General features: G+C 64.6%; 49 protein-coding genes, 1 tRNA gene and 1 pseudogene (2 of these 51 only partly in view). 34 read left to right on the top strand and 17 right to left on the bottom strand.

Annotated features, from left to right (window positions below):
• A protein-coding gene (locus tag ACM43_RS03865; RefSeq protein ID WP_271538116.1) for a DNA/RNA non-specific endonuclease crosses the window boundary here: on the top strand, positions 1 to 2,110 show its 3' portion. It extends 137 nt beyond the left edge of the window; only the last 2,110 of its 2,247 coding nucleotides appear in the window; its start codon lies off the left edge, out of view; the stop codon is at positions 2,108 to 2,110.
• A 119-nt stretch (positions 2,111 to 2,229) separates the two neighbouring features.
• Here ACM43_RS03865 and ACM43_RS03860 read toward each other — a convergent pair whose 3' ends face one another.
• Positions 2,230 to 3,165, bottom strand: a complete 936-nt coding sequence (locus tag ACM43_RS03860; RefSeq protein WP_036025535.1) for a cyclase family protein — start codon at positions 3,163 to 3,165, stop codon at positions 2,230 to 2,232.
• 199 nt (positions 3,166 to 3,364) lie between these two features.
• A complete protein-coding gene (locus tag ACM43_RS03855) occupies positions 3,365 to 4,255 on the bottom strand; it encodes a LysR family transcriptional regulator (protein WP_157287546.1) in 891 nt (296 codons plus the stop codon).
• Positions 4,256 to 4,352: 97 nt separating this feature from the next.
• On the opposite strand from ACM43_RS03855, the gene ACM43_RS03850 reads away from it, so the two are divergent.
• The 8 genes from ACM43_RS03850 (at position 4,353) to ACM43_RS03815 (ending at position 12,244) form a co-directional block, all read left to right on the top strand.
• The gene (locus tag ACM43_RS03850) at positions 4,353 to 5,333 is read left to right on the top strand and encodes an NAD(P)H-dependent flavin oxidoreductase (RefSeq protein WP_271538113.1); all 981 of its coding nucleotides are present in this window, start codon (positions 4,353 to 4,355) and stop codon (positions 5,331 to 5,333) included.
• 180 nt (positions 5,334 to 5,513) lie between these two features.
• Positions 5,514 to 6,590, top strand: a complete 1,077-nt coding sequence (locus ACM43_RS03845; RefSeq protein ID WP_271538111.1) for an NAD(P)H-dependent flavin oxidoreductase — start codon at positions 5,514 to 5,516, stop codon at positions 6,588 to 6,590.
• 76 nt (positions 6,591 to 6,666) lie between these two features.
• Entirely contained in the window at positions 6,667 to 6,954 is a 288-nt protein-coding gene (gene gatC, locus ACM43_RS03840; protein ID WP_157287346.1) for an Asp-tRNA(Asn)/Glu-tRNA(Gln) amidotransferase subunit GatC, read from the top strand.
• A 14-nt stretch (positions 6,955 to 6,968) separates the two neighbouring features.
• A complete protein-coding gene (locus ACM43_RS03835) occupies positions 6,969 to 7,181 on the top strand; it encodes a hypothetical protein (protein ID WP_109143519.1) in 213 nt (70 codons plus the stop codon).
• Complete coding sequence (gene gatA, locus ACM43_RS03830; protein ID WP_271538108.1) at positions 7,178 to 8,653, top strand: Asp-tRNA(Asn)/Glu-tRNA(Gln) amidotransferase subunit GatA; 1,476 nt, start codon at positions 7,178 to 7,180, stop codon at positions 8,651 to 8,653. The genes ACM43_RS03835 and gatA overlap by 4 nt, the downstream gene beginning before the upstream one ends.
• The gene (locus ACM43_RS03825; protein WP_156447234.1) at positions 8,644 to 8,946 is read left to right on the top strand and encodes a hypothetical protein; all 303 of its coding nucleotides are present in this window, start codon (positions 8,644 to 8,646) and stop codon (positions 8,944 to 8,946) included. Before gatA ends, ACM43_RS03825 begins: the two co-directional genes overlap by 10 nt.
• The gene (gene gatB / locus ACM43_RS03820) at positions 8,943 to 10,421 is read left to right on the top strand and encodes an Asp-tRNA(Asn)/Glu-tRNA(Gln) amidotransferase subunit GatB (protein WP_271538107.1); all 1,479 of its coding nucleotides are present in this window, start codon (positions 8,943 to 8,945) and stop codon (positions 10,419 to 10,421) included. The genes ACM43_RS03825 and gatB overlap by 4 nt, the downstream gene beginning before the upstream one ends.
• 1,556 nt (positions 10,422 to 11,977) lie before the next feature.
• Positions 11,978 to 12,244, top strand: coding sequence for a hypothetical protein (locus ACM43_RS03815; protein ID WP_157287348.1), 267 nt, complete (start codon positions 11,978 to 11,980; stop codon positions 12,242 to 12,244).
• A 59-nt stretch (positions 12,245 to 12,303) separates the two neighbouring features.
• Here ACM43_RS03815 and ACM43_RS03810 read toward each other — a convergent pair whose 3' ends face one another.
• Both ACM43_RS03810 and ACM43_RS03805 read right to left on the bottom strand, forming a co-directional pair.
• Positions 12,304 to 14,475 (bottom strand): O-linked N-acetylglucosamine transferase, SPINDLY family protein, encoded by a 2,172-nt coding sequence (locus ACM43_RS03810; protein ID WP_271538106.1) that lies wholly within the window; start codon positions 14,473 to 14,475, stop codon positions 12,304 to 12,306.
• Between the two features lie 376 nt (positions 14,476 to 14,851).
• Positions 14,852 to 14,944, bottom strand: a tRNA-Ser gene (locus ACM43_RS03805).
• 759 nt (positions 14,945 to 15,703) lie between these two features.
• Here ACM43_RS03805 and ACM43_RS03800 point away from each other — a divergent pair.
• Together ACM43_RS03800 and ACM43_RS03795 are read left to right on the top strand one after the other, a co-directional pair.
• Positions 15,704 to 17,233, top strand: a complete 1,530-nt coding sequence (locus ACM43_RS03800; RefSeq protein ID WP_271538105.1) for a porin — start codon at positions 15,704 to 15,706, stop codon at positions 17,231 to 17,233.
• Between the two features lie 121 nt (positions 17,234 to 17,354).
• Entirely contained in the window at positions 17,355 to 17,666 is a 312-nt protein-coding gene (locus tag ACM43_RS03795) for a DUF3551 domain-containing protein (RefSeq protein WP_333919198.1), read from the top strand.
• Between the two features lie 100 nt (positions 17,667 to 17,766).
• Here ACM43_RS03795 and ACM43_RS38735 read toward each other — a convergent pair.
• Both ACM43_RS38735 and ACM43_RS03790 read right to left on the bottom strand, forming a co-directional pair.
• Positions 17,767 to 17,892: pseudogene (locus ACM43_RS38735) on the bottom strand (DUF3551 domain-containing protein); the annotation flags it as partial.
• 89 nt (positions 17,893 to 17,981) lie between these two features.
• Positions 17,982 to 20,405 carry a lytic transglycosylase domain-containing protein gene (locus tag ACM43_RS03790; RefSeq protein WP_271538253.1) on the bottom strand — a complete coding sequence of 808 codons (2,424 nt, stop codon included), beginning with the start codon at positions 20,403 to 20,405 and terminating at the stop codon, positions 17,982 to 17,984.
• 281 nt (positions 20,406 to 20,686) lie between these two features.
• Here ACM43_RS03790 and dapA point away from each other — a divergent pair, with 281 nt between their 5' ends.
• The 4 genes from dapA to ACM43_RS03770 are packed head-to-tail and all read left to right on the top strand — an operon-like array spanning position 20,687 to position 23,175.
• Complete coding sequence (dapA, locus tag ACM43_RS03785) at positions 20,687 to 21,577, top strand: 4-hydroxy-tetrahydrodipicolinate synthase (protein ID WP_271538104.1); 891 nt, start codon at positions 20,687 to 20,689, stop codon at positions 21,575 to 21,577.
• A 53-nt stretch (positions 21,578 to 21,630) separates the two neighbouring features.
• Positions 21,631 to 22,044: a large conductance mechanosensitive channel protein MscL gene (mscL, locus tag ACM43_RS03780; protein WP_109145774.1), complete on the top strand. Its 414-nt coding sequence runs from the start codon at positions 21,631 to 21,633 to the stop codon at positions 22,042 to 22,044.
• A gap of 59 nt (positions 22,045 to 22,103) precedes the next feature.
• Positions 22,104 to 22,577 carry an SsrA-binding protein SmpB gene (gene smpB, locus ACM43_RS03775; protein ID WP_128265290.1) on the top strand — a complete coding sequence of 158 codons (474 nt, stop codon included), beginning with the start codon at positions 22,104 to 22,106 and terminating at the stop codon, positions 22,575 to 22,577.
• 4 nt (positions 22,578 to 22,581) lie between these two features.
• The gene (locus tag ACM43_RS03770; protein WP_271538103.1) at positions 22,582 to 23,175 is read left to right on the top strand and encodes a peroxiredoxin; all 594 of its coding nucleotides are present in this window, start codon (positions 22,582 to 22,584) and stop codon (positions 23,173 to 23,175) included.
• An 85-nt stretch (positions 23,176 to 23,260) separates the two neighbouring features.
• On the opposite strand, the gene ACM43_RS03765 is transcribed toward ACM43_RS03770, so the two are convergent.
• A complete protein-coding gene (locus ACM43_RS03765) occupies positions 23,261 to 23,935 on the bottom strand; it encodes a uracil-DNA glycosylase (RefSeq protein WP_036025518.1) in 675 nt (224 codons plus the stop codon).
• The gene (locus ACM43_RS03760) at positions 23,916 to 24,560 is read right to left on the bottom strand and encodes a LabA-like NYN domain-containing protein (protein WP_157287358.1); all 645 of its coding nucleotides are present in this window, start codon (positions 24,558 to 24,560) and stop codon (positions 23,916 to 23,918) included. Before ACM43_RS03760 ends, ACM43_RS03765 begins: the two co-directional genes overlap by 20 nt.
• Before the next feature lie 330 nt (positions 24,561 to 24,890).
• Here ACM43_RS03760 and rpoZ point away from each other — a divergent pair, with 330 nt between their 5' ends.
• The 13 genes from rpoZ (at position 24,891) to ACM43_RS03695 (ending at position 39,238) form a co-directional block, all read left to right on the top strand.
• A complete protein-coding gene (rpoZ, locus tag ACM43_RS03755) occupies positions 24,891 to 25,283 on the top strand; it encodes a DNA-directed RNA polymerase subunit omega (RefSeq protein WP_007603391.1) in 393 nt (130 codons plus the stop codon).
• Between the two features lie 205 nt (positions 25,284 to 25,488).
• Positions 25,489 to 27,777, top strand: a complete 2,289-nt coding sequence (locus tag ACM43_RS03750; protein WP_271538102.1) for a RelA/SpoT family protein — start codon at positions 25,489 to 25,491, stop codon at positions 27,775 to 27,777.
• 45 nt (positions 27,778 to 27,822) lie between these two features.
• On the top strand, positions 27,823 to 28,575 hold the full coding sequence (locus ACM43_RS03745) for a pyridoxine 5'-phosphate synthase (RefSeq protein ID WP_157287360.1): 753 nt from the start codon (positions 27,823 to 27,825) through the stop codon (positions 28,573 to 28,575).
• Complete coding sequence (acpS, locus tag ACM43_RS03740; RefSeq protein WP_025036721.1) at positions 28,572 to 28,991, top strand: holo-ACP synthase; 420 nt, start codon at positions 28,572 to 28,574, stop codon at positions 28,989 to 28,991. The genes ACM43_RS03745 and acpS overlap by 4 nt, the downstream gene beginning before the upstream one ends.
• 249 nt (positions 28,992 to 29,240) lie before the next feature.
• On the top strand, positions 29,241 to 30,005 hold the full coding sequence (gene lepB / locus ACM43_RS03735) for a signal peptidase I (RefSeq protein WP_036015031.1): 765 nt from the start codon (positions 29,241 to 29,243) through the stop codon (positions 30,003 to 30,005).
• Positions 30,002 to 30,823, top strand: a complete 822-nt coding sequence (gene rnc / locus ACM43_RS03730; RefSeq protein WP_271538101.1) for a ribonuclease III — start codon at positions 30,002 to 30,004, stop codon at positions 30,821 to 30,823. The genes lepB and rnc overlap by 4 nt, the downstream gene beginning before the upstream one ends.
• Positions 30,813 to 31,739, top strand: a complete 927-nt coding sequence (gene era, locus ACM43_RS03725) for a GTPase Era (RefSeq protein WP_271538100.1) — start codon at positions 30,813 to 30,815, stop codon at positions 31,737 to 31,739. The genes rnc and era overlap by 11 nt, the downstream gene beginning before the upstream one ends.
• Positions 31,740 to 31,760: 21 nt before the next feature.
• Positions 31,761 to 32,141: a hypothetical protein gene (locus ACM43_RS03720; protein ID WP_271538099.1), complete on the top strand. Its 381-nt coding sequence runs from the start codon at positions 31,761 to 31,763 to the stop codon at positions 32,139 to 32,141.
• Positions 32,142 to 32,287: 146 nt separating this feature from the next.
• A complete protein-coding gene (gene recO, locus ACM43_RS03715; protein ID WP_271538098.1) occupies positions 32,288 to 33,040 on the top strand; it encodes a DNA repair protein RecO in 753 nt (250 codons plus the stop codon).
• Between the two features lie 100 nt (positions 33,041 to 33,140).
• Positions 33,141 to 33,425, top strand: a complete 285-nt coding sequence (locus ACM43_RS03710; protein ID WP_271538097.1) for a hypothetical protein — start codon at positions 33,141 to 33,143, stop codon at positions 33,423 to 33,425.
• A 64-nt stretch (positions 33,426 to 33,489) separates the two neighbouring features.
• Positions 33,490 to 35,748, top strand: coding sequence for a DNA topoisomerase IV subunit A (parC, locus tag ACM43_RS03705; protein WP_271538096.1), 2,259 nt, complete (start codon positions 33,490 to 33,492; stop codon positions 35,746 to 35,748).
• 390 nt (positions 35,749 to 36,138) lie between these two features.
• Positions 36,139 to 37,689, top strand: coding sequence for an ABC transporter substrate-binding protein (locus ACM43_RS03700; protein ID WP_271538095.1), 1,551 nt, complete (start codon positions 36,139 to 36,141; stop codon positions 37,687 to 37,689).
• A 4-nt stretch (positions 37,690 to 37,693) separates the two neighbouring features.
• Complete coding sequence (locus tag ACM43_RS03695) at positions 37,694 to 39,238, top strand: GMC family oxidoreductase (protein WP_271538094.1); 1,545 nt, start codon at positions 37,694 to 37,696, stop codon at positions 39,236 to 39,238.
• 642 nt (positions 39,239 to 39,880) lie between these two features.
• Here the strand turns inward: ACM43_RS03695 and ACM43_RS03690 are convergent.
• From ACM43_RS03690 to ACM43_RS03680, 3 genes are all read right to left on the bottom strand, one after another.
• Positions 39,881 to 40,144: a hypothetical protein gene (locus tag ACM43_RS03690; RefSeq protein WP_157287369.1), complete on the bottom strand. Its 264-nt coding sequence runs from the start codon at positions 40,142 to 40,144 to the stop codon at positions 39,881 to 39,883.
• An 88-nt stretch (positions 40,145 to 40,232) separates the two neighbouring features.
• Positions 40,233 to 41,615, bottom strand: a complete 1,383-nt coding sequence (chrA, locus tag ACM43_RS03685) for a chromate efflux transporter (protein WP_271538093.1) — start codon at positions 41,613 to 41,615, stop codon at positions 40,233 to 40,235.
• Complete coding sequence (locus tag ACM43_RS03680) at positions 41,615 to 42,433, bottom strand: chromate resistance protein ChrB domain-containing protein (protein ID WP_157287371.1); 819 nt, start codon at positions 42,431 to 42,433, stop codon at positions 41,615 to 41,617. Before ACM43_RS03680 ends, chrA begins: the two co-directional genes overlap by 1 nt.
• 194 nt (positions 42,434 to 42,627) lie before the next feature.
• Between ACM43_RS03680 and dmeF the strand changes: the two genes are divergently transcribed.
• The 4 genes from dmeF to ACM43_RS03660 all read left to right on the top strand — a co-directional run bounded on the left by dmeF (position 42,628) and on the right by ACM43_RS03660 (position 48,945).
• Positions 42,628 to 43,590 (top strand): CDF family Co(II)/Ni(II) efflux transporter DmeF, encoded by a 963-nt coding sequence (gene dmeF / locus ACM43_RS03675; RefSeq protein ID WP_271538092.1) that lies wholly within the window; start codon positions 42,628 to 42,630, stop codon positions 43,588 to 43,590.
• A gap of 288 nt (positions 43,591 to 43,878) precedes the next feature.
• Entirely contained in the window at positions 43,879 to 45,711 is a 1,833-nt protein-coding gene (locus ACM43_RS03670) for an adenylate/guanylate cyclase domain-containing protein (RefSeq protein WP_271538091.1), read from the top strand.
• A 39-nt stretch (positions 45,712 to 45,750) separates the two neighbouring features.
• On the top strand, positions 45,751 to 46,908 hold the full coding sequence (locus tag ACM43_RS03665) for a phosphatase PAP2 family protein (RefSeq protein WP_271538090.1): 1,158 nt from the start codon (positions 45,751 to 45,753) through the stop codon (positions 46,906 to 46,908).
• A 36-nt stretch (positions 46,909 to 46,944) separates the two neighbouring features.
• Positions 46,945 to 48,945, top strand: a complete 2,001-nt coding sequence (locus tag ACM43_RS03660) for a hypothetical protein (RefSeq protein ID WP_271538089.1) — start codon at positions 46,945 to 46,947, stop codon at positions 48,943 to 48,945.
• Positions 48,946 to 49,140: 195 nt separating this feature from the next.
• Here ACM43_RS03660 and ACM43_RS03655 read toward each other — a convergent pair whose 3' ends face one another.
• Both ACM43_RS03655 and ACM43_RS03650 read right to left on the bottom strand, forming a co-directional pair.
• Positions 49,141 to 49,332 (bottom strand): hypothetical protein, encoded by a 192-nt coding sequence (locus ACM43_RS03655; protein ID WP_157283483.1) that lies wholly within the window; start codon positions 49,330 to 49,332, stop codon positions 49,141 to 49,143.
• A gap of 31 nt (positions 49,333 to 49,363) precedes the next feature.
• Positions 49,364 to 50,521: an MFS transporter gene (locus tag ACM43_RS03650; RefSeq protein ID WP_271538088.1), complete on the bottom strand. Its 1,158-nt coding sequence runs from the start codon at positions 50,519 to 50,521 to the stop codon at positions 49,364 to 49,366.
• Positions 50,522 to 50,685: 164 nt separating this feature from the next.
• Between ACM43_RS03650 and ACM43_RS03645 the strand changes: the two genes are divergently transcribed.
• Complete coding sequence (locus ACM43_RS03645; RefSeq protein ID WP_157283485.1) at positions 50,686 to 51,945, top strand: adenylate/guanylate cyclase domain-containing protein; 1,260 nt, start codon at positions 50,686 to 50,688, stop codon at positions 51,943 to 51,945.
• Between the two features lie 114 nt (positions 51,946 to 52,059).
• On the opposite strand, the gene ACM43_RS03640 is transcribed toward ACM43_RS03645, so the two are convergent.
• Complete coding sequence (locus ACM43_RS03640; protein ID WP_271538087.1) at positions 52,060 to 53,304, bottom strand: MFS transporter; 1,245 nt, start codon at positions 53,302 to 53,304, stop codon at positions 52,060 to 52,062.
• A gap of 168 nt (positions 53,305 to 53,472) precedes the next feature.
• On the opposite strand from ACM43_RS03640, the gene ACM43_RS03635 reads away from it, so the two are divergent.
• Entirely contained in the window at positions 53,473 to 54,825 is a 1,353-nt protein-coding gene (locus ACM43_RS03635) for an Nramp family divalent metal transporter (protein WP_157283487.1), read from the top strand.
• A gap of 66 nt (positions 54,826 to 54,891) precedes the next feature.
• Here ACM43_RS03635 and ACM43_RS03630 read toward each other — a convergent pair whose 3' ends face one another.
• The 3 genes from ACM43_RS03630 to hemB all read right to left on the bottom strand — a co-directional run.
• Positions 54,892 to 55,668 (bottom strand): arginyltransferase, encoded by a 777-nt coding sequence (locus ACM43_RS03630; protein ID WP_225151846.1) that lies wholly within the window; start codon positions 55,666 to 55,668, stop codon positions 54,892 to 54,894.
• Between the two features lie 68 nt (positions 55,669 to 55,736).
• On the bottom strand, positions 55,737 to 56,279 hold the full coding sequence (locus ACM43_RS03625) for an RDD family protein (protein ID WP_271538086.1): 543 nt from the start codon (positions 56,277 to 56,279) through the stop codon (positions 55,737 to 55,739).
• A gap of 242 nt (positions 56,280 to 56,521) precedes the next feature.
• Positions 56,522 to 57,208: the 3' portion of a porphobilinogen synthase gene (gene hemB, locus ACM43_RS03620; protein ID WP_271538085.1), read on the bottom strand. The gene runs 375 nt beyond the window's last position; the window shows 687 of its 1,062 coding nt (coding positions 376-1,062); the start codon falls outside the window, past its right edge — the gene reads right to left on this strand; it ends in the stop codon at positions 56,522 to 56,524.

The raw sequence follows: 57,208 nt of genomic DNA, 5'->3' as shown, positions 1-57,208 counted from the left end.
GCGCCAGCTGCTGGCCGAGACGCGGGACGTGGAGAAGGCCGAAATTGGCCTGGAGCGGATCATCCAGGGCAATGATCTCGACAGCATCAATTATCTTGCCAAGGGGACCGCAGCCTCGCGCTCGGTCTGCCGTATCCAACTCAGGGATGCCAAGTCGAATCTGCTCGGCTATGGCTCCGGCTTTCTGATCGGGCCCGGTCTGCTGCTGACCAATCATCATGTCTTCGGCCGGCCCTCCGACGCAGCCCATTCGATCGCCGATTTCAACTACGAACTGGACGCTTCGGGACAAGAGCGTGTGCCGGTGAGGTTCGGATTCGAGCCGGGCAGATTCTTCTACACCAATGACCGGCTGGATTTCTCGGTCGTCGCGGTGGCGCCGACCTCGCTGTCAGGCCACGAGGAACTCGAGGATTGGGGATGGCTGCCGCTCAGTGACGCGCCCGGCAAGGCAGATCCGGGCGAGTATCTCACCATCATCCAGCATCCCAGCGGGCAGATGAAGCAGGTCTGCGTCCGCGAGAACAAGCTGCTCAAATATGTCGGTGACTTCCTCTGGTACAATACCGACACGACGGCCGGATCGTCAGGGTCGCCGGCGTTCAACCGCTTCTGGCAGGTGGTTGCGCTGCACCACAGCGGTGTTCCCCGGAAGAATGCGCAGGGTCGCATCCTGACCAAGGACGGCAAGGTGTGGAAGCCGTCGATGGACGAATCCTCGATCGACTGGATCGCCAATGAAGGCATTCGGATCAGCGCGATCGTCGCCGATCTGAAGGTGGCCGTCGGCTCTCACCCTCTGATCAGGCCTGTGCTGGACGAGATGGACCCGCCAGGCCGGCCCGAGATCGAGCGAGCCTTGCGGCCCCCGATTGACGCAACTCCGTACGGCGCCAATGTCTGGGTCGAGCAATCCGTCGACGGCACGTCTCTGGTGGTCCCGATCCGCGTTCCGCTGCCGATGTTCAGGAAGGAGATTCCTCTCGCTCCAACGCCGCCGCTACCGAGCCCGGCGGGAGGTCATGGCAATGGCCGGACGCCGAACGGCGGCACGAACGGCGGCAAGCGGAACGGCGGCACGCCATTGATTGCTCCGCCGACCGGCCTGTTGCCTTACATCAGCGCGAGGAACGGCCTCCCGATGGAGGCCGTGCACATCGATCAGAGCACGCTGAAATCGCGTCCCGGATACAAGGCGAACTTCCTTGGCACCGGCAGATTCTCGGTGCCCTTGCCGAAGATTCCGGCCTCGCTCAAGCCCAGGATCGCGATGCTCAAGGGAAGCTCCAGGCAATCCGAGCTGAAATATTTCAACTACAGCGTTGTCATGAACAAGGAGCGCCGGCTCGCCTTCTTCAGCTGCGTCAACATCGACGGCGGCAAGCAGCAGGACGTCGGCAAGCGCGAGGGTGATTCCTGGCTGCGCGATCCGCGCATCGACGACGATGCCCAGATCGGTGACGAGTTCTACCGCAAGCAGGCCACTTTCGAGGCGGATCGTAGCAAGAATCCGTTCGACCGCGGTCATCTCGTGCGCCGCCTGGATGCGACGTGGGGCGAGACCGTCGCCGCCGCCAAGCAGCATGGCGACGATTCTTTCCATTTCACCAATTGCTCGCCGCAATTCTTCTCGTTCAACCAGGGCAAGCAGCTGTGGGCGGGATTGGAGGATTATACACGCGATGTCCTGCTCGAAGGCGAGGAGAAGGGCATCGTCATGAACGGTCCGGTGTTCGACGGGCCCGACGCCGATGGATCCGATCTGCCCAATCCGGCCGGGCGGCCGCACAAGGATCCAAGCTTCGGCGGCGTCCAAATCCCGAAATATTTTTGGAAGATCCTGATCCGACGCAACGAGGATGACGATGCTCTCAAGGCGGCGGCCTTCCTGATGAGCCAGCGAAAGCAGGTCATGGAGATCGATCGCATCCAGGAGGCGGATCTGCGCGAGCGGATGTCCGAGGAGGATGTCAGCGTCTTCCAGGTCTCGATCGCGGACCTGACGAGGTTGACCAAGCTGGATTTCGGCAATCTCACTGATGCGGATTCGCACGAGGCGACCTCGGTCGGTCCGCGGCGGATCGAGTCCTACGAGGACATTCGACTCTGAGGAGCGCTTGTTTCGCCAAGCAGTGAAACCGACGCGACGTTCGGGTGAGGGCAGCGGTGCGCTCTATCGAGACACTGCAAGACCTCACCCGGCTTCTTTCGACGGACGCGCGTGTGGCGTCAGCGGATCGCGATCGGGTTGATCATGGCCTGCACGGCGCCGGTCCAGCGCGGCTGGCCCAGCACGAACAGGAATTCGTAGCCCTTGTCCCGGGCGAGCGCGGCGGTGTCCATGTTCTCGAGGATATAGGTCCCGTTCATCGCGAGCAGAATCTGGTGGACCTCGAACACGGTCTTGCCTTCGAACGGAAGCACCTCGAGCCCCCAGGTGTCGGCGCCGACCGCGACGACGCCCTTGCCGGCGAGGTACTTCGCGCCTTCGACGCCAAGGCCGGGCTCGCCGGCCGAGTAGCGCTTGTCGTCCTTGCCGATCAGGCTGAGCCAGCCGGTGTGGAAGATGACGACATCGCCCTGGCGGATCTCGACGTTCTGCTGCTTGGCGGCTTCCTCGATCTCCTTGACGTTGAAGGCGGTGCCTTCCTTCACCACGTCGGTCTTGAAATAGGCGGCCATGTCGAGCAGCACGCCGCGGGCGACCATCGGCGGCACCTTCTCGATGCCGAGCTTCTTCAAGCCATTGGGATCGGCGAAATCGGCCAGCTTGTTGCCGTTGTAGTAGACGTGCTCGACGCCGAGATGGCCGAGCCCGTCGAGCTGACTGCCGATGCCGACCCAGCTGTCGAGGATGTCATCGTTGTAAGTGGCCTTGTTCGGACCGAGACCCGGGGTGCCGGCCTGTCCGGGCTGCACGATGGTGAGCTTGAAGGTGCGCGGCGGGTAGGCGGGCGTCTGCGGCGTGACGGGGATGCCGAGGGCGTAGGTCTTGCCGGTCTTCACCAGCGATGCCGCCTTCACCACGAGCTCGGGCGTCATGTAGTTGGCGGCGCCGATCTCGTCGTTCGGCCCCCATTTCGATTTGGTCCAGTCCTGTGCACTTGCGGTTCCTGAAATCGCCGACAACGCAGCGACGCAGCACAACACGAGCGTATTGCGCATCAATAGTCCTCCCGATGTTTCTGCCGGTGTTTGGCTTCGTTTATGGTTTCGCGCTGGCCAGTCACTCATCCTAACGTAGAAGAAGCGGGGGCTTCAAAGCTTTTCGAAGTGCTGCGCTGCGATGGCGGCACGCAGCGCGGATCGATTCAAACGCGATGGATTTGTGACGAATTTCGTGGCGTGGAACGTTGGCGCTCCGTCATGCCGCGATGACGTCCTCGTCCTTCTTCAGGCAATCGGCAAAACCGCTCAGCGCGCTGTATTGATGTCCGGCGCGGCGCTGGATGAAGAGTGTTTCGACACGGGCATGTGACGGGCTCAGCGTGTGGACGGCGACGGCGCCGTTCATCGCGCTGCGTTCCACGACGGCGCGCGGCAGCAGCGTCACGCCCATGTCGGCGGCGACGCAGCCGATCATGCCGTCGAGCGTGCCGAGCTCGAAGCGCGCCGCCGACGGCCAGCCGAATTCGACGAAAATCTGTTCGAGCCGCTGGCGATAGGTGCAGCCGGTGCGGAACACCAGCGCGGTCGGACCCGACTCCGACGTGCCGGCGCGCAGCTCGGCGAGCGAGGCCCAGCGGCGCGCGCTGACCAGCACCAGCTCTTCGCCGAACGCGCTCGTCGTGGAGAGGTCGTCATGCGCGATGGGTCCGGCGACGAAGGCGCCGTCGAGCGTACCGTCGAGCACGCTCGCGACGAGGTCGGCGGTCGGCGCGGTGCGCAAGGAAAGGCGCACGGCAGGGAAGCGGCGGTGGAAATCGGCGAGCAGCGGCGGTAATCGCACGGCTGCCGTGGTCTCCATCGAGCCGATCGCGAGCGGTCCTTTCGGCTCGCCATCGTCACGCGCGGCGAGCAAGGCTTCGCGCGACAGCGCCGCCATTTTTTGCGCATAGGGGAGGAGGCGCTTGCCGGCGCCGGTCAGCGTCATGCCGCGCGAGTGCCGCTCGAACAGCGGCGTGCCGATCTCCGCCTCCAGCGCCTTCACGCGCTGGGTGACGTTCGACTGCACGGTGTTGAGCTCCTCGGCGGCGCGGGTGATGCCGCCGGTGCGGGCGACCGCGGCGAAGGTCTTGATATCGCTGAGTTCCATGGTGTCGTTTCGCTTTTGAGATGGCAGCGTTCGCAACAATTCAATTTTCGAGAATGCTAGTCGCGCCTAGTCTCGCTGTCCAGATCGGGGAGGAGCCATGCCGATGACGACGTCGCTGACCACGCTGCTGGGAATCGAGCATCCGATCCTGTTGGCGCCGATGGATGTGATTGCCGGCAGCCGTCTGGTCGCGGCGGTGAGCCGCGCCGGCGGGTTCGGCATTCTTGGCGGCGGCTATGGCGAGCGGGTCTGGCTGGAGCAGGAGACGGCGAAGCTCGCCGACCTCAGTGCACCGTTCGGGATCGGCTTCATCACCTGGAGCCTCGCCAAGCGGCCCGAGCTTCTCGATGTCGCGCTCGCTGCGAAACCAGACGCGATCATGTTGTCGTTCGGCGATCCCGCGCCGTTCGCGCCCAAGATCAAGGCCGCCGGCACGCGTCTGATCTGCCAGATTCAGGACGAAGCGATGGCGCGGCAGGCGCTCGATGCCGGTGCTGACATCCTGATCGCGCAAGGCACGGAGGCGGGCGGTCATGGCGCTTCGCGCACCACTGTCGATCTCGTGCCCGCCATCGTCGATCTCGTCGCGGGGCGCGTTCCAGTGGTGGCGGCTGGCGGCATCGCGGATGGGCGCGGCCTCGCGGCCATGATGATGCTGGGCGCGAGCGGCGTGCTGCTCGGCACGCGCTTCTATGCTAGTCAGGAGGCCGACGGTGCGGAGGAGGCCAAGCGCCGCATCTGCGTGGCGAACGCGGGTTCGACTGTGCGCGGCATCCTCTTCGATCTCTCCCGCAACAATGTCTGGCCGGCGCCGTTTACCGGGCGCTGCCTGGTCAACGATCATGCCAAGCGCTGGATCGGCCGCGAGGTCGAGCTGATGCAGAATGTTGCCGCAGTCGCTTCCGAGTATGCGGCAGCAAGAGCGGCGGGCAATTTCGATGTCGCGGCCGTGATCGCCGGCGAGGCGGTTGGGTTGATTCATGATATCCCACCGGCGGCGGAGATCGTCGAGCGGATTGCGGCGGAGGCGGAGCAGTTGATCGCCGGGCGGAGAAACTCGGCGGTGGCAGCGGCGTAGACTTCCTACCCTCCCCCTGGAGGGGGAGGGTCGATCGCGCGAAGCGCGAGCGGGGTGGGGTGACAGTCTCTCCATTGAGGCGGTACCCGTGTTGAGAGATCACCCCACCCCGCTTCCGCTACATGCGAACCGACCCTCCCCAACCTCCAAGGGAGGGTAAGAAAGAACGAGAGAACAACCATGTGGCCTGACCGTCGACTGATCGATCTCTTCAAGACCGAATTCCCGATCGTGCTGGCGCCGATGGCTGGCGTGATGGATGCGGAGCTGGTGATTGCGGCGGCGCAGGGCGGGGCGCTGGGGTCGCTGCCTTGTGCGATGATCTCGCCGGAGAAGGCGCGCGAGCAAGTTGGTCTCATCCGCCAGCGCGTCAAGGCGCCGGTGAACATGAATTTCTTCTGCCATACGCCGGTCGATCTGACGCGCGAAGCCGAGGCGCGGTGGAAGCAGCGGCTCGCGGAATACTATTCCGAGCACGGTCTCGATCCCTCCGCGCCGATCGCGGCTGCGAACCGCGCGCCATTCGATGCGGCGTTCTGCGAGGTGGTCGAGGAGCTGAAGCCGGAGGTCGTCAGCTTCCATTTCGGCCTACCGGAGCAAGCGCTGCTGAGGCGCGTCAAGGCGGCGGGTTGCCTCGTCATCTCGTCTGCCACCACAGTGAAAGAGGCGGTCTGGCTGGAAGAGCGCGGCGTCGACGCCGTGATCGCGCAAGGAGCGGAAGCGGGTGGCCATCGCGGCATGTTCCTGACCGACAAGATCGCCGAGCAGCCTGGCACGTTTGCGTTAGTGCCGCAGGTCGTCGATGCCGTGAAGGTGCCGGTGATCGCGGCGGGCGGTATCGCCGACGGGCGCGGCATTGCCGCGGCGTTCGCGCTCGGTGCCGCCGGCGTGCAGATCGGCAGCGCCTATCTGCGCTGCCCGGAATCCAAGCTCAGCGCGGCCGGCCGCAAGGCGCTCGCTGAGGCGCGGGACGATTCCACCGTGATCACCAATGTCATGACCGGCCGGCCTGCGCGGGGGATGCAGAACCGGCTGATGCGCGAGGCCGGCCCGATCTCGCCGGATGCGCCGCCATTTCCCCACGCCGCGACGGCGTTGGGGCCGCTGAAGGCGGCTGCCGAAAAGCAGGGCAGGGTGGATTTCACCAATCTCTGGGCAGGGCAGGCCGTTGCGCTGGGCCGCGAGCTTCCCGCCGCCGAATTGACCCGGGACCTCGCCAAATCGGCGCTGGGGCGCATGAAGGCCCTCGCCGGATAGGGGGAAGCGCCGGTTGCGGCGCAAAACCGGCCTCTGCTATACGGCACATAGGTTTTGCCGTAAGAGGCCTTATATAATGTCCGTCGACGCCGCTACCGTCCGCCGCATCGCGCATCTGGCGCGCATTGCGGTTTCCGAGGACGAGGTTCCGCATCTGCAGGGCGAGCTCAACACCATGCTCGCTTTCGTCGAGCAGCTCTCGGAGGTCAATGTTGAGGGCGTGGAGCCGATGACCTCGGTCACCCCGATGCAGATGAAGAAGCGGCAGGACGTGGTCGATGACGGCGAGATCGCCGACGATATCGTTGCCAACGCGCCCGCGACCGAAGGTCACTTCTTCTTGGTGCCGAAGGTCGTTGAATAAACAGGTTAGGTCCGATGTGCCTGCTTTGCGACGATGAGAAGGCCTATCAGGCCTACATGAATTACCTCGACAAGATGGAACGGCAGGGCAAGGCTGCCGACCCCAATGTCGCCGTCAATGCCGTGCTCGACGAGCTCGAGGCGGCCGCGAAAGCCGCCGCCAAAAAGGACGACCCGGCCGACGACAAGACCCTGTCTCCGTTCTTCTGCAGCCCGATCAATAAATGACCGATTTGACATCGCTGACGCTCGCCGAGGCCCGCAAGGGTCTCGCGGCAAAAACTTTCACGTCGCTCGAGCTCACGGATGCGCATCTGTCCGCGATCGAAGCTGCGCGCGTGCTCAATGCCTTCGTGATGGAGACGCCGGACCAGGCGCGCGACATGGCCAAGGCGGCGGACGAGAAGATCGCCAGGGATGAGGGCGGCCCGCTCGCCGGCATCCCGCTCGGCATCAAGGATCTGTTCGCGACCAAGGGCGTGCGCACCACGGCGTGCTCGAAGATCCTCGGCAATTTCGTGCCGACCTATGAGTCCACCGTCACCTCGCAGCTCTGGCGCGACGGCGCGGTGATGCTCGGCAAGCTCAACAATGACGAGTTCGCGATGGGCTCGGCCAACGAGACCTCGTGCTTCGGCCCCGTCGGCAATCCCTGGCGGCGCGAGGGCAGCAACACGACGCTGGTGCCGGGCGGCTCGTCCGGCGGCTCGGCCTCGGCCGTGGCGGCGCTGCTCTGCATGGGCGCGACCGCGACCGATACCGGCGGCTCGATCCGCCAGCCGGCCGCGTTCACCGCGACCGTCGGCATCAAGCCGACCTATGGCCGCTGCTCGCGCTGGGGCATCGTCGCCTTTGCCTCCTCGCTGGACCAGGCGGGTCCGATCGCGCGCAGCGTACGCGATGCCGCGATGCTGCTCCGCTCGATGGCGGGCCACGATCCCAAGGACACGACGTCGGTCGATATCCCCGTACCGAATTACGAGGCGGCGATCGGCAAATCCGTGAAGGGCATGAAGATCGGCATCCCCCGGGAGTATCGCCTCGACGGCATGCCGGCCGAGATCGAGAAGCTTTGGGAAGCGGGCGCGGCGTGGCTGAAAGCGGCGGGCGCCGAGCTCGTCGAGGTGTCGCTGCCGCACACCAAATACGCGCTGCCGGCCTATTACATCGTGGCGCCGGCGGAGGCTTCGTCGAATCTCGCGCGCTATGACGGCGTACGCTACGGCCTGCGCGAGCAGGGTAAGAACATCACCGAGCTCTACGAAAACACCCGCGCCGAAGGCTTTGGCGCAGAGGTGCGCCGCCGCGTCATGATCGGCACCTACGTGCTCTCGGCCGGCTATTACGACGCCTATTACCTGCGCGCGCAGAAGGTGCGCACGCTGATCAAGAAGGATTTTGAGGACTGCTTCGCCAAGGGCGTCGACGCCATCCTCACCCCGGCGACGCCGTCGGCGGCCTTCGGCATCGGCGAGAAGGGCGGCGCCGACCCGGTCGAGATGTATCTCAACGACATCTTCACGGTGACCGTGAACATGGCGGGCCTGCCCGGCATCGCGGTGCCCGCCGGCAAGGACGCGCAGGGCCTGCCGCTCGGGCTGCAACTGATCGGCCGTCCGTTCGATGAGGAGACGCTGTTCTCGCTCGGCGAGGTGATCGAGCAGGCCGCCGGCCGCTTCACGCCCGCGAGGTGGTGGTGAATGTCGCTGATTTCATCGCGAGCCTCGGCGGCGCGGCGCCCGCGCCGGACCTGAACGCGCCGCTCGCCGGCCTCTGGTGGGCGGCGAAGGGCGACTGGGACCGCGCGCACACGATCGTTCAGGACGAGAGCAGCCGCGAGGCCGCCTGGGTGCACGCCTATTTGCACCGTGTCGAAGGCGATCTCGGCAATGCCGGCTATTGGTATCGCCAGGCCGGTCAGCCGGCGGCAAAGGATTCATTGGAAGCGGAGTGGGAGCGGATCGCTGCCACGCTGCTCGGGAGCAGGACATGAGCACGGCCACGCACAAGCTTCTCAAGGGCTCAACCGGTGACTGGGAGATGGTCATCGGCATGGAGATCCATGCCCAGGTGACCTCGAACGCCAAACTGTTCTCAGGCGCGTCCACCGCCTTCGGCGGCGAGCCGAACAGCCAAGTGTCGCTGGTCGACGTCGCGATGCCGGGCATGCTGCCGGTCATCAACGAGGAATGCGTCAGGCAGGCTGTCCGGACCGGGCTCGGCCTCAACGCGCAGATCAACCTGCGCTCGGTGTTCGACCGCAAGAACTATTTCTATCCGGACCTGCCGCAGGGCTACCAGATCAGCCAGTACAAATCGCCCATCGTGGGCGAGGGTGAGGTGATCATCGATCTCGATGGCGGCAAGACGGCCACCATCGGTATCGAGCGGCTGCATCTGGAACAGGATCCCGGCAAGATGCTGCACGACCGTTCGCCGTCGCTGTCCTACATCGATTTCAACCGCTGTGGCGTGGCGCTGATGGAAATTGTCTCGAAGCCTGACATCCGCGACGCCGAGCAGGCCAAGGCCTATGTGACCAAGCTGCGCTCGATCATGCGCTACCTCGGCACCTGCGACGGTGACATGGAGAAGGGATCCTTGCGCGCCGACGTCAACGTGTCCGTGCGCAGGCCCGGCGCGCCGCTCGGCACCCGCTGCGAGATCAAGAACATGAACTCGATCGCCTTCATCGGCCAGGCGATCGAGTATGAAGCGCGGCGCCAGATCGAGATCCTGGAGGACGGGGGCGAGATCGAGCAGGAAACGCGCCGGTTCGATCCCAACAAGGGCGAGACGCGCTCGATGCGGTCGAAGGAGGAGGCGCACGATTATCGTTACTTCCCCGACCCCGACCTGTTGCCGCTGGAGTTCGGCCAGGACTTCGTCGACGCGCTGAAGGCGAAGCTGCCGGAGCTGCCGGACCAGAAGAAGGCGCGCTTCGTCGCCGATTTCGGCCTCTCGGCCTATGATGCGAGCGTGCTGGTCGCCGAGCGCGAGAGCGCGCTGTTCTACGAGACGGTGCTCGACAAGCTCGCTAGTCGCGCCCGCGACGGCAAGATGGCGGCGAACTGGGTGATCAACGAGCTGTTCGGCCGCCTCAACAAGGAAGGCCGGGATATTACGGCCTCGCCCGTCAATGCCGCGCAGCTGGCTGCGATCGTCGACCTGATCGGCGAGGGCACGATCTCGGGCAAGATCGCCAAGGATCTGTTCGAGATCGTCTGGCAGGAGGGCGGCGATCCCCGCGCGCTGGTCGAAAGCCGCGGCATGAAGCAGGTCACGGATCTCTCGGCGATCGAAAAGGTGGTCGACGACATCATCGCGGCCAATCCCGACAAGGCGGCGCAGGTGAAGGACAAGCCGCAATCGCTCGGCTGGTTCGTCGGCCAGGTGATGAAGGCATCCGGCGGCAAGGCCAACCCGCAGAGCGTCAACGACCTGCTCAAGTCCAAGCTCGGCGTCTAAGCCTCACGTTCGAACGAGGTGACGGACACGTCTCGTCACCTCGCTTTCGGTTGTCGCTGCGACGCTCGCGCGCATCCGCGAACGGCAAACTCCATCCGATCGATGGCGATGCGGTGGGGCGAATCGCCGCCGCGCGATTCGCCGGAAACGGCGGCTTGGACGCGCTCCGGCGAGCGCCCGCGCCGTTAAGCATGAAAATATTTTCGTTGCCAAAAGTCGCGACTCAGAGTCCGCGAAGCGCTTGCGCGAGGCGACCGCGCGGTGGTCGACGCGCATCGTCGCATCGATCGCGCACGATGCGTGCATGCGAAAAAATACTTGCTGCATAGTGTTTTCGTGCAGTCGCATCGTTCGTGAGCGTCGACGATGCGAGCGCTCTGCATGATCGCAAGTGCGCGTCGTACGAAGCGCCTGCGTCGCGCTCGCCAAGCGCACGCGCCTTGCTGCGTCAACACTTCTTTAAGCGAGAAGCTGTTTTTTTCTTCGTGTTGGTGTATTCGGGATGAGTGCATTCGATCCCCGAGTGCACGCAGCGATTAAAGCCATCTCACACATCGGAGGGCAACATGGCCAAGAAAGCGAAGAAGGCGAAGAAGGCGAAGAGCGCAGTGAAGAAGACTGCGAAGAAGACCCGCAAGGTCGCGAAGAAGAAGAAGTAACTTCGCTTCTGAAGTTGCCGGCTCCAGATAGCCGGCACGTCATCAGCGCCTCCTAGAGGTTCTGGTCGACGATAGAGGGTGTCGGCGAGACATCAGGTCAACGGTCGGACCGTTCTATTTCGCGGTCCGGCAGAAGAAACGAGTTTTCTTCGTTCGGTGCGGTTCTCCTCAAACGGGCTCCGCAATTTCACGACAGGCCTTCGGGCCAAAGTGGAATCTGGTCCTGACGTGTTCGCCGACGCCCTCGTTCCCTTGAAGCCGGGGCATTGCCGGCATTCCTCTCCCTCACATCGTTGATTTGACCGCGTCGCGTCCGAGCGCGCTTCTGTCATGCCAGCTTGATCGCTTGGCTTGGAGAGGCAAGGCGGCCTGTGGCGTGATCGCGCGCCGTTTCGCCCTGCGGTGTCGCCGCCCGGCTCCGACGGGCCGATCCAGCACGCGCGGCTTGTCGTGGAACGATTGCGGCGGCTGGATACTGGATCACCCGCCTGCCGCCTTCGCCGAACTTGGACGGCCAGAGACCGAATGCCTAGGCGAAGCCGGGGCGCGGATGACGACAAGAAAAGCAGCCACATGACCTGCGCCACCGCGCGCGATGGTTATCGATGTCCTGAAATCCCAGGGTAAACCGAATCTGACGAATGACAGAAGCGCCTGCGAATCAAGGACTTCTTGAATTCTCGGCAGAGGAGGCGCCCGCCCGCGTTTACGTCTGCTTCATCGCGATGCTTAAACTGCCATTCAAATTTGCCCGCCATCATCGCTTCCAACAAGCCGGCAAACGGCGATGGGGAAGAGTTGAACAGTGCACGATCCCGGGACGGGTCATGCACATCAGAGGTTGGACGGGAGCCGCGCTCGGGGGACGAGGCGGCATAAGAACAAAGGGGATGCGTGATGTTTCAGGGTACTTTCGATCTGGAGACGGCGACGCCGGTCGATGCGAGCGCGCTGTCGGACGTGCTGTTCGAGCGCGGGATCTATTGGGCGAGCGGCCGCTCCGGCATCGTCGATCTCGTCGCCGCGCACAAATGGTTCAATCTCGCCGCGCTGAAGGGCCGCAAGGACGCCGTGGTGCTGCGCCAGGAAATCGCCGGCCAGATGTCGGACGCCGAGATCTCCGCCGCGCAGCGTGAGGCGAGAGCCTGGGTCTGCGCGCACTGAGCGTCACGTCGCTTCGGAACCGGACCTTGACCGTGCGGCGCCATCGCGCCGCGGCGGCTTCATAGTAAGGTTTGCACGGCAAACGAGGCCGGCGCTTCGCCGGCGCGATGCCTGCGCCAGATTTCGTCGAATGCCTTTTCGATATCCCGCGTCATGCGGACAGTATCGAAAAGCGGCCAAGTGGTCCGGCGCGCCGCCAGCTTGCTCCTGAGCGCGACGCGAAGCTCGGAATCGTGCGCGATCCGAAGCGCCAAAGCCTCATATTCCTCCAGCGATCGCGTCACCAGCTCGGGAAGGCCTACGGCGTTCAGGAGACTGGCTGCAACGCGTCCGGCGAAGGCGGTCCCAATGCACGTCAGGACCGGCAGGCCAGCCCAGAGGGCGTCGCTGGCCCCGGTGTGGGCGTTGTAGGGCAATGTGTCCAGGAACAGATCGGCGACCTGGTGGCGCGCCAAATGCTCCTCAGCAGGGACGCGCGGAGCGAACACGATTCTCTCGGCGGCGATCCCCCGCGCAACGGCTTCGCGCTTCAGATTCTCGGTGGCGACCGGGTCACCATCGAGCAGCCAAAGGACGCTTCCGGGGGTCTTGTCGAGCAGCCGCATCCAGACGCCGAACAACGGCGGCGTGATCTTGGGGCTTCTGTTGAACGCGCAGTAGACGAACGCATCGTCCGCCAGTCCGAGCTGGCTCCGACTCGGTGGATTTGACGGGAGCGGTCGCTTCGCGTCGGTCGCCTGGTAGCTATTGGGAAGATAGATCACCTTCTCGGCGTAATAAGGCTGCTCTGCTTCGGGGATGACGATCCGGTCGGCCATGAGATAGTCGACATAGGGGGCGCCCATCGTGCCGGGAAAGCCGAGATAGCTGACCTGGATAGGAGCCGGCCGGCGTGCAATGATTTTCGGCCGCGCACCGGCGGTGAAGCCGCCGAGATCGACGAGAACCTCGATCTCGAGCTGGCCGATCAGCTTGACGACGTCCTCGTCGGCGAGATCGCCGACATCTTCAAAACGTTCGAATGCGGCCCTCAGGCGGTCGCGCATCTGGCTGTCGTCGTCGGGCCCGCAGGAGATGGCGGTGACGTCGAAGCGCTCGCGGTCGTGCGCCTCGAAGATTCCGGCCATCAAATACGCGGTGGCATGACTGCGAAAATCGGCCGACATGTACGCGACCCGGAGCCGGGACGCCGGACTCGGCGTTGCGGGCCTGGCGGCACCGCCGTCGGGGGTCACCTTGGCGACATAGGCCTTCGCGCAGGTCAATTGGCGTGCAGGCGATGAGGAGACATGAAAGAAGGCGAAGGGGTCGATCGGAACGCCCGCCTCGACAGCCTCGTCCATGGCGGTCTGTTCACGTTCGAAACTGCTCCAGTCGGCGCGCTTCCGCTTGAAAGCAACGAGGTTGCTCAGCGCAAACGGGAACGTCTTATCAAGTGCGACCGTTCGTTCCAGAGCCACGATCGCTTGGTCGTCTCGCCCCAGCTGGCCAAGAACCTCAGATAACGCGAAATGGTTCTGTGGGTCGCCCGGTGCAAGCTCGATGGCGCGGCCGTAGCTGTCACGCGCTTCCTCGAGTCGAGCAAGCTGATGCAACGCGCTGCCTCGGTTGGCGAACGCGGCGCTCGACGGTGCGATCGCAATGGCGCGATCAAACTCGGCTATGGCGTCGCGAAGCTGCTGCCGTGCAATGAGGATCGCTCCGCGATTGAGATGCGCGTCCGCGAAGTTCGGAGCCAGGGCGATTACTTTCGCAAGCCAGACGAGCGCATCGTCCGGCTTGTTCAGCGCGCGCAGCACGTTGGCATAGTTGAAAAGAACGTCGGGATTGCCGGGGTCGACACGTGCAGCCTTCTTCAGCAAAGGCTCGGCGTCCGCAAAATGGCCGCGCTGGGCGTGCAACAGCCCCAGCATATGGAGCGCGACGGCATGCGTTCTGCTCCCCTTCAGGATGGTCGTGTAGGCCCGTTCCGCTTCCGACAGATTGCCCGAACGGTGCGCCGCAATTGCCTGGTCCAGAATAGCTGACGGATGGATTGAGGAGGGGGCCGAGGCTCCCTTGTTGCGGCCTTGTTGCGACATGCGATGGGTTTCTCGACCCGACGTAGGGGGGTCTGTGCTCGGGCGAAATGGTGCAAAAACTCTAGTCACCTTTGCCCGCGAGAACAACGGCCGCGCCGCCTGCGCTTGTTTCGCACGGGCAGGCCCGGTGCCGTGAAGTTTCTCCGTCACGCCGCCGCCTAGAAACCGACGGCATGAGCAACCAGGCTACGAATAGACGATGGCTGCCGATTCAGATCGCTCCCGACGAGTGCGACCTGGAGCTCGGGCGTCTGCACCAAACAGGAATTGTGCCATGGTCCTTTCCATGCCGGCGCAAGAGCGGCATCTGGTTCAATGTTTGGGCCGACGAGGCCGTGCTGATAGCGCCCTCGCATTGGCGGGTCTGGCGATCCGGCATTTTGGGTGGGGGCTCACATATATAAGGAGCGCGCGAATCGGGGGGCTCGCCGCCCTCATCCTTCTGCGGAACTTTCGTGCCGGCGTCGCCCTTCGCCTTCCGCTGGACGCGCGCAGAGACCTTGATTCTGCTTCCGGGATTCTGGGGTGGCGGAGAGGGAGGGATTCGAACCCTCGATACAGCTTGAGACCGTATGACGCTTTAGCAAAGCGTTGCCTTCAGCCACTCGGCCACCTCTCCGGTGCGAGCCTTATGCATCTATTTGCTCGGGCTGGTCAATTTGGAAGCGCGTGTTTTCGCTCGAATATTCCCAGTGATTTGCGAAACGAGACGGGTTTGCGCTCGAACGAGGGCATGGCGCTGAATTTGCGAGGAAATTCAAAGGTGCAAAGAAAGGACGAGCACCTCCAGATCCTGCTTCGCCGAGCTGTCCGGCCCGGTCGTCCCGCCCCGCAACCTCCATATCTCCATATAGAGAGGGATAGAGCGCGCGACCCGGGCGGCCGAGGCATTGCAGGGACCTGCTTCGTCAGATTGCGGCGGGGAGGCAGGTCGATGCCTGCCCATTGAGTCTCCTTCTGATTCCACGATTCGAGCGCCTCAAAGCTGGCTCAAGCCGAGCTCTCGCGCGCGGCGCCTCATGTGCGGAACTTTGATGGCATTTGGAACCGCTCCGAAAACCTCAATGTAAACAACGCGTTATGAGAGCGGTTTGATCACATCTGCGTGTTATTTGTGCAACACCCGTTGGAAAACACGCTGCAACGGCCCGTTTTGGAGCGTTCTCTTGTTGTGTGTGCAAGGACGTTCGGTAATTGTGACTGAGCGACGGAGGGGGGCATCCCGAGGTCGTCCCGTTTAGGTCATTCGCTTAAGTCCCTCGCGTTCATGCGGGTGTGTCCGAAGACGCGAAGGGGCCGAAAGCGGTGATTTAGAGGGGGTTGGGGAATTGGCCGTCCGGTCAGTGACCTTCCCTGAAGAGCAACTTGGAGGTTTAACATGAAGTTGGTTAAGAGCCTTTTGCTCGGCTCAGCGGCGGGTCTGATCGCCGTGGGCGGAGCTCAGGCAGCCGATCTCCCCGTGAAGGCCAAGGCGGTCGAGTACGTGAAGATCTGCTCCCTGTACGGTGCTGGATTCTACTACATTCCGGGCACCGACACCTGCATCAAGTTCGGCGGCTATCTGCGTGCCGACATGCTGTTTAACACGAACAGCGACTACGGCATTGGCCAGGGCGCTCCCGGCGGCGCCAACAACCGTCTGGACAACTACTACCAGACCCGCGCTCGTTTGGACTTCACCATCGATACCCGCACGGCAACCGAGTACGGCGTGGTCCGCACCTACGCCGATACGGTTTTCAGCTGGGATGCCACGTCGGTGACCGGCAGCGCCCCATCTGCCTTCTCGGTCGGTTCGGCTTCGCTCGGCCTCTACCATGCGTTCATCCAGTTCGCTGGTTTCACCTTCGGCCGCACCGTCTCGATCTTCGACGCACCGTGGCAGAGCTATCCGGCTGGCGGTCCCGACTTCCTTCCGGGCGGCAGCAACAACGTCACCGGTGTGAACCAAGTCGCCTACACGGCTGATTTCGGCCAGGGCATCACGGGTTCGGTCGCGTTGCAGGATATGACGACCGCCGCTGGCGGCCAGTCGAACCTTTGGAACGCAAGCGTGACGGGCGTTGCGGGTGCAGTTGGTGGCTTCGCCACGACCGCAGCTGCGGGCGCTGCCTTCATCCAGGGCATCTACGGTGTCAACGATTGGGGTGGCACGCGCATGCCCGACATCGTCGGTCAGGTTCGTGTCGATCAGGCCTGGGGTCTGTTCCAGATCTCGGCGGCGGCGCACGAACTCCATTCGGCTTATTACGGTACGACGGAGCCCACTGGTCATCCGTCGGACAAGTGGGGCTGGGCGGTTCAGGGTGCGTTGTCGATCAAGAACATCCCGACCGGTGCGGGCGACTCGATCAACTTGCAGGCGGTCTACACCGACGGTGCTTCGCGGTACAACTTCCAGAGCCTGTTCCCGCAGACCATCTTCATCTACGGCGGCAGCGGCATTGCCTATCAGAGCGTCGGCTTCGCCGGTATTGCTGATGGCGTGTTTGGTTCCGGTACCGGGATCGAGACCGTCAAGACCTGGGGCTTCCGCGGTGGTTATACCCACAACTGGTCCCCGAACTGGTCGTCGGGCATCTACGGTGCTTATGCATCGCTCCGCTATGGCGATGCGAGCAAGGCTCTGATCTGCGCCAACTTCGCTGCTGCTCTGGCCCCCGTCGCTGGCTCGACCTGTAACCCCGACTTCAACCTCGCGGTTGTCGGTGGCAACTTGGTCTGGACTCCGGTCAAGGGTCTCGCCTTCACGGCTGACGTGAGCTACGTCTGGCTCGACCAGAAGCACTCTGGCGTCGTCACGGGCGCCAACACGGCCAACCTGGCTGTTGCCAAGCCCGCAGCGACCTACGAGCTGAAGGATCAGGGTAACCTCCAGATGCTCCTGCGCGCTCAGCGCAACTTCTAAGATCGACCCTAGGTTGATCGAAGAACCCCGGCAGGAAACTGCCGGGGTTTTTCTTTGCGGGTCATGAAGCGGGCACCTAAAAGGCAGATCGTTCGAGACCGCGGTAAGGGAGCTTCTGACCATGACCATTTCGACGAGCTGGGGACGGATGCTGAGCGTGCTGGCCGTGACATCAATGGTCGCCGGGGTTACGGCCGTGTTCGCACCGGCAGCTGCCGAACCCTTGAACCCCAATTATCCGGTGTGCCTCCAGCAATGGGAGTGGGGCGGCAGCAACCGGATCTACTGCAGCTACCGGTCCTGGGAGGATTGCAAGGCTTCTGCGATGGGATTGCCCGCGATGTGCCTTGCGAACCCATATTGGTCCCAGCCGACTTCGGCCCGCCCGGTCCGCCCGCCTCACGGCCGGTCCGCCCCCGACAGGATGAGGTGAGAATCGGATCCCGTGCTTGAGGCGCTTCGCATTCGCGGGCGAGCGGCGCCCTCGACGAGAGCGGCAGGTCACCATGTTGGACCTTCCACTCCTTGAAGGCATAGGTCGGGTTGGGACCGCAGGCATCGATTGTGCCCGACGCCGCCGCCATGCACTGGCTGCAAGTGGAAAACTGGCAGTTGAGGTATAAGCCAACCGGAGCGTGGGAACGAAACGCTTGTTCCAACCCTATGTCAGATCGCTGGTGCCGTCGACGAATCCTGCCGAGCCCTGCCCAGCAACCAGGCTCTGATTCTATCGGGCCATCGACGGCCGTTACTGCACGCTGACGGCGCCGCGGCGCAGATCGGCTTCGATCTGCAAGCGGGTGCCGCCGCCGAAACGGGCGCGGTAGACTTGAAGGTTCTCCATGATCCGCTGCACATAGTTGCGCGTCTCGGAGAACGGAATCAGCTCGACCCAGTCGACCGCGTCGACCTTGGGGTCGCGCGGATCGCCGTAACGCTCGACCCACTTCTTCACGCTGCCGCGGCCGGCATTGTAGGCGGCGAACGTCATGATGTAGGAGCCGCGATAATCCTCGAGCAGTCCGCCGAGCTCGGCCGAGCCGAGCGTGGCGTTGTAGACGGAGTCGTTCTTCAGCCGCCCCAGGTCGTAGGTTGCGCCGTGGCGCTTGCAGACGTAGCGGGCGGCATCCGGCGTCACCTGCATCAGCCCGTAGGCCTGCGCCGGCGAGACCACCGACGGGTTGAACGCGCTCTCCTGCCGCGCAATCGCATAGATGATGCTGCGCTCGACCTCGGGGCCGATCGGCGTGAACTGAGGAATGCCGTTGACGGGGTAGGCGTAGAAGTCGAACGGCAGGCCGCGGTTGAGCGCGGCCTTGCCGAGCAGCAGCATGCCGCGCGCGTCGCTGTAGCGCTGGGTGAGCTCGCCGAGGCCGGCGAGCGCCTCGGGATCGCCGTTCTCGCCCATGTCGGCGAGCAGCGGTATCGCAAACTCGCGCTCGTCCAGCTCGTAGAGCAGTTGCGCGGCGCGCACGATCTCGAGCCGCTCGGCGCCGCGACCGCGCGGCTGGCTGTTGAGCTCGATCTGCGGCAGGCCGAGCTTTGCGCGCGCGAGCTGGCCGTAATAGCTGGTCGATTGCTCGGCCGCCCGCGCATAGGCATTGCGTGCCTCCTGCTGGCGGCCCATCGCCTCGGCAGCGCGGCCCTGCCAATAGCCGGCACGCGCCAGCGCGGTCGGATTGACGCTGCCGACCCCGATGCGGGCGAAATGCTGCGCGGCTGTCGCGGGATCGTTGAGGAAGCGCAGCGCGATCCAGCCGGCGGTAAACTCCTGCTCGGTCTTGTAGATGTCGCGCGAGGGCAGGGCGGCGTCGCGCGCGATCAGATAGGCGCTACGGAATTCCTCGGTGTCGATCATCTTGCGCGCCAGGAGGCGCCGCTCGATCCACCATTCATCGAGATTGTGGAGGCGACCCGGATCCTTCGGCGCGGACAGCATCAGCTGGGCGGCTTCAGTGAACTTCTCTTCGCGACGCAGCAGCTGGATCTTGCTGAAGACGAAGCCGGGATCGCCGTGCAGCTCGCGCGGAACGGCATCGAGCAGCGCCCGCGCGTTCGGCGCCTTCTTGACCGCGGCGATGCGGGCCTTGGCGAGCGCGACATAGCCGGCGCCGAGACGCTTGGCGGCGCGTAGCGCCGCCTCGTTCTCGCTGCCGTAGAGCAGGTTGTCCATCCGCGCTTTCTGATCGCCCGGCGTGAGCAGGGCGCCGAACTGGTCGAGCGCGTTGTTCTCAGTGTCCTCCGACATCGGATCGGCGCGCCAGGCGTCGCGCACCAGCCGCTCGGCATTGGCGCGGTCGCCGCGCGCCAGCATCGCCCTGGCGAGCGTGAAGCGACCCTTGGCGGAGATTGGCGATTCGTTCTCGAACCACGACCACGCGACGGCCTCGTCGCGCCTGTCGTCCCACATCGCGGCCTCGAGGCGCCGGCGCAGGAAGGTCTGCGACGGCCAGCTCGGATTGGCTGAGAGGAAGGCGCGATAGCGTTCCACGGTCGCGCCGTTGTCCTCGCTGCGCAGGATGATCCATTCGGCGAGCTTTCGCGCGACCGGATCGGAGATGCCGGCCGCGGCATTGGTGGCGTCGGCGGCCTTGCGCTTGCGCACGAGCTCGATGACGCTCTCCAGGGTGTCCTTGTCAGCCTGCGACGTCGATGACGTCGCAGCGACGGCGGCCGGGATGACCGGCTTGCGCGGCGCTGCATGCTGGCGGGTTGCAGGCGCCAGTATGGGAGCTGCGGCCGGTCTGGCCGGGGCCGGCGCAGTCGGTTTGACGGTGGCAGTCACGGCCGGGGCGGGGGCTGCCTTGGGCGGCGCGCCGCTCGCAGTCGGCGCTGCCTTTGGCGCGGAAGCAGGTGCCGTGGCAACGGGAGCGGTGGCCGCAGGCTTGGGTTTGTCTTTGGGCTTGTCCTTCGCCGGTTCCTTGCTGGCGTTCTTGCCGGCGTCCGGCTTCTTCGCGGCGTCCTTGGCGGGGGTGCCAGGCGTACCCTTGCTTGCGGCCTTCGCGGCGTCCTTGCCGGTTCCCTTGGCCGTATCCTTCGCCGTTTCCTTGGTTGATCCTTTGGTCGGGCCATTCGCGGCGTCCTTGGCTGCCGGCTTGGCGGGATCCTTGGTCTCCGCGGCCGTCTCGTTGGACTTGGCGAATGCGGCGCAGTCCATCGACAGCCCGGCCATCAGGCACAATGCCATACCCAGGGATCGCCACGCGGCAGATGCAAAGGAGGTCACGGCGTTTCGTCGCCCCGAATCAGTGAAGTGGCTCAAGACCTAGCTGAATTTGCTTGAATATGCGGAGAAAATACCAACAGCCGCTTACCTCGGGCCGATTTGCACCAGCACCGCGGCAAAATCGCGGCCTAAACCCAGCCTCGCACCGACCCCGGGCCTTTTACCGGCCGGATAGACCCGATATGAAGGGGGCTTGCTCAAGAGATTGCCGCGTACGGAGGAAGTCCATGGCAGCCAAGACGAAATTCCGAGGGTCGTTCACCGCCTTGGTCACCCCGTTCAAGAACGGCTCGCTCGACGAGGCGGCGTTCCGCTCCGTGGTCAACTGGCAGATCTCCGAGGGCACCAACGGCCTCGTTCCGGTCGGCACCACCGGCGAGAGCCCGACGCTCAGCCATGACGAGCACAAGAAGGTCGTGGAATGGTGCATCGCTGAAGCCAAGGGCCGCGTGCCCGTCATCGCCGGCGCCGGCTCCAACTCGACCAAGGAGGCGATCGAGCTCTCCCAGCACGCCGAAAAGGCGGGCGCGGACGCCGTGCTGATCGTCACGCCCTATTACAACAAGCCGACGCAAGAAGGCATGTACCAGCACTTCAAAGCGATCAACGATGCGATCGGCATTCCGATCATCATCTACAACATCCCGCCGCGCTCGGTGATCGACATGTCGGTCGACACGATGAAACGGCTGTGGGAGCTGAAGAACATCGCCGGGGTCAAGGACGCTACCGCCAGCATGGTCCGCGTGTCGCAGCAGCGCGCGGCGATGGGCGAGGACTTCAACCAGCTCTCGGGCGAGGACGCCACCATCATCGGCTACATGGCTCATGGCGGCCATGGCTGCATCTCGGTGACCTCGAACGTCGCGCCGCGCCTGTGCTCGGAGTTCCACGCCGCCTGGCAGAAGGGCGACACCAAGGCGGCGCTCGCGATCCACGACAAGCTGATGCCGCTGCACAACAACCTCTTCATCGAGAGCAATCCGGCGCCGATCAAGTACGCGATGTCGCTGCTCGGCAAGCTGGACGAGACGCTGCGGCTGCCGATGGTTCCGGTGTCCGAGCCGACGCGGGTTGCCGTGCGCAGCGCGATGGTTCACGCCGGCCTGATCAACTGACGCATGAGACGTTCGGGGAGCCTTTCATGAGCGTGGAGGAAAAGGGCGCGCGGATGCTCAAGGAGTTCCGCGAGTTCGCCATGAAGGGCAACGTCGTCGATCTCGCGGTCGGCGTCATCATCGGCGCGGCCTTCGGCGGCATCGTCACCTCGCTGGTGGGTGACGTCATCATGCCGATCGTCGGCGCCGTCACCGGTGGCCTCGACTTCTCGAACTACTTCATCCCCTTGTCGAAGGCGGTCACCGCCACCAACTTGGCGGATGCGAAAAAGCAAGGCGCCGTCCTTGCTTACGGCAGCTTCCTGACGCTGACGATCAACTTCATCATCGTCGCTTTCGTGCTGTTCCTGGTGATCCGCGCCATGAACACCTTGAAGCGCAAGGAGGAGGCGGCACCCGCTGCTCCGCCCAAGCCGACGGCCGAGGTCGAGTTGCTGACCGAGATCCGCGATCTCCTCAAGAAGTGACGCGCCCACTTCATCCGAACTGTTAGAATCCGAGCGCATCTCGATCAGGTTTGCCCGTCATGGCCGATAAGAACGAACGTCCGATCAAGGTGATGGCGGAAAATCGCAAGGCGCGCTTCAACTACGCCATCGAGGACACGATCGAGGCGGGCATTGCGCTGACCGGCACCGAGGTCAAGTCGATCCGCAACGGCAAGAGCACGATCGCGGAATCATATGCCGATTCCAAGAACGGCGAGATCTGGCTGATCAACGCCACCATTCCCGAATATCTCCAAGGCAACCGCTTCAACCATGAGCCGAAGCGGCCGCGAAAGCTGCTGCTCCACCGCCGCCAGATCAACAAGCTGATCGGCGCGGTCGACCGCGAGGGCATGACGCTGATCCCGCTCAAGCTTTACTTCAACGAGCGCGGCCGGGCCAAGCTGCAGCTGGCGATTGCGAAGGGCAAGAAGCTGCACGACAAGCGCGAGTCCGAGAAGAAGCGCGACTGGAGCCGGGAGAAGGGCCGGCTGCTGCGGGCGAGGGGATGACGAGATGAATCAACGGAACCTGCTCGAGGTCGACTGGAGCCAGATTCCCGCGCCTTCCGACGATGGCGCCGCCGCGCATCTTGAGGGCATGACGTTGCCGCCGATCGGCCTGCTCGCGACCGACGACACGTCGGTCACCCTGTCGGCGCTGCGCGGCCGCACCGTGGTGTTCGCCTATCCCCGCACCGGTGAGCCCGGCAAGATCGCGCTGGTCGACGATTGGGACATGATCCCCGGAGCGCGCGGCTGCACGCCCCAGACCTGCGCCTTTCGCGATCTCTACGCCGAGCTGAAGGCCGCCGGCGCCTCGCACGTATTCGGTCTCTCGACCCAAAGCAACGACTATCAGATCGAGATGGCCTCGCGCCTGCATCTGCCGTTCCCGGTGCTCTCGGACGAGAAGCTGGCGCTGACGCGCGCTTTGAACTTGCCGACCATGGAGGTCGCGGGCCTGACGCTGATCAAGCGCCTCGCGCTTGTTATCGACGACGCCAGGATCACGCACGTGTTCTATCCGGTGTTTCCACCCGACCGGAACGCCGGCGACGTGCTGGCCTGGCTCAAGGCGAATCGCGTCAATAAAGCGCGATGCGATTAGGGTGAATCGTCATCGGGCTTTAGCTTATTGTTTGAGCATGATCTTTTCGGAAAACCGCTACACACTTTTCCGGATCATGCTCTAGCTAATCGAGATCCGCCTTCACCTTCGCGAACACGGATCTGAACATGTCTGGCGTCAGCACGCCGGTGTTCGTGTTGTAGCGGGAGCAGTGATAGCTGTCGTAGAGCCTGAACGCGCCAGCCTGATGCACCGCGCCGTGGCCGAAGGGAGCTTGCGAGGCCTTCAAATTCAGCGGCTTGAGCACGCTGTCGTGCGCAATTCGCCCGAGCGCGACGATCGCGCGCAGCTTCGGCATCGTCGCCAGATTGGCCACGAGAAACTGGCGGCAGGTGTTGATCTCGATCGGCAGCGGCTTGTTCTGCGGCGGCACGCAATGCACGGCATTGGCGATCCGGCAGTCGACGAGTTTTAGGCCGTCGTCGGGACGCGCCTGATAGGTGCCCCGGGCAAAGCCGTATTCGATCAGCGTGGCATAGAGCAGGTCGCCAGCATAATCGCCCGTGAACGGCCGCCCCGTGCGGTTGGCGCCCTGCATTCCCGGGGCGAGGCCCACGATCAGGAGGCGGGCCTTGATGTCGCCGAAGGGCGCAACCGGCGCATTGTGCCACGATGGCTCGCGCGCGCGGTTCGCCTCGCGGAAGGCGACCAGGCGCGGACAGAGCGGGCAGTCACGGTCGGGAACGATTGTGAGAGGCTGGCGGCTTGACCGGGCCGCCTCACTCCTCGAAGTCGTCATCGCCCCTCGGCGCCGTCGTGGTCGCGCGCTGGAGGAATTGCGGGGCGTGGTGGCGTTCACCACGCTCGCCGCGGTCACGCGGGGCGGGGCGCTCGGACGGATCGCGGCCGAGCTTGGATTGCAGCTCGACGAGGTCGGTGAAGACGTCGGCCTGGCGGCGCAGCTCGTCGGCGATCATCGGCGGCTGGCTGGCGATGGTGGAGACCACCGTGACCCGCACGCCGCGGCGCTGGACGGCCTCCACCAGGGAGCGGAAGTCGCCGTCACCCGAGAACAGCACCATCTGGTCGATGTGCTCGGCGAGCTCCATGGCGTCGACGGCGAGCTCGATGTCCATGTTGCCCTTGACCTTGCGGCGGCCGGAGGCGTCGATGAATTCCTTGGTCGCCTTGGTGACGACCGTGTAGCCGTTGTAATCCAGCCAGTCGATCAGCGGGCGGATCGAGGAGTATTCCTGGTCTTCGATGATGGCGGTGTAATAGAACGCCCGCAATAACGTCCCGCGGCTCTGAAACTCCTTCAGCAGGCGCTTGTAGTCGATATCGAAGCCGAGGGTTTTCGCCGTCGCGTAGAGATTGGCCCCGTCGATGAAGAGCGCGATCTTGTTGGTAGAAGAAGGTGACATTCAGTTTGCTCGCGTAGCGTTCGTGATTGATCGTTTTTTGTTGGCGCGGCGACAACAGGCCGCGCAGTTCTAGAGTGCCGCAGAAACCCGTCGAAACCGCAAATCCGGAGAAGTCGGGGCAATCAAGGTATAGTTATGGCGGACTTGCATACACCCCGGGGGCGCCCCCAACGGCAGCCCGGAAAACCACCCGTCCCAGCCCCAATGTGGGGGTAGCAGAGCGGTTTGGCGAGGCCAAATCACAAAATGGTCTTGCGAAACCGTCCCGCCCCCTATAACTAGCCCCAATCATCCACATAATTCGTCCCACCCACAACGGAGCGACAGTCCATGGCTCGCGTCACCGTAGAAGATTGTATCGACAAGGTCGACAACCGGTTTGACTTGGTCCTGCTGGCCGCCCACCGTGCCCGCATGATTTCATCCGGTTCACAACTAACGGTTGACCGCGATAACGACAAGAACCCTGTTGTGTCTTTGCGTGAAATTGCCGAGACGACGATCTCGCCGGAGGACCTCCGCGAGGAGCTGGTCCACTCGCTGCAGAAGTTCGTCGAGGTGGACGAGCCCGAGCCGGATACGGTGCCGCTGATCGGTTCCGCGGGGGCAAGCGTCGATGCCGACGACACCGAGGTCGCCGTGGAGCGCATGACCGAAGAGGAGCTGCTGAAGGGCCTGGAAGGCCTCGCGCCTCCCGAGGAGCAGCCCGAGGAAGACGAGTAATTCCTCCATCGCGATCATCTTCTTCTTGTGATCATATCAAAGGCCCGAACGATCGTTCGGGCCTTTGCTTTTGTTGACCTTTTCGTGGTTACCATAGCGCTGCGGTCGGCGCTTGGCCCTGTCACTGAATTGATCGGACACGAGCGCGATCGGAGTTAGGATGTATGCAACGGGCCGGTTCAAGCCCGTTTGAAGGCAGGACGGCATGGTATATCGGCGCCGCAGATCCACGCAGATGCAGGCCGCAACCGAATCGGTTGCCGTGGCCCCGACTGCGCCGGTCGCGCGCCCCGCCAGGCCTCGCGCCCGGATGATGCGTCAATATGACCTCGTCGAGCGCGTCAGGTCCTACAACCCCAACACCAACGAAGACCTGCTGAACCGTGCCTACGTCTACGCCATGAAGGCCCACGGCTCGCAGACCCGCGCCTCGGGCGATCCGTATTTCTCGCACCCGCTCGAGGTGGCGGCGATTCTCACCGACCTCAAGCTCGACGACGCCACCATCGTGGCGGCGCTGCTGCACGACACGATCGAGGACACCGAGGCGACGCGGGCCGAGATCGACCAGATCTTCGGACCTGAAATCGGCGCGCTGGTCGAGGGGCTGACCAAGCTGAAGCGGCTCGAGCTGGTCTCGCGCGAGGCCAAGCAGGCCGAGAACCTGCGCAAATTGTTGCTGGCCATTGCCGACGATGTCCGCGTGCTTCTGGTCAAGCTCGCCGACCGCCTGCACAACATGCGCACGCTGGACTTCGTGCCGACGGAATCGCGCCGGCGCATCGCCGAGGAGACGCTCGACATCTACGCGCCGCTGGCGGGGCGCATGGGCATGCAGGAAATGCGCGAGGAGCTGGAGGATCTGTCCTTCCGCACCCTCGATCCCGAAGCCTATTCGGTGGTGATGCAGCGGCTCGACGCGCTGGCTGAGCGCAACCGCAACCTGATCGGCGAGATCGAGGACCAGCTCTCCAACAATCTGCGTCACCGGGGCTTGGGGGCGCGGGTCTATGGCCGGCGCAAGAAGCCGTTCTCGATCTGGACCAAGATGGAGCGCAAGTCGGTCGGCTTCGAGCAATTGTCCGACATCTTCGGCTTCCGCCTCGTCGTCAGCGACGTCGAGGCCTGCTATCGCGCGCTCGGGATCGTCCACACCACCTGGCCGGTCGTGCCCGGACGCTTCAAGGACTATATCTCGACGCCGAAGCAGAACGACTATCGCTCGATCCACACCACGGTGATCGGCCCCGGCAACCAGCGCGTCGAGCTGCAGATCCGCACCGAGGCGATGGACCAGATCGCCGAGCGCGGCATCGCCGCGCACGTCTTCTACAAGGAGGGCGTGGGTTCGCCGACCGAATTCCTCAAGCGCGAGTCCAACGCGTTCGCCTGGCTGCGCCACACCATCGGCATCCTCTCGGAAAGCGCGAACCCGGAGGAATTCCTCGAGCACACCAAGCTCGAGCTGTTCCACGACCAGGTGTTCTGCTTCACCCCGAAGGGCAAGCTGATCGCGCTGCCGCGCCATGCCAACGTGATCGACTTCGCCTATGCGGTGCATACCGACGTCGGCAACAGCGCGGTGGGCTGCAAGATCAACGGCAAGTTCGCGCCGCTGTCCTCGGAGCTTCAGAACGGCGACGAGGTCGAGGTGCTGACCTCGGAGGCGCAGTCCGCGCCGCCGTCGGCCTGGGAAACGCTCGCCGTCACCGGCAAGGCGCGCGCCGCGATCCGCCGCGCCACGCGCACCGCGGTACGCGATCAATATGTCGGGCTCGGCCGGCGCATCGTCGAGCGCCTGTTCGAGCGCGCCAAGATTGAATACGCCGACGACAAGCTCAAGGGCGCGCTGCCGCGGCTCGCGCGCACCTCGATCGAGGACGTCATGGCGGCGGTCGGGCGCGGCGAGATCAAGGCCTCCCACGTCGCGCGCGCGATGTACCCCGACTATAAGGAGGAACGCATCGCGCGCTACGGCGTCAAGAAGGGGCTTGCGGCCAAGCTCAAGGAGAAGGGGGTCTCCGAGCCAGCGCGCAGCCCGGTCGCGATCCCGATCCGCGGCATCAATTCCGACCTTCCGGTGAAGTTCGCGCCGAACGGAGGCGCCGTCCCCGGCGATCGCATTGTCGGCATCGTCACGCCGGGCGAGGGCATCACGATCTATCCGATCCAGGCGCCGGCCCTGAAGGATTTCGAGGAGGAGCCGGAGCGCTGGCTCGACGTCCGCTGGGACATCGAGGATTCCGCGCCGCAGCGCTTCCCGGCCCGCATCAAGGTCGAGAACGTCAACGAGCCCGGCGCGCTGGCGCAGATCGCGACCGTGATCGCCGAGCACGACGGCAACATCGACAATATCAGCATGCAGCGCCGCTCGCCCGATTTCACGGAGACGACGATCGATCTCGAAGTCTACGACTTGAAGCACCTCAGCGCGATCCTGGCCCAGCTGCGCGCGAAGGCGGTCGTCGCCAAAGTCGAACGTGTTAATGGATAGGCGCATCTCGCATGCGCCGCTCCCTCTGATTTCGCGAGTTCTGAAATGCCCGCACCTCCGCTCCGCCTCGGCGTCAATATCGATCACGTTGCAACCGTGCGTAACGCGCGCGGCGGCCGCCATCCCGATCCGGTGCGCGCCGCGCTGCTCGCGATCGAGGCCGGCGCCGACGGCATCACCGCACATTTGCGCGAGGACCGCCGGCACATCCGCGACGAGGACATGGCGCGCCTGAAGGCGGAGATCTCCAAGCCGCTCAATTTCGAGATGGCCGCGACGGACGACATGATGCGGATCTCGCTCGCCACCAAGCCGCACGCGGTGTGCCTGGTGCCGGAGCGGCGCCAGGAGGTGACGACCGAAGGCGGGTTGGACGTGGTCGGCCAGCACAACGCGCTCGCGCCCTATATCGCGCGGCTGAGCGAAGCCGGCATCCGCGTCTCGCTGTTCATTGCGGCCGATCCCGCCCAGATCGAGATGGCGGCACGGCTGCGCGCCCCCGTGATCGAGATCCACACCGGTGCCTGGTGCGATGCCGTCGTCGACGGCCACACCGACAAGGCCGAGGCCGAATGGCAGCGGATCGTGGCCGGGGTGAAGCTGGCGAAGGACGCCGAACTTGAGGTTCACGCCGGCCACGGGCTGGACTATGCGACGGCGGAGAAGATCGCGAGCTTGCCCGAAATCATGGAGCTGAACATCGGCTATTACATGATCGGCGAGGCGCTGTTCGTGGGGCTGGCCGAGACCGTGCGCAGCATGCGCGCGGCGATGGATCGTGGCCGGAGCCGGGCATGATCATCGGCATCGGCTCCGACCTGATCGACATCACCCGCGTCGCCAAGGTGATCGAGCGCCACGGCGAGCGTTTTCTCGACCGAATCTTCACCGCGGCCGAGCGGGCCAAGGCGGAACGGCGCGCCAAGAACGAGAAGATGGTGGTGGCGACCTACGCCAAGCGCTTCGCCGCCAAGGAGGCCTGCTCCAAGGCACTCGGCACCGGCATCAGGCGCGGCGTCTGGTGGCGCGACATGGGGGTGGTCAACCTGCCGGGCGGGCGGCCGACCATGCAGCTGACCGGCGGCGCGCTGGCGCGGCTCCAGGCCCTGACGCCGGAGGGGTTCGAGGCGCGGATCGACCTTTCGATCACCGACGACTGGCCGCTGGCGCAGGCCTTTGTCGTCATTTCCGCCGTCCCGCTGCCGAAACCTTGATCGCGGCTCGGGCGTTTTGTGTTTTTCTTTGTAAATCAATATCTTAATCAGTTTTGATGCGATCCTTGATTGCGTGGCCTCCGACAACCGTCTAAAAGTCCGCGAACGCAAATCAGCCTGGGCGAATTCGGCTTTACGCCGGAATTGGCCCTCACTATCAGAATCAGGACAATCTCCTTGCGCCGCGAACCGGTGGGCCGTTCGCGGGAGGAGGGCGCTCTATGATCGCCGGCCGGAATTGAGAGAGCAATGAGCGTGACTTCGGGAACGAAAACTGAGAGCGGCGTCGGCGAAACGATCCGGGTCGTCATTCATGCTCTCCTGATCGCGCTCGTGATCCGCACCTTCCTGTTTCAGCCCTTCAACATCCCGTCCGGCTCGATGAAGGCGACGCTGCTGGTCGGCGACTATCTGTTCGTCTCGAAATATTCCTACGGCTACAGCCATTATTCGATTCCGTTCTCGCCGCCGCTGTTCTCCGGGCGGATCTGGGGCTCGGACCCCGCTCGTGGCGACATCGTCGTGTTTCGCCTGCCGAAGGACGATTCCACCGACTACATCAAGCGCGTGATCGGGCTTCCTGGCGACCGTGTCCAGATGCGGGACGGGCTGCTCTACATCAACGATACGCCCGTCGAGCGGCAGCGCATGAGCGAATATGTCGGCGAGGACCCTTGCGGCTCGGAAGGCGGCGGCATCTCCCGGGTGAAGCGCTGGAAGGAGACGCTGCCGAACGGCGTGTCCTATGAGACGCTGGATTGCGCCGACAACGGCTACATGGACAACACCAACGTCTACACCGTCCCGGCCGGCCACTTCTTCATGATGGGTGACAACCGCGACAACTCCACCGATAGCCGCTTTCTCGGCCAGGTCGGCTACGTCCCGCAGGAGCACTTGATCGGCCGCGCCCAGATGATCTTCTTCTCCATCGCTGAAGGCGAGCACGCCTGGATGCTCTGGCGCTGGCCGTGGGCGGTGCGCTGGAATCGGTTCTTCAAAATCGTCCGATGAAAGACGAAGCCAAGGACATCGCGATCCAACCGACCGAGGCGCAAGCCGCTCCCGAGGGCGAAGCTGCGGCGAAGGCGCCTGCCAAGAAGAAACGGCCGCGGAGCAGCAAGGCCAAGGGCACGAATGCCAACGCGGCGCTCGAGGCGCGGATCGGCCACAGCTTCGCCGATCCAAATATGCTGATGCAGGCGATCACGCATGTCTCGGCCCTGAAGTCCGGGCGCAAGCGAGGCGACAGCTATCAGCGGCTGGAATTCCTCGGCGACCACGTGCTCGGGCTCGTCGTCTCCGACATGCTGTATCACGCCTTCCCGAACGCAGATGAGGGCGAGCTGTCCAAGCGGCTTGCCGAGCTCGTGCGCAAGGAGAGCTGCGCGGACGTCGCCAAGTCGCTCGGTCTCGTCGACGACATCAAGCTGGGCTCGGTCGGCTCCAGTGCCGATGCCCGCCTGCGCAAATCCATCCTCGGCGACATCTGCGAGGCCGTGATCGGCGCCATCTACCTCGACGGCGGCCATGCGGCGGCAGCTGAATTCGTCAAGCGCAACTGGACCGAGCGGATGCACAAGCCGCGCCGGCCCTTGCGCGATCCCAAGACCGTGCTGCAGGAATGGGCGCAAGGCAAGGGACTGCCGACGCCTGTCTATCGCGAGGTCGAGCGCACCGGCCCGCATCACGATCCGCAGTTCCGTGTCGCCGTCGATCTGCCGGGCCTGGCCCCGGCCGAGGGTATCGGCGGCAGCAAGCGCGCGGCAGAGAAAGTGGCAGCGTCAGTGATGATCGAACGCGAAGGCGTCGGCGGCAGCAATGACGGTTGAAGCAAGCGGCGGGGCACCCGGCGCGACGCGCTGCGGCTTCGTCGCGCTGATCGGCGCCCCGAATGTCGGCAAGTCGACGCTGGTCAACGCGCTGGTCGGCGCCAAGGTCACGATCGTCTCACGCAAGGTGCAGACCACGCGCGCGCTGATCCGCGGCATCGTCATCGAGAACAACGCGCAAATCATCCTGGTCGACACGCCCGGCATCTTCTCGCCCAAGCGCCGGCTCGACCGCGCTATGGTCTCGACGGCCTGGAGCGGGGCGCATGATGCCGATCTGGTCTGCGTGCTGCTCGATGCGAAGACCGGGATCGACGAGGAGGCGGAGGCGATCCTCGCCAAGGCCGCCAGCGTCAATCACGACAAGATCCTCGTCATCAACAAGGTCGATCTGGTCCAGCGCGAGAAGCTGTTGGCGCTGGCGCAGGCCGCCAACGAGCGCATGACGTTCGCAAGGACCTTCATGATCGCGGCGATCTCGGGTGACGGCGTCGACGACATCCGCAAGACGCTCGCGGACATGGTGCCGCCTGGTCCGTTCCTCTACCCTGAGGACCAGATGTCGGACGCGCCGATGCGGCAGCTTGCGGCCGAGATCACGCGCGAGAAGATCTATCAAAAGCTGCACCAGGAATTGCCGTACCAGTCCACGGTCGAGACCGACAAGTGGGAGGAGCGCAAGGATCATTCGGTGCGGATCGAGCAGACGATCTACGTCGAGCGCGAAAGCCAGCGCAAGATCGTGCTCGGCAAGGGCGGCGCCACCATCAAGTCGATCGGCGCCGACTCGCGGAAAGAGCTGATGCAGATCCTGGACGTGCCGGTGCACCTGTTCCTGTTCGTCAAAGTACGAGAGAACTGGGGCGACGATCCCGATCGCTATCGCGAGATGGGCCTGGACTTCCCAAAAGAATAGCCAAGAATAGATCGGCATTCGATGAGCCTACCTACCAACGTCCAGCGCTTCGAAGCGCTGCTCTATGCATCGTTGATGCTGGACGCCGTCTCGGTCGCTGTGCAGGACCGCACGCCCAGTGCCGCGGTGACCGAGCAGATGATCATGACCGGGACGCTGCTCGCCGGCGGCATGATCCTCCTGCTGCTCTATTTCGTCCGGATGGCCGCGCATCATCGCAAGAACTGGCCACGTTGGGTGCTGGCGGCGGCCCTCGTGTTGTCGGTGATCTCGCTCGGCCAGATCATCGGCGAGAAGGGCCTGGAGCTCGACAGCGCCATCGAGATCGTCTCCTGCGCGCTGACGACGATGGGCTTGTATTTCTCCTTCAGCGGCGACGCGCAGGGTTGGTTCAACGCGTGAGATGTTGCGCAGTGCTGTAGGGTGGGCAAAGGCGCGCCCTTGCGGGCCGTGCCCACCGCAATCAATTGACGCCCGGTCGATCAAATTGGTGGGCACGCTTCGCTTTGCCCACCCTACAATCGCTGGAATGGGCTACACTTCCCACCATGGAATGGACCGACGAAGGCATCGTGCTGGGCGTCCGGCGGCATGGCGAATCAAGCGCCATCGTCGAGCTGTTGACGCGCGCGCATGGCCGGCATCTCGGCCTCGTCCGCGGTGGCGCCGGCTCGCGGATGCGGCCGCTGCTGCAGCCGGGGAACAGCGTCAGTGCGGTGTGGCGGGCGCGGCTCGACGAGCATCTGGGCACCTATGCGATCGAGGGATTGAAGCTGCGCGCGGCAACGCTGCTGGCATCGTCCCACGGCGTCTATGGCGTCACCCATCTCGCCTCGATCGCGCGGCTGCTGCCGGAGCGCGATCCGCATGAGGACATCTTTGCGCTGCTCGAACATTCGCTCGACGATTTCGACGACATCGGCAGCGCGGCCGTGCACCTGATCCATTTCGAGCTGGCGATGCTCGCCGAGCTGGGCTTCGGCCTGGCGCTGGACAATTGCGCGGTGACCGGCGAGACCACGAACCTGATCTATGTCTCGCCAAAATCCGGCGGCGCGGTATCGCGCGGAGCGGGCGAGCCGTGGCGCGACCGGCTGTTGCGCCTGCCGCCATTCCTGCGCAAGGGCGAAACGGCGGGCGATCTCACCGAGCAAGATCTCCAGGACGGTTTTCGGCTCACCGGCCTGTTCCTGCTCCGCCACGTGCTGGAGCCGCGCGGCCAAGGCCATTCCGATGCGCGGGCCGGCTTCATCAACGCCCTGATGCGGCAGCAGGCGAGAGCGGCGATCCCGGCGCCATGACGGAATAGCTGGCCAGCCTTGCCCAGCAGCATGCAGTTCCCTGGAACGAAATCGGCCTGAGCGGATTGGCCGTCAGGTTCCACATCGGGGGACAGCCCAAATGTTGATCAAGGGATTCGCCTTGTCCGCGACGCTGCTTGCGTTCGCGCCCGACGCCATGGCCGGTGAGCCGCAGCCCGGGGCGTTTCGCCGGGCCTCGTGCACGGTGGTGCGGTACTATGTGGCGAAATATTCCGCTGCCGCCGCAGAGACATGGGCGCGGTCCAAGGGGGCAACCGATGCCGAGATCGAGGCCGCCCGCCGTTGCCTGACCAATGCGCCGGCGCCTGCGCAAACACCTGGTCCGGCCCCAACCCAGACCGTCACAGCCGGCTGGGCAGGCTAGTACGCCGCCCACAGGGAACCATTCGATCCTTGCCCGATTCGCTTCCACGGTTTAACCGGGCGGCATGGGAAAACGAATCGTTCCGCCGGAAGAACCGGCTGAAATCCACGAGGTGCCGCTGCGTGAGGCGCTGGAAGAGCGCTATCTCGCTTATGCCCTCTCCACCATCATGCACCGTGCGCTGCCGGACGCGCGCGACGGCCTGAAGCCGGTGCACCGGCGCATCCTCTACGGCATGCGCCTGCTCAGGCTCGACCCCGGCACGGCCTTCAAGAAATCGGCCAAGATCGTCGGCGACGTGATGGGCTCGTTCCATCCGCACGGCGACCAGGCGATCTACGACGCCATGGTGCGCCTCGCGCAGGATTTCTCCTCGCGCTATCCGCTGGTCGACGGCCAGGGCAATTTCGGCAATATCGACGGCGATAACCCCGCCGCCTATCGTTACACCGAAGCGCGCATGACCGACGTCGCGCGGCTTCTGCTCGAGGGCATCGACGAGGACGGCGTCGAATTCCGCGCCAATTACGACGGCCAGTCGAAAGAGCCCATCGTGCTGCCCGGCGGCTTCCCGAACCTGCTCGCCAATGGTGCGCAGGGCATCGCGGTCGGCATGGCGACCTCGATCCCGCCGCACAACGCCGCCGAGCTGTGCGATGCCGCGCTGCACCTGATCGAGAAGCCCGACGCGAAGTCGAAGGCACTCTTGAAGTGGGTCAAGGGCCCGGACTTCCCGACCGGCGGCATCATCGTCGATTCCAAGCAGGCGATCGCGGAGGCCTACACCACCGGCCGCGGCTCGTTCCGCGTTCGGGCGCGGTGGACGCAGGAGGAGGGTTCGCGCGGCACCTGGGTGGTCGTCGTCACCGAGATTCCGTTCCTGGTGCAGAAGTCGCGCCTCATCGAAAAGGTCGCCGAGCTGCTCGACCAGAAGAAGCTGCCGCTGGTCGGCGACATCAGGGACGAGTCGGCCGAAGACGTCCGCATCGTGATCGAGCCAAAGTCGAAGAACGTCGATCCGGCCCTGATGATGGAATCGCTGTTCCGCCTCACCGAGCTCGAAAACAAGATTCCGCTGAACCTCAACGTCCTGATCAAGGGGCGCATTCCCAAGGTCGTGGGGCTCGCGGAGTGCTTGCGCGAATGGCTCGACCATCTGCGCGACGTGCTGATCCGCCGCAGCAACTACCGCAAGGCGCAGATCGAGCACCGGCTGGAAGTGCTCGGCGGCTTCCTGATCGCCTATCTGAACATCGACAAGGTGATCAGGATCATCCGCACCGAGGATGAGCCGAAGCCCGAGCTGATGAAGGTGTTCAAGCTCACCGAGGTACAGGCGGAAGCCATCCTCAACATGCGCCTGCGCTCCTTGCGCAAGCTCGAGGAGATGGAGATCCGTACCGAGGACAAGAACCTCCGCGCCGAGCTCAAGGGCATCAATGCGGTGCTCGCCTCCGAGCCGGAGCAGTGGAAGAAGGTCGGCGAGCAGGTCGGCAAGGTCCGAGACATGTTCGGGCCGAAGACGCCGCTCGGCAAGCGCCGCACCACCTTCGCGGATGCGCCCGAGCACGACCTCGCCGCGATCGAGGAGGCCTTCGTCGAGCGCGAGCCGGTGACGGTGGTCGTCTCCGACAAGGGCTGGATCCGCACGATGAAGGGCCATGTCGAGGATCTCTCGGGCCTCGCCTTCAAGCAGGACGACAAGCTCGGCTTCGCCTTCTTCGCCGAGACGACCTCGAAGCTGCTGTTGTTCGCCACCAACGGCAAGTTCTACTCGCTCGACGTTGCGAAGCTGCCGGGCGGCCGCGGCCATGGCGAGCCGATCCGCCTGTTCATCGACCTCGAGCAGGAGGCCGCGCCCGTCGCGCTGTTCGTCAACAAGGGTGGCCGCAAATTCCTGGTCGCCAGCCACGAGGGCCAGGGTTTTGTGGTCAACGAGGACGATTGCGTCGGCACCACCAAGAAGGGCAAGCAGGTCCTCAACGTGGACATGCCAAACGAGGCCCGCGCGATCACCGAGGTGACGGGCGACACCGTCGCCGTCATCGGCGAGAACCGCAAGATGCTGGTCTTCCCGCTCGACCAGGTGCCGGAAATGGCCCGCGGCCGCGGCGTGCGCCTGCAGAAATACAAGGACGGCGGCCTGTCCGACGTTGCGGTATTCGACGCCAAGGCGGGCCTGACCTGGAAGGATTCCGCAGGACGCGAATTCTCCGCGACCATGAAGGAGCTGGCGGAGTGGCAAGGCACCCGCGCCGACGCCGGCCGCCTGCCGCCGAAGGGCTTCCCGAAGTCGAACAAGTTCGGCCGGGTGATCGGGTAGGGCACTCTGGTGTCCCGGATGCGCTGCAACGCATCTTGCGTTGCTGCGCAGAGCCGGACCCACGCTGCACGGATTGCTCGGCGACATGGGCCCCGGCTCAGCAGCGCACCGTCGAAGTGACGCTGCGCTGCGTCCGGGGCACGAGAGTGTTGTGCACTCTGCTTCCCCACCATCATTGCGAGCGCAGCGAAGCAATCCAGAATCCCACCGCGGAGACACTCTGGATTGCTTCGCTGCGCTCGCAATGACGAGGTGCGATAGCGCCGCTCACCAACTTAAAAGTGTGAATCCTGCAAACGCGTGGCAGCTAGCTATGAGCGCATACGTGCGGGCACGAACATTGCTTTTTCCTGACGACTGCAAACGGCTGGTCAAAGGCAAAAACACCCAATGCTCAAACTGAAGGCTTTTATTCCCGCGCTGTTCGGCCTTGCGCTGGTGGCGGCGCCCGCGCATGCGGCGGGCAACCTCGTCGCGGTGCTCGAGGCGGAGATCGTCACGCTCGATCCGCATTTCTCCACGGCCTATATTTCGCGCACGTTCGGCTACATGGTGTTCGACACGCTGTTTGCGAAGGATGCCAAGGGCGACATCAAGCCGCAAATGGTGCAGGACTGGAAGGTCTCGCCCGATGGCTTGACCTATACGTTCACGCTGCGCGAAGGCCTGAAATGGCACGACGGCCAGCCGGTCACATCAGCCGATTGCGTGGCCTCGCTGCGCCGCTGGGGAACCCGCAGCGCACTCGGCCGCCGCATTCTTGCGATCACGGCGTCGCTCGAGCCGGTCGATGCGAAAACCTTCGTGCTGACGCTGAAGGAGCCGTCCGGGCTCGTCATCGACGCGCTCGGCAATCCCGTCAGCCCGGTCGCTTTCATGATGCCCGAGCGCATCGCGAAGACGCCCGGCGACCAGCGCATCACCGAGATCGTCGGCTCCGGCCCGTTCGTCTACAGCAAGGCCGACCACCGCACCGGCGACCGCATGATCCTGAAGAAGTTCGGCGACTATGTGCCGCGTCCCGAGCCCGCGGACTTCCTGGCCGGCGGCAAGCGCGTCAATGTCGACACGCTCGAGGTCCGCGTCATTCCCGATGGTGCAACTGCCGCCTCTGCGCTGCAGGCCGGCGAAGTCGATTTCATGCAGTACGCGCCGTTCGATCTGCTGCCGCAGCTGGAGAAGAACACGCGCGTCAAGCTCGTCAACTTCACCGGCGGCAACATGTTCGCCGGCGCCTACCGTCTCAACGCGGCCTCGAAGCCGTTCGATGATCCAGAAATCCGCCGCGTGCTGTGGAAGCTGGTCGACCAGCGCGAAGTGCTGGATGCGCTCGGGCTCGACGCCAAATACGCCACGCCTTGCGCGACCTACTTCACCTGCGGCACCACATACGAGAGCAAGGCCGGCACGGAAGCCGCCGCAAAGCCTTCGATCGAAGCGGCGAAGGCTGCACTGAAGGCGACCAAATATGCCGGCGAGCCCGTCATCGTGATGCAGGCCAACGATCTCGAAGCGCCGCGCGTTTCGGCGCAGGTGCTCGCCGAGCGGCTGAAGGCTGCCGGCTTCAACGTCGATCTGCAGGTGATGGACTGGGCGAGCGTGCTGGCGCGCCGCGCCAAGAAGGAGGGCTGGAGCGTCTATGGCGTCCACGCCGGCGGCTTCGATCTGGGCTCGCCGCTCACCAATGTCATGGTCGCCTTCAACTGTGCCGACTTCACCGGCTGGCAATGCGATGCGCGCATCACCCCGCTGATGGAAGCCTTCGCCAAGGCGCCGGCCGAGGCGGACCGGAAGAAGATCGCGGGCGAGATCCAGGCCGTCATGTACGATCAGGCGCCCGGAATCCCGTGGGGCCAGTTCGCGCAGCCGGCCGCCTATCGCGCGACTTTGCGCGGTCTGATACCGTCCGCCATCCCGGTGTTCTGGAACGTTGAGAAGTAGCGCGATGCACGATGTCATTGTTGTCGGCGGCGGCTCCGCCGGCGCCGCCGTGGCCGCAAGGCTCTCCGAAGATCCCGCACGGCGGGTCCTGCTGCTCGAAGCGGGGCTCGATTGGCGCGCCGACGAGGCGCCCTGGGAGGTGAGGACGCCGAATCCGATCCCGATCATCCACAAGCGCGAGTATCAGGAGAAATGGCAATGGCCCGATCTTCTGACGCGCCGCGTCGCGGGGCAGGAGCCGCGCTTCTACTGGCGCGGCAAGGGGCTCGGCGGCTCGTCGATGATGAACGGCCAGATCGCGATCCGCGGCGTTGCCGACGCGTTCGACGAATGGGCGGCCAATGGCTGCACGGGCTGGTCGGCGAAAGAGGTGATGCCGCTGTTCTCAGCGATCGAGGACGATCTGGAATTCGGCGATGTCGAGGGCCATGGAAGCGGCGGGCCGCTGCCGGTCTACCGCGCGCCTCCTGAAAAGTGGGGCCCGATCGATCGCGGCTTGCGCGATGCGGCGTTGGCGAGCGGCTATCCCTGGTGCGCCGACGTCAATGGTCCGGACGGCGAGGGCGTTGCGTGCTACCCCATCAATAGCCGAAACTTGCGCCGCATCACCACCAACGAGGGCTATCTCGAGCCCGCGCGCGGGCGCGCCAACCTGGAGATCCGCGGGCATGCGCTGGTCGATCGCGTGCTGATCAGCGACGGACGGGCGACCGGCGTCCGCGTTCATGTCGAGGGGCAGGGCACCCACGAGATCAGCGCACGCCAGATCGTGCTGTGCGCCGGGGCCATCCACAGTCCGGCGATCCTGCTGCGCTCCGGCATCGGGCCGGCCGAGGAGTTGAAGGCAATGGGGATTGCGGTCGCGCGCGATCTGCCGGTCGGCCGCCATTTCTTCGATCACCCGCTGTTTCGCGCCACGATCCAGCTCCGGGACGAGCTTCGTCCCACCGATCCCGATACGCGCCACACCAATTGCTGCGTGACCTATTCCTCGGGCCTCGCCAATGGCGGCAAGCGTGACATGATCCTGATCGCCTTCAATCATCGCGGCATCGGGAACCCCGGAGCGATTGGCGCGGGGCTGTTCAACGCCTATTCGCGCGGGACGCTCAAGCTGGCCTCGACCGACCCTGCAATCGATCCGGTCGTCGAGGAGAACATGCTGGCCGATCCGCGCGACATGCTGCGCATGATCGATGCGGTGAAACGCCTCGCGGTCATCACGTCGCAGCCGGCGCTGTCAGGCATCGCCGACTGGATCAGGCTCGCTGACACGGATCTGACGCTGCCGCAGGCCGCCAGCCTGCCCGATCACGAGCTCGAAGCGGTGCTGCGCCGCGAGACCGGCGACATCCAGCATGCCGCCGGCAGCTGCCGCATGAGCGGCGGGAACGACCCCGATGGCGTGGTCAACCCCGACGGCACCGTGAAAGGGATCAGCGGCCTTCGCGTCGCCGACGCCTCGATCATGCCGTCCGATTGCCGCGCCAACACGCACTTCACGACGGTGGTGATCGGGGAAGCGATCGCGCGGATGATGATGCGGTAGCCGGCAGCCGGGATTCAAGACGCATTGTGTTGAGTCATGCCTGCGTCGCGGAAGATGGACGAGTGGCGGGACCTAGACTCAATTCAACGTTGCGCAACATCGTTCCTACGAACGTCGGAAGCCTCCGACGAATATCATCAGGAACGTTTGCGCGCGGCTTCGATTGGCATGTCATCGTCAATCGGAGTTTGAACAATGCGAAAGACAATCTTCTCAGTAGCCATGTGTGCGTTGCTTGCTGGCGCGTCGATCGGGTTCGCCCATGCGCAGGCGGGCGGAGGTGCCGGAGGCGGGGCAGGCGCAGGTGGAGCGGGCGGCGCGGGTGCGGGCGCTAGCGCCGGGGCCGGAGGAACCAGCGGCGGAACGAGCGGCGCGGCGGGTGGAACAGGAGCGGGCGATGCAGGTACCGGCAGTTCGACGGGATCCAGCGTAGGCGCCGGCGGCAGTGGCGCGGGTTCCGGCCAGGGCGGTCCTCAGACCATCCGTCCGGGCGGCACAAACGATCCAACCCGACGCTAACAAACGTCGGCGCTTATACGTGAAGCTTATACGTGAAGCTTATACGTGAATAAGGGAAGGCTGCTGAGTTCGACTCAGCAGCTTTCCCGCGGCATCAGCGAGCCGGCCCAAGGTGGAACGGGTCTATGGACTGAACAAGCTGCGGAGAAACCGCTCCTTTTCGCCGGGCGCGTAACCTTGAGAAGCGCCGAAATAAGGTTCAGTGGCGCCAGGATAAGCTGAGGTTTCCGGCGGCGGCGCGTAGGCGAAGCCCGAAGCTGGACCGGACGGGACCATACCCTGACCGGAATGGACAATCGCGTGCCGCCGGTGTGGATGACGCGGCTGTGCGGCGTCGGCAGCGCCGACCAAGGTGATCAGAAAACTCAAAGCCAGAATGAAACGCATCGCTGTTTCTCCAAACCCCCTGCTTAGGTGGCGTTCGGCCGCGGCGTTCCAACTCATCCTGGACTCACGATTAGTCACGTCCCTGGCATCAGATCACCCCGACCATCCGCAACGCCACGCCCGCTGCGCAGCTGCCCGCCAGCACCGTCAGCATGCCGAGCTTGAAGCGGAAGATCGCGGTGGCCGCCGCGATCGCCAGCACCAGGGCCGGCACGTCGACGCTTCTCAGCACCGGCATGTCGAAGTTCAGCGGAAACGCATGCACCGGCACCGTCTCGCGGAACAGGGTATGCAGCGTGAACCAGATCGAGAGGTTGAGGATCACGCCGACGACGGCGGCGGTGATCGCACTGAGCGCGCCGGCGAGGCCGGTGTTGCCGCGCAAGCGCTCGATATAGGGGGCGCCGACGAAGATCCAGAGGAAGCAGGGCGTGAAGGTGACCCAGGTCGCGAGCAGGCCGCCGTAGGTTGCCGCCAGCATCGGCGACAGTCCGCCGGGGTCGCGATAGGCCGCCATGAAGCCCACGAATTGCAGCACCATGATCAGCGGGCCCGGCGTGGTCTCGGCCATGCCGAGACCGTCGAGCATCTCATGCGGCTTGAGCCAATGATAATGCTCGACCGCCTGCTGGGCGACATAGGCCAGCACCGCATAGGCGCCGCCGAACGTGACCAGCGCCATCTTCGAGAAGAACAGCGCGATCTGGCTGAATACGTTGGCCTGGCCGAAGGCCATTAGCAGCGTGATCACCGGCACCAGCCATAGCGCCAGCCACAATGTACCGACGCGGATCGCGCGCGCCGTGTTGGGCCGGACGTGATCGGGCACGGCCTCGCCCAGCATGCTGTCGATCACGCCGCCGCCGCCATGGCCGTGGCCGGCCGGCGCGAATTCCGGACGGCCGCTTCGGGCGCCGGCATAACCGATGAGGCCGGCAGCGATGATGATGATCGGGAAGGGGACCGCGAAGAAGAAGATCGCGACGAAGGCCGCGGCCGCGAGCGCGATCATGAGGCGGTTCTTCAGCGCGCGCTTGCCGACGCGCACCACGGCCTCGACGACAATGGCGAGCACGGCGGCCTTGAGCCCGAAGAACAGCGCCTCGACGAAGCTGACATTGCCGAAGGCAGCATAGATGTAGCTGAGGCCCATGATGGCGATGATGCCGGGCAGGATGAACAGCCCGCCCGCCATCAGCCCGCCGGCGGTGCGATGCATCAGCCAGCCGACATAGGTCGCGAGCTGCTGCGCCTCGGGTCCCGGCAGCAGCATGCAATAGTTCAGCGCATGCAGGAAACGGCCCTCGGAGATCCACTTCTTCTCCTCGACCAGGATGCGGTGCATCACGGCGATCTGGCCCGCGGGCCCGCCAAAGCTCAAGCAGGCGACACGGAGCCAGACGCGGAAAGCTTCGCTGAAGCTGATGCCGTGACCGGCACCAGCTCCCGTTTGATCGGCGCGAACGTCCATTACGCCTTCACCTTGTTGGTCGGCCAGTTGTGGGTCTCGGTGGTGGCGTCGCGGCACCAGCGGTAGAAGGCATCATAGAGCAGCATGCCGGCCTCGAGCTGCTCGAGGTCGTCGTCATACATGCGCGACAGCCCGAGCGAGGCTGCGAGCAGGCCGGGCGCCTCCGGTGCGAGGTCGGGTCGCGCGGTGTCGGCGCCGCGCACCAGCGTCGCGAGGCGCAGCAGGGGCGGAGTCGCGATGCCGAACTCCTCGATCATCACGTCGAAGGTGCAGAGCTCGCCGCGGTGGCTCCAGAACACGTTCTCGATGTCGAAGGGCGCTGCGCCGAACCGCTCGCCGACGGCGACCACCTCGGACGGCGCGACATAGAGGAACACTGCGGCCGGATCGATGAAGCGGCGGATCAGCCACGGGCAGGCGATGCGGTCGACCTTCGGCCGCGCCCGCGTCACCCAGACGGTGCGCCCCTTGGCATCGCGCGGCGGCAGCTTGCGGGCGTCGACCAGCGGCAGCTTGGCCGCCTTCCAGCCCTCGAAGCCGCCCTCCAGCGTTTCGGCCTGCGCGCCGAGCTGGCGTAACCAGGCCGCGGTGCCTTGCGCGAGCTTCTCGCCGCGGAGGCAGGAGACCACGGCGCGGCGGCCGGCGAAGGCGCCGCCCCATTCCGCCACGTTGTCGTGGCCGAGCTTGATGGAGCCGGGAATCAGCCGCCGGTCGGCGGCGAAATCCTGCTCGGTGCGCACATCGATCAGAACCGGCGCATTCGCCGTGCCGATCAGCCGTGCCATTTTGTCGGATGAGATGGTCGTGAATGTAGACATGATGCGTCCTCGAGAACCAAACGGGACGCGATGCTTGGGCCTGTCGCCTCGTGGGGAGATCGCTCAAATCCCCATGGCGCAGATTACAGCGAAACTAAGAAGCACTGTCAATCCGCGGGACCATTGGTCCTTAGAAAATTGGTGCCTGCCGTCTATATTGGAGGCCAACAGAGCTGAATCTTCAGGAGAAGTCGATGCATTCCCATTCCATCGAACAATGGACCCATGACCACGCCTTCCTGGGCGAGAAGCACGACGACAACGAGCGCCGCACCTGGTTCGTGGTCGTGCTGACGCTGGTCATGATGGTCGGCGAGATCGTCGCCGGCTCGCTGTTCGGTTCGATGGCGCTGCTCGCCGACGGCTGGCACATGGGCACCCATGCGGCGGCGCTCGGCATTGCCGCCTTCGCCTATCGCTTCGCGCGGCGGCATTTGGGGAATGCGCATTTCACCTTCGGCACCGGCAAGTTCGGCGATCTTGCCGCCTTCGCCAGCGCGATCATCCTCGGCCTGATCGCGGTCGAGATCGCCTATGAGAGCGTGCTGCGGTTGATCAATCCGGTGCCGATCGTCTACGGCGAGGCCATGGCCGTGGCTGCTCTCGGACTGTGCGTCAATCTCGCCAGCGTGTGGCTGCTGCGCGACAGCCACGATCATCACCATCACGGTCATGGCCATGCGCACGACGACCACGCCGGGCATGACCACGAGCACGATCGTCACCACCATCACCACGACAACAACCTCCGCGCGGCCTATGTCCATGTCATGACCGATGCCGCAACGTCCGTGTTGGCGATCGCAGCGCTTGCCGTCGCGATGTATTCGAGCTGGATCTGGGCCGACCCGGCGGTGGGCCTGATCGGCAGCGCCGTGATCGCGAGCTGGGCATTCGGCCTGATCAAATCATCGGGTGCGGTGTTGCTGGACGTGCGCGCCGACGAGAAGCTGGAGCGGGTGATCCGCGCCCGCATGGAGGTCGGCGAGGATCGCGTGACCGACCTGCATCTCTGGCAGGTCGGCCCCGGCCATTGTGCCGTGCTGCTTTCGGTGGTGTCGGACAAGCCGAAGCAGCCGGCCGTCTACAAGCGGCGGCTCGCGGGGCTGAAGGGCCTCAGCCACGTCACGGTCGAGGTCGAGACCTGCCCGCATTAGCGGTGAGTGAACGTGACTTCGCGCATGACGAGAAGAAGTTTGCGTTTTCATTTTGAGTTGTCGCGATTGCGACCCACCCGGGCGTTTCGCAAATCGTGATCTGGTTCATAACCGAGCGGCCAGCTGCGCAGTATGGATTGACGTGCGCTCGATGAGGGCGTGCGTGCGCTGAGTTCGCAACTGCCGGGCAAGGTCCGGTCAACATCAAGGAAGTGAAGCAGTACCGGCCTTAAGGGCCATTCACCTGAGAGCCCGGTCAGCGGAGGCCGGGCTTCGGAGAGACGAGCAATGGGCCTCGTGCAGCAGGACACCGTGGTCCTCTTGGTCGACCTCGTCGAGTCCGTGCGTCTGATGCGGGAGCATGAGGCGTCCGCGGTGCGTCGATGGACCGACTTCGTCCAACTTGCCACCGGCCAAATTCTGCCGCGTTATCGCGGCGGCCTCGTGAAGAGCCTCGGAGACGGGCTCATGGCCCGCTTCGAATCCGTGCGCGATGCCGTCAATGCCGCCGCCGAAATGCACCGGAGTATCTCCGTTCAGAACACCGGGCGGCCTGAAGATGAACACTTCCAGCTTCGTGCGGGGATCAACTCCTCCACCGCCTGGAGTGACGGCACCGACATCTATGGCACCGGTATCAACCTCGCAGCCCGGCTCGCAACTCTTGCCGGTCCCGGTGAAACCATCGCCAGCGAGGCCGCGCATGAGCAACTGGCGACAGCTCTTGCCAGCCTGGCCAGTCCGGGGGAGACGATTGGCAGCGCTGCGGCGCGCGACGAGCTGACGCTCGGAGTGGATGCGCTGTGCGAAGATTTGGGCGACTGTATCCTCAAGCACTTTGACAAGCCGGTTCGCGCCTACCGCGTTGGTCCGGCCAGTCCACACCCAAGCCTCGCAGCTCGGCGAGACTATGGAACTCCCATGGAGCCGACAATCGCCGTCATCCCCTTCGACGCGCGCAAGGACGCGGAGGAGCATCTCGACGTCGGTAACCTGATCGCGGACAGCGTGATCTGGTGCCTCTCCAGATCGGCGAACCTCAAGGTGATCTCGCGTCTGTCGACCAATATATTTCGCGGCAGGGTCAGCGATGTGGCGGAAGTATCGGCGCATCTCGGTGCCACCTACATTCTCAGCGGCAGCTATGTGGTCGATGCGGACCGGATTCTGGTGACGGCAGAGCTGTCCGCGGCGCGAACCAATCAAGTCGTCTGGACCGACCGCCTGAGCGGCAATATCGGCGATCTGCTGCAGCCGGAGAGCGAACTGGCTCACCGCATCGCCGCTGCAGTGCATCTGTCGGTCTTCGATGCCGAGGTCGAGCATATCTTGACCCAGCCGTTACCGACGCTAGAAAGCTACTCGCTGCTGCTTGGCAGCATCCGCCTGATGCACCGGTCGAGCAGAGAGGAGTTTCTCCAGACCCGGACGGTGCTGGAGGAACTGATCAATCGCCACGGCCGAATAGCTGCCCCGCGCGCCTGGCTCGCCAACTGGTACATCCTGCGCATGACGCGCGGCTGGTCCGAGGACCGCAAACGCGAGGCCGCCGAGGCCTTGAGCGCCACTCGCGCGGCGCTCGACCGTGACCCGTCCGACGCGCTTGCGCTTGCGACCGAAGGCTTCGTCTATTGTCACATGTTGAAGGACCTGGACGCTGCCCGAAAGCGGTGTGAGCAGGCCGTCGATGCCAACCCCAGCCACGCGTTGGGCTGGCTCTACCGCGGCACCGTCGACGCCTTCAAAGGCGACGGCGAGGCAGCCGTGGACGCAACGCGGCGCGCTCTGAAACTCTCCCCGCTCGATCCGCAGCGGTATTATTTCGAGTCCCTGGGCGCCACGGCGCTTCTATCGGCGCATCGATACGACGAGGCGGAAGAGCTCGCGCGCTCATCTCTCATTCTCAATCGCATGCATCCGTCCACGTGGCGGGTCCTCGCTATCGCACTCGTTTCGCAGGGACGGGTCGCGGAGGCCCGCGAAGCCTTGGGCAAGATGCGCGAGCTCGAGCCGCATTTGACCGTAGATCGATACATCGGGCGCCTCCCCAATGCGCATCTCGAAACAGGCAGGCACTGGGCTCGTTGCCTCGAAGTGGCAGGACTACCGACGACAGGCTGACTAACCTCATACCGACTTGTTTTCATAAGGAGGCAGGCAATGGCTCAACTAGGCGGGGCGGGAGGAGCAGGCGGTGCAGGTGGTGCAGGTGGTGCTGGCGGAGCCGGCGGCGCAGGGGGGGCAGGAGGTGCAGGCGGAGCGGGCGGCGCTGGAGGGGCCGGTGGGGCGATAATTGGCACGCTCGGCGACGTCTGGGCCAATCCCATCATGGTGGATGCACTCATCCACGCTCGCGAAGGGACGATCGTTGTTCCCGAAATTTCGACACCTCCATACTTTTATTTTTACGCGCCGGGCTTGCCGACAACGATCGACGACCCCGCCCAACTGGATCGCTGGGAGCCGTGGGTGCGCGCCTACACGGCGGTCGGGGAGATGCTGCAGGGCATCACCCTTCAGGTGTCGGCTACCGATCCAAACGCATTCCTGGTTCGGTCGCCCGCATACGTGATTGCGGAGATCGGACGTCCGAGCGCGTCGACGTTTCAAGACCAGATTGCGATGGTCCTGAGTTGGGCCGAGCTGCGCAACGAACGCGCCACGGAAATCATGGCGCAGATCGATCCCCAGTATGCCTTCTGGTCTTCGATCGTCTATCTGCATCCCGAGAGGACCAGGCGCACGTTCGAGCTCATCAACATGGTCCTGCAATTCTGCGTCTACGTGGAAATGCGCTTCAAACATGCGCTGGCCTGCTGGCGGCCGGTCGAATACAACGCCGAGATACAGCCGATGCTCACGACGCCGGGACACGGAAGCTTCCCGAGCGGACATGCAACGCAGGCCTATGCGGTGGCCTACGTGCTGAAACGGCTATTGAGCCTGCAGAAGTCGACATCCGGATTCCCGGAGATCGTCGAGCAGCTCGACCGGCAGGCCGCACGGATCGCAACCAATCGGGTCGTGGCCGGAGTCCATTTTCCAGTCGACAGCATGGCAGGGCGGATGCTGGGTATCGCCTTGGGCGAGTACTTCGTCGGCCGTTGTCTGGGGAGCACAGGGACCAAGAGCCGCACGTTCAACGCGGGCTACGCGGACAGCAACTCCAGGACGGACTTCAATCCCTTCCACGCTGACCAGGCGCTCAATGCCAACAAGTTCTATTCGGAAACCACAGGAGGGACTGTTACGCAGTCCCTCCTAATGAAGGAACTATGGGACAAGGCCTACTACGAAGTTTCGACAAGATTTCCGTAGGAAACACGTCCCTGCAACCGAAGTGGAGAGCATTCCATGGCCGAGGAATTGCCGAGATGCTTCGACCCATACCTCCGGTACGCAATCGCGAGCGAATTTAAGAACTTCGATTTTTTCGACGAGCAGGAGTCCAAGCTTTTCCTGTTCGTGGAGCTTAAGCACGCCGGGCTGGCCGGTGACTTTGTGAGAGCTCTAAGTCGTGACATCTTCGGCGCCGAATTCGGATTGACCAGTCCGAACTCGCGATATCTGACCATACGGGCTTACAAGGCGGCCGTCAGGTCGGAAAGTTTCCGGGCATGGAACGACAACGTATCCCGGGTCGAGTTGTCGCTTCCGTTGAAGCCGACAGCCATAGAAAAGGGGGCGCAGCGGGTTAGGTCCGCGAGCGAACAACCACCAACATCTCTCCTCATCGGCGTGATCGACGATGGCTGTCCGTTCGCCGCCGCTCCGTTTGTCAAATGGACCGCGGGTGTCGCAACCGGAACACGCGTGCGCGGCATCTGGGACCAGAACGAGGATCCAGCCAGAGCCCCGATCCCGGTCGGCGCCGACGTTTTCGGCGAGAAGCCGTTCGACTTCAATTACGGCCTCGAGTTCTTTCGCGAATCCGTACCAGGCGTGATCGGGCTCGACGACTGGATCCTGTTGCACAAGAGGGCGAACACGGTCGACGAGGATGGCTGCTACGCCGATGCGGGTTTCAGGAGCTTGAAGCATCAGCGTTCGCATGGCGCACACGTGATGGACGTCCTCGCGGGACGCATACCGCCCTCGGCGCGCATCGCGCGGCGCGATCCGCCGAGTTGGAATCCCGGAGATCCCTTGACCGATCCCGCTTGCGAAGCCGATATCGTGTTCGTGCAGTTTCCGGAGAGTTGTCTTCGTGATGCGACCGGCGTTTGGCTGAAGGGTTACGTCGCGGACGCAATCGAATACATCATGTCATTTGTCGATTCCCGCATAACGAACGTGGTGATCAATGTCAGCTACGGACCGACGACCGGACCTCACGATGGCACCGCGCCGCTCGAGGAGAAGCTGAGGGAGCTTGTCACTTACTATGACGGTACTTCCGGAAATCCAAAGCTTGATATTTTCCTGTCCGCCGGCAACACGTATCTGAGCGAGGGCCACGTCCGTTTCGTCAGGCAATCCATGGCAGACCCCGATCATGTCGAATGGACCTGGCGCCTTCCTCCCGACAACACCGTGCTCTCCTTTGTCGAAGTCTGGATGAAGAAGAACCACAGCGACAATGTCGTTGTTACGCTCACCTCGCCGGGCGGTTGTAGCTCCTCGTCGACCACCGGTCCTGCGCCCCCCGGCCCCCCACCTCCACCGCCCGCGGTACCCGCTCTTCCGCCCTACACCGGCGCGTATGCCCCGGTTGACTGGGGTGACAACAGGGTGTGGCTGCTTGCGGTCGAGCCCACCATCGCCGGAGCCGGGATGGTGCCCAAACATGGGAATTGGAAGATCAAGGTCGAGGGCATCGAGGCGGGGAACGAGGTTCATGCCTATGTGGCTCGTACCGATCCGAACATGAACATGCGCACCGGCGCGAAGCGCTCGTATTTTGTCGATGCCGGCTGGGAGACGGCCCGCGCGGCCGAGGCCGGCTGCAAATATGCCGGTGGAGAGTTTGACAAGACCGGGTCGCTTGTTTCTCGCCGGGGCACCCTTAACGGGATTGGTACGGACAGCGTCGCGGGTGTGCACGTGGCGGGCGGCTATATTCTGTCGGCGCCGAAACGCAAGTCGCCTTATTCGTCGGCGGGCCGCGCACGAACCGGGCCCCTCCCACGGCGAGTTGGTCCCGACTACGCGCTGTTTTGCGACGAGTCGGATGCTCTCCAGGGCGTACGCGCCGGTGGCAATCGAAGCGGCGCCGTGTTTCGCCTCGTCGGTACCAGCGCCGCCGCGCCGCAGCTCGCGCGACTGGTTGCGAACGGGGTGCCTTTAACGGCACACGATCCGCCAACCAGTCCTCCGGACGAGAAGCGAGGTGATGGCGATCTCTATCCGCCATGATGTGGTCGAAGAGCGCGCCAACAGGAAGGGCATCCGGTCGGGGCAAGCGTCAATCCGGCCGCCGCCCGGCCTCGATGCACAAGATTGCCGACACGCTCGCCGTCGTGCTGGTGCTGGCTGGGTTGGTGAAGGGCAGCTTTGCACCGCTCGAGCACTTCACGTCGGCACAATGGATTGCCGGCGTCTAAGGGTGGCTTAGCCCTTCGGCGCGGTTGCTGTCGGCGGGCTCGCCTCCGGCGTCTTCTTCGGTTTCAGCGTGCCGGCATAGAACGAGATCAGCCAGACCAGGAGGATCGCGAGCAGATAAACGCCCCAAGCCTGCGGCGGCGTGGTCGCCCAGCGCACGAGGCCTTTGAATGTGCGGGGCGGGCTGTTGTCGTCGCTCATAGCCCGCTTGTGCGCGAAAGCTAAGGTCTGGTCAATCCGGCCGCCGCCCGGCGCGGATCAGGAACAGCGCGGCCAGCGCCGAGAGGCTGAGCGCGGATGAGACAATCAGCACCTTGGCGCCCATGAGGTCGATGAGCAGGCCGAAGGCGAGCGGCGCCACCGCCTGCGCCATCCGTGCCGGCGCGCCGATGATGCCGAGGCGGTAGCCGAAATCCTTCGGGCCGAAGATCGACAGCGGCAGGGTGCCGCGGGCGATCGTCAGAATGCCGTTGCCGGAGCCGTGGAACAACGCGAACGCGCTCGCCGCAGCGCCGCCGAAGATTGCGACGATCACGGCGCCGAGCGGGTGGGTGAGGCAGGCGAGCCGCGTCGACCACAGCGGATGGAAGCGGCTGAGGAAGCCGGCCTCCAACATGCGTGCACCGACCTGCGCCGGCCCGATCAATGCGCCGGCCGCGATCGCCTCGGCGGGCGTTGCCCCCATCGCCTCCAGGATGCGCGGAAAATGCGCGGCCATCGCGCCGGTGACAGTCCAGACCGCAGCGAAGATGAAGGCCAGCAAGATCATGGTGCGGTCGAGCGGCACATGCGGCTTGGCGGCCGCGGCTGCCGCCTGCTTGGCGCCCTTGAGGACCGGCAGCATGAAGAAATTGAGCGGCAGGCCGATCAGGATATTGGCAGCGGCCCAGGCAAAACAGGTTTCGCGCCAGCCGAATTGCGACAGGCCCCAGGCGGTGAGCGGCCAGCCGACGGTGGAGGCGAAGCCCGCCATCAGCGTGATGCCGGTGATCGGCCTGCGCGCCTCGGTGCCGTAGATGCGCCCCAAAGCGGCGAAGGCGGCATCGTAGAGCCCCATTGCCATGCCGATGCCGAGCACCAGCCAGGCGATCGCCATCACCATCACCGATTGCGAGATGCCAAGCAGCACGAGGCCGGCGGCAATGGTCACGTTGGACGCCGACAGCACCTGACGGCCGCCGACGAGATCGATCTGGCGTCCAATGCGCGGGCCCAGCATTGCGGAGAGCACCAGCGCGGCCGAAAACGCGCCGAAGATCCAGTTGGAGGAGACACCGAGCTCGCGCCCCATGGGATCGGCGAGCAGCGCCGGCAGATAATAGCTGGAGGCCCAAGCCAGAGTCTGCGTGGTGCCGAGCGCCAGGATGATCGGAAGCTGGCGCTGGGTCATGTCCTCGTATTTCCGATCGGCCGTGTCATCGGCGCATTTGCAGCCCGCGGCGAGAGCGCGTCAACCGCGTCTGCGGCATATTCGACCTGCTGCCGGCGGGGAGCCTTTGGGTTGTATGCGGACATCCGCCTTCCGCTCGTCACGAATGCACGCCATAATGGCGCATGCAATTGACCTCGCGCCTTGCGCTGATGAACTGGCTGACCGGTCAGGGGCTCACGGGCCTGCCTGAAATTGAACTGCTCCGCGGCTTTTGCGAGCGTTGCTGCGCCGAGGGGCTGGAATTGTCGCGTGGCCTCGTCGTCATCGACACGCTGCATCCGATCTATGAAGGCCGCGGCTTCCGCTGGAGCGATCGTCCCAGCAACGAGAGCGATGCCTTCGAATACGGCTCGACCGCCGACGGCGACGCCGCCAAGAGCTGGCGCCGCTCGGTGTTCTTCCACATGCTCGAGAATGGCCACGACGAGATGGTGATCGATCTCGCCGATGCGCCGTCGATGGATTTCTCGCAGATCGGCGAGCTCGCCGAGAAGGGTCACAAGCACTATCTCGCCTTCGTCCACCGCTTCGGCGAGAACGGCGCGCTCGGCCTGATGGATTGCCTCTATTCCTGCTGGACCACCCGCCGCGCGAGCGGGTTCTCCGGACTGGAGCTGGAAGCGCTGCGCGATCTGGTTCCGGTGTTGGGGCTCGCGATCAAGTCGGCGCAGCAGGTCGACATCGCGCGCACGCTCGGCCGGGTCTATCTCGGCCGCGACGCCTCCGAGCAGGTGCTGCGCGGGCGCATCTCGCGCGGCGTCACCGAGCGCATCAATGCCGTGCTGTGGTATTCGGACCTGCGCGGCTCGACCGGGATCAGCGAGAGCATCGGCCCCGACGAGATCATTCCGTTTCTCAACGACTATGCGCAGGCCGTGATCGATCCGATCCACGAAGCCGGCGGCGACGTGCTGAAGCTGATCGGTGACGGCGTGCTCGCGATGTTCTGGGGCGAAGACATGGCGGATGCGCGGCGGGCCGCGCTCCGCGCCGAGCACCTGTTCCGCAAGAATGTCGCTGCGCTGAACGAGCGGCGGGCGGCGGAGGGCCGTCCGACCACGTCAGCCTATATCGGCCTGCATGTCGGCGAGGTCTTCTACGGCAATATCGGCAGCGAGGACCGGCTTGATTTCACCGTGGTCGGCCCGACCGTCAACGAGGTCAGCCGCATCGCCTCGATGAGCCGCTCGGTGGATCGCGAGCTCCTGGCCTCGTCCGAGTTCTACAAGGGCTTAGATGCCGCCGGCCGCCGCTATCTCGTCTCCACCGGCCGCTACGCGCTGCGCGGCATCGGCCGCGCGCAGGATCTCTACACGCTCGATCCGGAAGTCGACGCGAGCGAGCCGGTCAGGGGCAGCTACGAGCGCTATTTGGCGGGTTAGTCTCCGCGGCCTCAACAGACGCCGTCATTGCGAGCGCAGCGAAGCAATCCAGAGTCCCTCAACGGATGGACCCTGGATTGCGTCGTCGCTACGCTCCTCGCAATGCACTTGTGGTCAGCACCGCGACGCCACCTCGTCTCCCACCATGTCCGGCTGCCGGTCCAGTCCCACCGCCGGGGACAGCAGGATCACCAGCGCCTGCATGCCGAACAATGCGGCGGCGAGATAGAGGCACGCTTCCGCGCTCCAGAGGCCGCCGACGAGCGCGCCCAGCACTGAACCGAGCGGGCGGGCGCCGTAGCTCATGATGTTGATGGCGGAGACGCGGCCGAGCAGGCGCGGCGGCGTCACGGACTGGCGCAGCGTTGTGGTCGAGATCACCCACAGGATCGGGCCGACGCCAAGCAGGAAGAAGCTCAAGCCCGCGAGCCAGGGCGAGGGGACCAGCACCGTCAGCGCCATCACCAAGGCGGCGACAAAGCCGGTGACGGGGCCGAGGCCCACCACAGTGCCAAAGGCGATGCGCTTCATCACGCGCGTGGCGAGGAGCGCGCCGATCACCATGCCGACGCCGTACATCGTCAGCACCGTGCCGACACCGGCGGCGCTCAGACCGAGATGGCGCACGGCGTAGGGCACGAACACGGCGATCTGCAGGAACCAGCCGGTGTTGAAGATGAACTGGGTGATGAAGACCGGCCGCAGCAGCGGATGGTGAAACACGAAGGCCGCGCCCTCGCGGATCTCCTGGAGCGGATGCCGCCGGGGCGCAGGCGCGCGTGCGGGCTCGTAGATGCCGGAGAGCAGCACGACCGCGATGGCCGAGAGCGCCGCGGCAAAGCCGAACGCCGGGCTCGCGCCCCACCACCCAACCAGCGCACCGCCGAGGGCAGGGCCGCTGGCGAAGGCGATGGTGCGCGCCAGCTCGATGCGCGCATTGGCCGCCGGCAACAGGTCGGAGCTCACCAGCGAGGGCACCAGCGCCGGTGCTGCCACGCTGTAAACGACGGTGCCGCACACGGCGGCGAAGCCGAGCAGGGCCAGCAGCGGCAGGTTGAGGGCTCCCAGCGCGAGCAGCAGCACGACGGCCGCGAGCGCCACCGCCCGCAGCGCCTCGGCGCTCGCCATCAGCCTGCGGCGGGAAATGCGGTCGGCAAGCACGCCGGCGGGGATGGCGAACAGGACGAAGGGCAGGGTGAGTGCGGTCTGGAGCAGGCCGGTCTGCCCTTCGGCCACTCCCAGCGTCAGCACGGCGACGATGGGCGCTGCCGCGAGCGCAATCTGCTCGGCCGACTGCGCTGCGAGATTGGACCAGGCGAGGCGGTTGAAAGTGTCAGGGAGGCGAGGCGGCGTTGACATGGCGCATATCCCGTAAAGGCGAATTTGCCGATGTTGGCCCCCGATGACCACCAAACCCACCCGCTTCCCGACAAGAGGCGATCTCCCCACGATCCGCGGCGGTACGTTCGCCGCTAGATGCAGTTGCAAATGAGTTGCAATAAGAACGAAGTTGGGTATTCTGCCAACATGGATGCCAGATCACCCCACATCACTCCCGACCTCGCCGGCTGGCGCGCTGACGCCCCCATCACCAAGAGCCTCGCTGAGGTCAATTCCACAGTCGCCATTCCGGCCGCCGGCCGGTGGTGGCGGCGGTTGCTGGCCTTCGTCGGGCCGGGCTACCTCGTCTCGGTCGGCTACATGGACCCCGGCAATTGGGCGACCGATCTCGCCGGCGGGTCGAAGTTCGGCTACACGCTGCTCTCCGTCATCCTGATCTCGAACTTGATGGCGATCCTGCTCCAGTCGCTGGCGGCTCGGCTCGGAATCGTCACCGACCGCGATCTCGCGCAGGCCTGCCGCGCCTCCTATCCGCGGGTAGTGAACTTCCTGCTTTGGCTCGCCTGCGAGGCCGCCATCATCGCCTGCGATCTCGCCGAGGTGATCGGCACGGCGATCGCGCTGAAGCTGCTATTCGGCATTCCCCTGATCGGCGGCGCATTGATTGCGGCCCTCGACGCCTTCCTGCTGCTGCTGCTGATGAACCGGGGCTTCCGCTTCCTGGAGGCTTTCGTCATCGCGCTGCTGGTGGTGATCGCCGTTTGCTTCGCGGTGCAGATCGCGGCGGCGGCTCCGCCGGTGGCAGAGGTCTTGCGGGGTTTCGTGCCCAAGAGCGAGATCTTCACCAATTCCGACATGCTCTACATCGCGATCGGCATCATCGGCGCCACCGTGATGCCGCACAATCTCTACCTGCACTCCTCGATCGTGCAGACGCGCGCCTATGAGCGCAACGACACGGGCCGGCGCGAAGCAATCAAATGGGCGACGACGGACTCGACCATCGCCCTGATGCTGGCGCTGTTCATCAACGCTGCGATCCTCGTCGTCGCTGCCGCGACCTTCCACAAGAGCGGCCATTCTGACGTTGCCGGGATTGAGCAGGCGTTCGAATTGCTGTCGCCGCTGCTCGGCCTCGGCATTGCCTCGACACTGTTCGCGGTAGCGCTGCTCGCCTCCGGTCTCAACTCGACGGTCACTGCGACGCTCGCCGGCCAGATCGTGATGGAGGGCTTTCTCGACCTGCGCCTGCCCAGCTGGGCGCGCCGCCTCTTGACGCGCGGCATCGCCATCGTTCCCGTGATCATCGTCACCGCGATCTACGGCGAGCGCGGCACGGCGGATTTGCTCGTGTTCAGCCAGGTCGTGCTGTCGATGCAGCTGCCTTTCGCGGTGATCCCGCTGGTCCGCTTCGTCTCCGACCGCCGCAAGATGGGCAAGTTCGCGATTCCGATGTCGGTTGCCGCGGTCGCCTGGATCGTCGCGGGCATCATCGTGATTTTGAATCTGAAGCTGCTGGCCGATACGTTTTTTGGGTGAGTGGCGAATGGCGAGTAGCGAGTAGGTGGGTCGTTCTCCTATTCGCTACTCACCACTCACCATTCGCTAATCCTGCGGCTCGGATGCCGTGTCGCCCTGCGCGTCGATGCGGAGCCAGCCTGACGGGGCGAGGCGCTGCTGCGGCAGGAAGCGGGCCTTATAGTCCATCTTCTTGGAGCCTTCGATCCAGTAGCCGAGATAGACGTAAGGCAGCCCTTGCCGGCGGGCGCGTGCGATGTGGTCGAGGATCATGAAGGTGCCCATCGAGCGGCTGACCTGGCCAGGATCGAAGAACGAATAGACCATCGACAGGCCGTCGCTGAGGACGTCGGTGAGCGCCACCGCGATCAGCTCCTCGCCGCGGCCGGTGATGCCGCTGTCCGGGCCGCGCTTGCGGTATTCGATGATGCGGGTCTCGACGTGGCTGTCCTCGACCATCATGGCGTAGTCGAGCACCGTCATGTCGGCCATGCCGCCGTGGCGGTGGCGGGCGTCGAGGTAGGCGCGGAACACGGAATATTGCTCGGAGGTCGGCACCGCGCTGCGCTGCTCGCCGATGATGTCGGCGTTGCGGGCCATCACCTTGCGGAAGTTGCGCGAGGGGCGGAACTCGTTGGCGATGACCCGGACCGAGACGCAGGCCCGGCACTGGTCGCAGGCGGGACGGTAGGCGATCGACTGGCTGCGGCGGAAACCGCCGTGGGTGAGCAGGTCGTTGAGGTCACCGGCGCGGTCCCCGACCAGATGCGTGAACACCTTGCGCTCATGTCGGCCCGGCAAATACGGGCAGGGAGAGGGCGCCGTGAGGTAAAACTGGGGGGTGTCGCGCGAGTGCTGGGTCAAGGGACGTCGTGGGCCTCCGAAACAGGCATCAGCATCGCGCTCCAAAAGCCCCCGGTCAATCGATTAGCTCACCACGTCCGCGCCGCCTGCGGCGCGGGTATGCGAACCGAATTGTTAATCACGACCGTTCCCAGCACGAAATCGTGCAGCAGGCGACGGCGGCCGTTGAACAGGCCGACCAGCACCACGAACGGCGACAGGAACGAGACCGTCACCCAGAACAGCACGGCATGGGTGGCGCCGAGCACGAAGTAGCCGGGCGCGCCGTACCAGGTGCGCAGCTCCAGGTCCATCAGGCGCATGCCGACCGTGGCGGAGGACGCACCGCCGATGCTGGCGCCGTAATAGACGATGGCCCAGATCACGGAGGCCGGCCAGGCGATCCAGAACAGCGCCCAGCCGATGCCGAGGGTGACCACGCCGAACAAGGCGATGAAGATGTAGCCGAGGATCACCGGCACCGAGATCACGACCGTGTCGATCAGGAAGGCGAACACCCGCCGCGTCGCGACGCCCCGGAACAGTTCCGGATGCAGGTCAGGGTCGTAGGCATGCGGTTGCATGGCGCCGTCATTGCGCCAGCCGCCCGAATTGCCCGAGTTGTACGACATGGTCCGTTCTCCCAGCGAAGCCCCCTCGCAGGACATGGGAACAGGCCATGCCCGTGCCAAGGGCGCGCGGGCGGCAGCAAGCCGAAATATTCCGGCGATTCGGGGGCGAAGGGAGGCCACAAGCGCGGATGCTGTAGGGGGCAAAGGCGCGCAGCGCCGTGCCCACCATTGCCCGCCGACTTAAACGATGGGTGGATCGGTGGGCCCGCTTCGCTTGGCCCACCTACGACAGCTGCGAGACCCTACGCTTGGCTGCGCAGCTTCTCCGCCGCCTTCGGCGCAAAATAGCTCAGCACACCGTCGGCGCCGGCGCGCTTGAAGGCGAGCAGGCTTTCCATCATGGCACGGTCGCCGTCGAGCCAGCCGTTGTTGGCGGCTGCGGCGATCATCGCGTATTCGCCGGAGACCTGGTAGGCGAAGGTCGGCATCGCAAAGGTGTCCTTCACGCGGCGGACCACGTCGAGATAGGGCATGCCGGGCTTCACCATCACCATGTCGGCGCCCTCGGCGATGTCGAGCTCGACCTCGCGCAGCGCTTCATCGGTGTTGGCGCTGTCCATCTGGTAGGTGCGCTTGTCGCCGGTGAGCGTCTTGGCCGAGCCGATGGCGTCGCGGAACGGGCCATAGAAGGCGGAGGCGTATTTCGCGGCATAGGCCATGATCTGCACGTCGAGCAGGCCGGCGCGGTCCAGCCCCTCGCGGATCGCGGCGACGCGGCCGTCCATCATGTCGGAGGGCGCGATGATGTCGCAGCCGGCTTCGGCCTGCACCAAGGCCTGACGCACCAGCACGGCGACCGTCTCGTCATTCAGGATCTTGCCGTCGGAGATCAGGCCGTCATGGCCGTGGCTGGTGAACGGATCGAGCGCGACGTCGCAGAGGATTCCGATCTCGGGAAACTCCTTCTTGATCGCGCGCACGGCCTGGCA

This window comes from Bradyrhizobium sp. CCBAU 45321 (genome assembly GCF_028128975.1).
Classification (GTDB): Bacteria; Pseudomonadota; Alphaproteobacteria; order Rhizobiales; family Xanthobacteraceae; genus Bradyrhizobium; species Bradyrhizobium yuanmingense.
Note: the sequence above shows the minus strand (reverse complement) of the source record. Positions and strands in the feature narration are given on the sequence as shown.

Bases quoted from the DNA above. Each gene is read 5' to 3' on its own strand.
- rpoZ (WP_007603391.1), top strand. From the start codon at position 24,891: ATGGCTCGCGTCACCGTAGAAGATTGTATCGACAAGGTCGACAACCGG.
- ACM43_RS03655 (WP_157283483.1), bottom strand. From the start codon at position 49,332: ATGAGCGACGACAACAGCCCGCCCCGCACATTCAAAGGCCTCGTGCGC.
- rnc (WP_271538101.1), top strand. From the start codon at position 30,002: ATGAAAGACGAAGCCAAGGACATCGCGATCCAACCGACCGAGGCGCAA.
- gatB (WP_271538107.1), top strand. From the start codon at position 8,943: ATGAGCACGGCCACGCACAAGCTTCTCAAGGGCTCAACCGGTGACTGG.
- ACM43_RS03680 (WP_157287371.1), bottom strand. From the start codon at position 42,433: ATGTCTACATTCACGACCATCTCATCCGACAAAATGGCACGGCTGATC.
- ACM43_RS03635 (WP_157283487.1), top strand. From the start codon at position 53,473: ATGGATGCCAGATCACCCCACATCACTCCCGACCTCGCCGGCTGGCGC.
- gatC (WP_157287346.1), top strand. From the start codon at position 6,667: ATGTCCGTCGACGCCGCTACCGTCCGCCGCATCGCGCATCTGGCGCGC.
- acpS (WP_025036721.1), top strand. From the start codon at position 28,572: ATGATCATCGGCATCGGCTCCGACCTGATCGACATCACCCGCGTCGCC.
- ACM43_RS03815 (WP_157287348.1), top strand. From the start codon at position 11,978: ATGTTTCAGGGTACTTTCGATCTGGAGACGGCGACGCCGGTCGATGCG.
- ACM43_RS03835 (WP_109143519.1), top strand. From the start codon at position 6,969: ATGTGCCTGCTTTGCGACGATGAGAAGGCCTATCAGGCCTACATGAAT.
- lepB (WP_036015031.1), top strand. From the start codon at position 29,241: ATGAGCGTGACTTCGGGAACGAAAACTGAGAGCGGCGTCGGCGAAACG.
- ACM43_RS03790 (WP_271538253.1), bottom strand. From the start codon at position 20,405: ATGGCCGGGCTGTCGATGGACTGCGCCGCATTCGCCAAGTCCAACGAG.
- ACM43_RS03720 (WP_271538099.1), top strand. From the start codon at position 31,761: ATGAGCCTACCTACCAACGTCCAGCGCTTCGAAGCGCTGCTCTATGCA.
- ACM43_RS03665 (WP_271538090.1), top strand. From the start codon at position 45,751: ATGGCTCAACTAGGCGGGGCGGGAGGAGCAGGCGGTGCAGGTGGTGCA.
- ACM43_RS03670 (WP_271538091.1), top strand. From the start codon at position 43,879: ATGGGCCTCGTGCAGCAGGACACCGTGGTCCTCTTGGTCGACCTCGTC.
- ACM43_RS03860 (WP_036025535.1), bottom strand. From the start codon at position 3,165: ATGCGCAATACGCTCGTGTTGTGCTGCGTCGCTGCGTTGTCGGCGATT.
- ACM43_RS03695 (WP_271538094.1), top strand. From the start codon at position 37,694: ATGCACGATGTCATTGTTGTCGGCGGCGGCTCCGCCGGCGCCGCCGTG.
- ACM43_RS03845 (WP_271538111.1), top strand. From the start codon at position 5,514: ATGTGGCCTGACCGTCGACTGATCGATCTCTTCAAGACCGAATTCCCG.
- ACM43_RS03855 (WP_157287546.1), bottom strand. From the start codon at position 4,255: ATGGAACTCAGCGATATCAAGACCTTCGCCGCGGTCGCCCGCACCGGC.
- ACM43_RS03660 (WP_271538089.1), top strand. From the start codon at position 46,945: ATGGCCGAGGAATTGCCGAGATGCTTCGACCCATACCTCCGGTACGCA.
- dmeF (WP_271538092.1), top strand. From the start codon at position 42,628: ATGCATTCCCATTCCATCGAACAATGGACCCATGACCACGCCTTCCTG.
- ACM43_RS03745 (WP_157287360.1), top strand. From the start codon at position 27,823: ATGCCCGCACCTCCGCTCCGCCTCGGCGTCAATATCGATCACGTTGCA.
- mscL (WP_109145774.1), top strand. From the start codon at position 21,631: ATGCTCAAGGAGTTCCGCGAGTTCGCCATGAAGGGCAACGTCGTCGAT.
- gatA (WP_271538108.1), top strand. From the start codon at position 7,178: ATGACCGATTTGACATCGCTGACGCTCGCCGAGGCCCGCAAGGGTCTC.
- ACM43_RS03650 (WP_271538088.1), bottom strand. From the start codon at position 50,521: ATGACCCAGCGCCAGCTTCCGATCATCCTGGCGCTCGGCACCACGCAG.
- ACM43_RS03710 (WP_271538097.1), top strand. From the start codon at position 33,141: ATGTTGATCAAGGGATTCGCCTTGTCCGCGACGCTGCTTGCGTTCGCG.
- smpB (WP_128265290.1), top strand. From the start codon at position 22,104: ATGGCCGATAAGAACGAACGTCCGATCAAGGTGATGGCGGAAAATCGC.
- ACM43_RS03690 (WP_157287369.1), bottom strand. From the start codon at position 40,144: ATGCGTTTCATTCTGGCTTTGAGTTTTCTGATCACCTTGGTCGGCGCT.
- ACM43_RS03800 (WP_271538105.1), top strand. From the start codon at position 15,704: ATGAAGTTGGTTAAGAGCCTTTTGCTCGGCTCAGCGGCGGGTCTGATC.
- chrA (WP_271538093.1), bottom strand. From the start codon at position 41,615: ATGGACGTTCGCGCCGATCAAACGGGAGCTGGTGCCGGTCACGGCATC.
- ACM43_RS03760 (WP_157287358.1), bottom strand. From the start codon at position 24,560: ATGTCACCTTCTTCTACCAACAAGATCGCGCTCTTCATCGACGGGGCC.
- parC (WP_271538096.1), top strand. From the start codon at position 33,490: ATGGGAAAACGAATCGTTCCGCCGGAAGAACCGGCTGAAATCCACGAG.
- ACM43_RS03750 (WP_271538102.1), top strand. From the start codon at position 25,489: ATGGTATATCGGCGCCGCAGATCCACGCAGATGCAGGCCGCAACCGAA.
- recO (WP_271538098.1), top strand. From the start codon at position 32,288: ATGGAATGGACCGACGAAGGCATCGTGCTGGGCGTCCGGCGGCATGGC.
- ACM43_RS03640 (WP_271538087.1), bottom strand. From the start codon at position 53,304: ATGTCAACGCCGCCTCGCCTCCCTGACACTTTCAACCGCCTCGCCTGG.
- ACM43_RS03850 (WP_271538113.1), top strand. From the start codon at position 4,353: ATGCCGATGACGACGTCGCTGACCACGCTGCTGGGAATCGAGCATCCG.
- era (WP_271538100.1), top strand. From the start codon at position 30,813: ATGACGGTTGAAGCAAGCGGCGGGGCACCCGGCGCGACGCGCTGCGGC.
- ACM43_RS03645 (WP_157283485.1), top strand. From the start codon at position 50,686: ATGCAATTGACCTCGCGCCTTGCGCTGATGAACTGGCTGACCGGTCAG.
- ACM43_RS03765 (WP_036025518.1), bottom strand. From the start codon at position 23,935: ATGACGACTTCGAGGAGTGAGGCGGCCCGGTCAAGCCGCCAGCCTCTC.
- ACM43_RS03625 (WP_271538086.1), bottom strand. From the start codon at position 56,279: ATGTCGTACAACTCGGGCAATTCGGGCGGCTGGCGCAATGACGGCGCC.
- dapA (WP_271538104.1), top strand. From the start codon at position 20,687: ATGGCAGCCAAGACGAAATTCCGAGGGTCGTTCACCGCCTTGGTCACC.
- ACM43_RS03795 (WP_333919198.1), top strand. From the start codon at position 17,355: ATGACCATTTCGACGAGCTGGGGACGGATGCTGAGCGTGCTGGCCGTG.
- ACM43_RS03770 (WP_271538103.1), top strand. From the start codon at position 22,582: ATGAATCAACGGAACCTGCTCGAGGTCGACTGGAGCCAGATTCCCGCG.
- ACM43_RS03700 (WP_271538095.1), top strand. From the start codon at position 36,139: ATGCTCAAACTGAAGGCTTTTATTCCCGCGCTGTTCGGCCTTGCGCTG.